We start from the raw sequence: 57671 nt of genomic DNA, 5'->3' as shown, positions 1-57671 counted from the left end.
TTGGCGCCCCATCATTGATCCGATCGACCAGCATTGGACAAAGCTGATGCCGCGCACGGATGCGCTGCCCCAGGCTTATCAGGCGGTGCTCAATGACGACCCGGAGCACCTCGCCAAACTCATTTCGATGGGAGTTTCGCCTCACGAAATGACGCTCGGAGGCGATACGCCGCTCTGTGCCGCTGTGCGCATGGGGCGGGCTGAATGCGTCCGGGTCCTGTTCCTCGCTGGCGTGGACATGAACCAGCCGGCGCACGAAAAACAGCCGCCCATCGCCGTCGCCTCGCTCCGTCGCAACACGCCGGTGTTGAAAGCCCTGCTGGACTGCGGGGTCGATCCGAACACGCGTTTCAAGACTCCGGTGCTCAAGTCGGTGATCGATCGCTGCATGATCAAGGACCTGCGCAATGCCATGGAGAGCGACCGTGGCGTCACCCCGCTGATTTGCTGCGCGGCTCGTGGGGATGTCGAAGGCGCGGTCGCTTTGATGGCCGCAGGTGCGCGACCTGGCGTCTGTACCACCCGTTATCACCGCTATCCGATCAACTTCGCCGCCACCCAGGGCTACCTGTTCCTCATGCGCGTCCTCCTGGGGCGTGATCCAGATTCCGAGCCCGACACGCTGGTCACGGTCGATCTATCCAGCCAGCGTGCCTGGGTGACCAAGCAAGGCCGCGTCATTAACAGCACCATGGTCTCCACCGGCCGACAGGGTTACGGCACACCGGCCGGGCGTTATGTCATCACCGACAAACACCGCAGCCACACGTCCACCCTGTACCACGTGGCGATGCCCTGGTTCATGCGGCTGAACTGCGGCGCCATCGGCCTGCACAGCGGCTATGTGACCGGACGTCCGGCATCGCATGGCTGCATCCGGCTGCCGTATGAGAAGGCGAAGGAGTTCTTCGGCCAAGTCGCCGTCGGAGACGAGGTGCAGATCATCTATTAAAGACCGGATCGCTGGAGCCGGCGCTCCGCTCAAAGGGCCTTCAGCAGCTTGTCGTGGATGCCGTCAAAGCCGCCGTTGCTGAAGACGACGATCACATCGCCGCTGCGGCTTTCGGACTTCAAACGGCTCACAATCGCGTCCGTGCTCGCCTCAAACCAGCAGGGTTTGCCGCGTGAGGTCACGGCGGCGGCCACTTTCGCGGTGTCCAGGCGCTGATCAGCGGCCACCTTCTCCGGATTGGCCACGGCAGCGATCACGGAGGCGTCCGCCTCGGTCAAAGCCTCGATCAATTCGTTTTGCAGGACATTGCGGCGGCTGGTGTTTGAGCGCGGTTCAAACAGGGCCCACAGTCGGCGGCCTTGGTAGCGCTGCCGCAGGCCGCGCAGGGTCTCACGGATCGCCGTGGGGTGATGGCCGAAATCGTCGATCACCGTGATGCCGTGGGTGCTGCCGCGTTCCTGCTGGCGGCGGCGGATGCCACGGAAGCTTTGCAGACCGGCGCGGATCTCGTCATCGCTCAATCCCGCAAAACGCGCCGCACAGACACACATCGCCGCGTTACGCGCGTTGAATTCGCCGATCATCGGCACCTCGAACGCGTCGCCATTGATCTCGAACCGCGTGCTGTCCGGCGTGGTGCCGGTGATCGTGATGCGGAAGTCACACGCCGGCCCCAATCCCACCGTTTTCAGCGGTGCGGGGCATTTGGCACGCAGGGTGAGGCAGTTCGCATCGTCGCCATTGATCAGCACCAGTCCGTTGCGCGGCACGGTGTTCAGGAAGCGCTGGAAGCTCAGCAGGATGTCATCCAGGTCGCGGAAGATGTCCGCGTGGTCGAATTCGATGTTGTTCACGATCGCGCATTCCGGCAGGTAGTGCAGGAACTTGCTGCGCTTGTCGAAGTAGGCCGTGTCGTACTCGTCTCCCTCGATCACAAACAGGTCAGAGTGGGTGAACCGGGCGCCCGAATCGAAGTTCTCCGGCACGCCGCCGATCATGAAGCCGGGAACCTTGCCGGCGTGCTCGAAAATCCACGCCAGCATCGTTGTCGTCGTCGTTTTGCCGTGCGTGCCGCTGACCACAAAGCTGCGTTTGCCCTGGATCACCTCCCGCTTCAGCATCTCCGCCATCGAGACATAAGGCAGCTTTTTCTCCAGCAGCGTCTCCAGCTCCGGATTGCCGCGGGAGATGGCGTTTCCGACGACATAAACATCCGCTCCGGCTGGCAGGTTCTCCGGTTTGTAGCCCTCGGTCACCGTGATCCCGGCATTCCGCAGCACATCGCTCATCGGCGGATAGACCTGTGCATCGGAACCGCTGATGGTGTGGCCGAGCGCCCGCAGCGCGACTGCGGTCGAGCCCATCGCCGTGCCGCAGATGCCGATGAAGTGGATGTGTTTGGTTGGGAGGGCCATGTCGGTTTTCGGGCGGCACATAAACCGGACTTTCCGGCCCCGCCCGCAAAAAATGGGGCTTTCCCGGAATAATGCGCCAGCCGGCTTCTCCCACACCGAAATGATCCCTCCCAATGCATGGAGCTCACCTTCCAAGTCGGCATTGAACTGCCTGCAATCCGTCCCATACCTCGCCGCGTGACTGATGCCGTGCCCAGCTTCGAGCAGATCGTGGACGCCCATTACGAGGGCCTCCACCGCTTCGCTCTCAGCATGTGCCGCCGGGAGGCCACGGCGCAGGACCTCGTGCAGCAGACCTTTCTCCAGTGGGCGAGGAAGGGCCACACCCTGCGGGATCCTGCGAAGGTCAAGACCTGGCTCTTCACCACGATCTACCGCGAGTGGCTCAGCATCGCCCGGCGGGAGAAAAAGCATGAGCAGGTCGAGTTCGAGCCTGACTTGCACGGCTCGGCACAGATGGACGACGAAGGCGGAAACCCCCACGTGGACAGTGCCACGCTGCAGACGGCGCTGGGGCAGCTCGATCCGAATTACCGCGCCCCGCTCGTGCTGTTCTACCTCAAGGAGCTGTCCTATCGTGAGATCGCCGAGGCGCTCGCCATTCCCATTGGCACCGTGATGTCACGACTGTCCCGCGGAAAGGACCACCTGCGCCAGATCCTCCTCAAACTTCAGGGAAACATCATTCCCGCCACCTTTCAGACGTGACACGCGAAGAAGCCAGACTCGAACTCGACGCCACGACGCTCCGGCCGCAGGACGCGTCGCCGGAGGCCCGTGCCATGCTGGAGAGTGACGCCCGGCTCGCCGCATGGCATGCGCAACGCACGGCCTTCGATGAATCCGTCGCCGCCGCGTTCACCACGGCCGCACCGCCTGGCCTTCGTGACAGCATCCTGAGGAACGTGAAGCCGGCGGTGAATCGTCGGCGACTTCGCTGGACCATGACGGCACTCGCCACCGCCGCCGCAGCATGCGTCGTGGCTGGTTTCACCCTGTTCCTGCCTGTGCATGGGGACATGCCCGCCTGGCAGTCCGAGTCCCTCGCCGCCGTCATCAAGGTGGAGCACGGCATGGCGCGGCTCGACCAGCGGGCTCCAAATCTGGATGAGGTGAGACGGCTGCTGGCAGCCACCCGCTCACCCAGCCCTGGCCGTCTGCCCGGCACGATTGCGAGCCGGCCGACTTTTGGCTGCAAACGCATCCAGGTCGCAGGCCGGCCCGCCACCATCATTTGTTTCAAGCTCGATGGCGGCAAAGAGGCGCACCTGGTGGTCATCAATGGTGCCTCAGACGCCTCGGATGTGCCGCACACCCCGCCACGCCTCGAAACTCGGGACCGCTGGCACATGGCAAGCTGGAGTGATGGGCGCCAGACCTACCTCCTGGCCACCAGCGCGAGTGAGAAAGAGCTGAAGCAGTTGCTGGGTCTTGTTTGAAACGAGCGACAGGTGCGCGGCCTCGTTCTTTACGCGAGGGGACTCGAAAATTGGGAACTGAAGAATGGAAATGATCGGCGAGGTCCGTTATCAAGCGCCTCCAAGGCAACACTTGGAACCTGAACCTTGAAACTCAGCACCCGACCATGACTCCCCAGCAAAAAGCAGAATCCCTCGGCATCACCTTCGCGAAGCAGACCCCCGGCTATCTGAACCTCTGCATCCGCAGCGGCAGCCAGCTCCTCACCTCCGGCCACGTCAGCGATCTGAAGGGCAAGCTGGGCGCGGGAGTCTCGACAGAAGACGGTTACAAGGCGGCGAAAAACTGCGCCGAGAAGATTCTGAACTCGGTTTGGAACGTCCATGGCACCCTCGACGGCCTGAAGGTCATCAAAGTGCTCGGCTGCGTGAACTCCACGCTCGACTACAGCGACCAGCATCTCGTCATCAACGGCTGCAGCGACCTCCTGCACGAAATCTTCGGCAAGGAAGGCGATGGCTACCACGCCCGCAGCGCCCTCGGCTTCGCGCAGCTCCCCACCGGGGCCGCGGTGGAGGTCGAGGCGATCTTTGAGATCAAAGCGTGAACGAATGACCAAAACAGAAGGACGAATGACGAATCAATGACCAAGTCCGAATGCCGCAAACCTTCGGAATTCGGCATTCGTCATTTCACGGCCTCGCCGCCTCTTGCGCCCTCTTCTGCGGAAAGCTACTCTCCCAGCCCCCCAATGCCCCGCGTCCACATCAAAACCTACGGCTGTCAGATGAACGAGCGCGACACCGAGCAGGTGTCGCAGATGTTCGTCGAGCGCGGGTACACCATGACGGCGACCGACACGGACGCAGATGTGGTTTTGATCAACACCTGCTCCGTGCGCGATCAGGCCGAGCAGAAGGCGCTGGGCAAGATGGGCATGGTGCGTCGTCGGCGCATCCCGCTCGTCACCGGCTTCATGGGATGCATGGCGCAGAGCCGTGGCAGCGAGCTCGTGGACAAGGCCAGCGTCGATCTCGTCGTCGGCACGCAGAAGTATCACCGCGTCGTCGATTACGTCGATGAGATCATCCGCAAGAAAGAGGCGACGCTCATGGACGACGAGCGTTTCTCCATCGTCGATGTCGAGGAGGAGGAGCAGTCGCAGAACACCATCCGCGACCACACGCTGAAGGAAAAGCAGGCCAGCGCCTTCGTGAGCATCATGCAGGGCTGCAACATGAAGTGCACCTTCTGCATCGTGCCCTACACACGCGGCGAGGAACGCGGCCGTCCCATCGCCGACATCGTGGAGGAGGTGAAACGCCTCGCGGATCGCGGTGTGAAGGAAGTCACGCTGCTCGGCCAGATCGTGAATCTTTACGGCCGCCACGAATTCCCCGCTTTCGATGGCAAAAGCCCCTTCGTGCAGCTTTTGGAGGCCGTGCACGAGGTGCCCGGCATCCAGCGCATCCGTTTCACCAGCCCGCATCCCATCGGCTACAAAAAGGACCTCATCGAGGCCTTCACCTACCTGCCGAAGCTCGCCGAGCACGTCCACCTGCCCGTGCAAAGCGGCAGCGATGCCATTTTGAAGCGCATGCACCGTCCATACTCGACGGCGAAGTTCACTGAACTCATCCAGCGCATCCGCGCCGCGCGTCCCGGCATCGCCGTGACCACCGATGTCATCGTCGGCTTCCCCGGCGAGACGGAGGAGAACTACCTGGAGACGCGAAAGCTCTTCGAAGACATCCGTTTCGACAACGCCTTCGTCTTCCGCTACTCCAAACGCCGCGGCACCCCCGCCGCCGAGATGGAAGACGCTCTGCAAGTGCCTGAAAAGGTCAAAGAAGAGCGCAATCAAGACCTCCTCGCCCTCGTCAACAGCATCGCCCTGCCGATGTATGACGCGCTCGTCGGCAAAGAGGTCGAGATCCTCTGCGAAGGCCCCAGCAAGACCAACTCCGAGCGCCTCACCGGCCGCACCGGCAGCAACCGCATCGTCGTCTTCGACGGCAACCCCGCACGCCACACCGGCGAGATCTTCAAAGTCCGCATCACCGAGGCCGGGCACTTCACGCTGTTTGGGGATCCGGTTTTGACAGCATGAGCATTTCGCTCCAGCCTCTCACCCGCGAGCATGCGGCTTCGTTTTGCCAGCTCGTCATCGCGTTGGCGAAGTTTGAGAAGCTGACGCCGCCGGATGCGGCGGCGCAGGGGCGGCTGGTGGAGGATGCGCTCAGTGACAGGCCACGGATCGAGGTGTGGCTGGCGTTTGTGGACGGCGCGGAGGTGCCGTGCGGGTATTTGATCCTCGTGGAGACGTATTCGAGCTTCCTCGCGCTGCCGACGCTCTACATCGAGGATGTGTTTGTGCTGCCGGAGCATCGCGGCGCGGGTGTGGGCGGTGCGCTGCTGAAAAAAGCGGCGAGTCTGGCCTACGAGCGCGGTTGCGGCCGCATGGAATGGACGGCGCTGGACTGGAATGTGAACGCGCAGCGCGTGTATGAGCAGCGCCTCGGTGCGAAACGGATGAGCGAGTGGTTTCTCTATCGCATGACGCGGGAGGACATAGGCTGCTACCTCTCGATCCCTCAGGTGGGGATCGTGACGGTGGGGAAGTCGCTCAACGAGTAAACCTCGACGGGGTCTGGCTGGCCTTTGACCGGATGAATGCCGGCGTTTTGGTAGAGCCGCAGGCCTTCCGGCCAGCCTTGAAGGAAAGGCGCTCCGGCGAGCACGGGCACCTGCAGCTTCCGGGTGAGGCTCTCGATGCGGAAGGTGACGTTCACGGCTTCACCCACGGCGGTGGTGTTGCCACGGCCCATGGCTCCGAGGGCGACATCGCCGATGTTCAAGCCGATGTGGCAGTGAACTTCGAGGTTCATGTTCTCGCGCAGCCATTTGCGCTTGGGCGAGTTGCCGGCATCCGGGCCGCTGAGCAGTTTGGCGGCTTCGGTGGCCTTCACGCGGGTGCTGGGATCGTCTCCCGGCCAGTAGGCGAAGACACCGTCGCCAATGAACTTGTCGATGATGGCATCACGCGATTTCAGGACCTGCTCGCACTGCGCATACCATTCACGCAGCATGGCAGCGACCTCCTCGGCACTGAGTTGGGCCGAAAGGGAGGTGAAATTACGCAGGTCGCCGACGAGCAGGGTGGCCTTCACGGTCTTCACCGGCAGGGCGATGGTGTGCAGGGACTGGGTGCTGACGTTGCTGGTCTCGCTGGGCGGACGTTCGTCGTCCTGACTGTCAAAAATAAAGACGCTGGTGCCGAACTGCACGCGGTCGCCATGACGCAGGGCGCGGGCGGTGGTGACGGCCACGTCGTTGACGAAGCTGCCGTTGGCGCTGCCGAGGTCGGACACCCAGAACAGGGCGCCATCACGGCGGATGGTGGCATGCTGCCGGGACACGCCACCGTCCAGCAGACGGATGGAGGCATCCGGACTGCGGCCGATCAGGTTGAAGTCTTCGAGGACTATCTCCTGACCTTTCTCGATGGATCTGAGGGTGGCTCCCATGCGGGTTGGTTGCTAAACCGTTTTTGAAGCAATTTACGCGCCACTAGTCAAGCGCGGGCAGGCATTAGCTACAAGGTTTTTCACGGGTTCTTTCTCCGCTCAAAAAGCACCACCCCAAAAACAGGCGGCAAGCGGACGGCCGCTCCCATGCCGTCCAACGATGCGTTTGCCTTGGCCGCTCCCGCCTCCATGATGGGTCATGGTTGTCCGTTTTTTCAGCCGTCCTTTTCTGAATGCCGTGGGGCTGCTGACGCTGGCGGCAGGCAGCGCGGGTGCTCACGTGGTCCCGAACATGACGGTGGAGGCGGAATTCGCTGCCGACGGCCGCTACGCTTTGCAGATCAATGTGGACCCGCGCACTTTTCTGGCCTCTGACCCCACCAGTCTGCCGCCGGTGCCCGCCTCGTGGTATCAGGAGCAGTCGGCGGAGCAGGCGGCGGCCACGAAGGCGAAGGCTCAGGAATACCTCGTCGCGGCGCTGGGGCTGCTCTTCGGTGGACAAAAGACAGCGCTCCCAGCTTGCGAAATCCAGCCGATCGACGGGGAGGACAACACGCCGCTCGAACCGGACACCCAGGAAGTCCATTTCCTGGCCCGGGTCCAGGGATCGGTCCCTCCCGGGGCTGCCAGCTTCCAGGTGGATTTTGCGAAGGATGCGAACACCACCCTGATCCTGCTGCCCCAGCAGAAAGGCGGCTCCGCCGCCCGGCCCCAGGTGATTTTTCCTGGCGAGACCAGCCGGCCGTTTGAGTTGACGTTCGTGCCAAACGCAAAGCCTGGGGTCGCGCCGAAGCCCGCAGCCAGTTCATCGGCCGGTCGAATGGCCGTGGGACTGCTCCTGGCAGCCGTGCTCGTGCTGCTTTTTCAAGGCTGGCGCCTGCTCAACAAATACCGCCATCATCATCGCTGGCACCAGCGGCCGAAGAAGGACGAATGAGGGGTGACATCGTGGGGGACTTGTGACTACGATCTTGGGCGCATTTCCACCGATGAACCGTCTTTCCCTGCTGCTGATCCTGGGTTTATGGCCTGCCACCCGTGTTTTGTCCCATGAGGACGATCCAGACGTCACCTCCGAACATCGCGATTTGCGTGGAGCGGCCAAAGCCGCCGTCTGGTCTGGAAACACGACGCTGATGGACGCCCTGCTGAAGGCGGGATTGCAGGTCAACAAGCCTGTCGATCCCGAGGATGGTCAGACGGTGCTGCACGTGGCCGTTTCCGCACGAAAACCGGACATGATCCGCCATCTGCTCGCGAAAGGAGCCGATCCGCTGGCGCTGGATTATTACAATGACAAACCGGTGGATGACCTGGCCCGTTGCTCGGACGAAAAAGAGCTGAACGGATGCCTGGAGGCTCTCAAACGTGAGCTGGCCGGTCACGACCGCAGGATGCTGGATGAAATCCCCGTCCCGGTCTGGCGCGAGGTGCTGGGCCAGCCAGCCAAAACGCCTGATCCGCTGGCACCACCCGTCAAAGATGCGCCACCTCCGCTGGTGATCTTCATTTCGATCAATGACCTCGATCCCGTGCCCGAGATGAAGCCGGTGCTGGACGCCCATTATCCCGGCTGGAGGCCCGGAAGCCTCATCGAACCGGCTGAACCACCCGCCAATGCGAGGCACGGCAGCATTATTCGCGACAAGAAGACCAAGGAGTTTGGCGAGCATGTGCAGATCACGCTTGCCGGATCATCCTCCACGTCGATCCGGCAGGAGGACAAAAGCCTGCTCGCCAAACTGGCCCGTGGCTGGATCGCTCCTGCCTACGAGTTCAAAGTGCGCACCACCCGCGGTGGAGCGATGAATGGCGGCGGCTGGGCAGGGCATGTCGTCCTCTTGAACGGGTACTGGATCAAACTGGGCACCTTCGGCTGGGACGAGTGATGACGCGGCGATTGTGAACAACTCCTGCTGTCCAATCTATCCGGGCTGGCTAAAACTGGCAGGCCAGCCGAAATCCGTCATTCGGAGGCCCCCATTCGCTCATGTCTGACTCCTTCGTCCATCTTCACCTGCATTCCGACTACTCACTGCTCGATGGTGCGGTGCGGATTGACCAGCTCGTGAAGAAGGCTCAGGAATACAAGATGCCCGCCGTGGCGATCACGGACCACGGCAATCTCTTCGGCGCGATCGACTTCTACATGGCGGCGATGAAGACCAAGCCAAAGCCCAAAAAGGGCGAGGTGGTGACGGAGGAGCAGCTCGCGAAGGTGGTGAAGCCCATTCTCGGCTGCGAGATCTACCTGGCACCCGGCTCCATGCACGACAAACAGGAGGTGCCCGGCCGGAAACGCGCCTCTCACCTCACGCTGCTGGCCTCGACGAACGAGGGGTTCGACAACCTCTCCAAACTTGTCTCCCAGGCGCACTTGCACGGTCAGTGGTACAAGCCGCGGGCGGACAAGGAACTCCTGCGCCAGCATTCAAAGGGCCTCATCTGCCTCAGTGGCTGCATCAATGGCGAGATCAACGAACTGCTGCTCTCCGATCGCAAAGATGAGGCGGAGAAGAGCCTGCAGGAGTTTCGTGACATCTTCGGCCCGGAGAATTTCTATCTGGAGATCCAGGACCACAACATGGAGGCGCAGCGCAAGAGCGCCCGCCAGATGATCGAGTGGGGCAGGGAATACGGCCTCAAGACCGTCGCCACCAACGACGTCCACTTCCTGCGACGTGAGGACCACGAGTCCCACGACATCATGATCTGCATCGGCACTGGCGCGAGCATCTACGACCAGAACCGCATGACGTACTCCCCGGAGGTCCATTTCAAGACCGCCGAGGAGATGCGGGCGCTGTTTGCGGAAGTGCCCGAGGCCTGCGATGCCACGCTCGAGATCGCCGAGCGCTGCGACGTCAAAATCCACCTCGACTCCACCTCCATCGACCGCTACCCGCAGTATCCGATGCCCGATGGCGGGGATCGAAACGAGTATCTCCGCAAACTCACGCAGGAAGGACTCGAACGCCGTTACGGCCGCGACCGCGCCCTCAATGACGAGGTGCTCCACCAGCGCATGGAGGTGGAACTCGCATTGCTGAAGGAGAAAAACTTCACCAGCTACTTCCTCATCGTTTGGGACTTCATCAACTGGGCTCGCGAGCACGGCATTCCCGTCGGTCCGGGCCGCGGATCGGCCGCCGGATCGCTCGTGGCATTCTGCCTCGGCATCACGGACATCGATCCGCTGCGCTTCGAGCTCGTTTTCGAGCGTTTCCTCAATCCAGAGCGTGTTTCGCCGCCTGATATCGACATCGACTTCTGCCAGACGCGCCGACCGGAGGTCATCCAATACGTCCGCGAAAAATACGGCGACCTCAGCGTCTGCCACATCATCACCTTCGGCACGATGGGGGCCAAATCGGTCATCCGCGATGTCGGCCGCGTGCTCGGCTGGAGCTACGGCGACAGCGATGCGCTCGCGAAGATGATTCCGAACGAGCTGAACATCGACCTTGAGGAGTCGGTGAAGAAGAACCCCGAGCTCGCGGCCAAGCTCGAAGCGGACACGAACGCGCAGGAGCTTTGGAGGCACGCCACCTTCCTCGAAGGCCTGACACGCGGCACCGGCGTTCACGCCGCCGGCGTCGTCATTGGTGACCGTCGTCTCGACAACTTCATCGCCCTCACACGCGACAAGGATGAGGCGATCCTCTCGCAATACGCGATGAAGCCGCTCACTGAGCTCGGCATGCTCAAGATGGACTTCCTCGGCCTCAAAACGCTGACGGTGATCCACGAGGCCGAGTATTGGATCAACAAACGCGTGCCCGGCTTCAAAGTGGCCGATGCGCCGCTGGAAGACCTCAAGACCTTCGAACTCATCAAGCGTGGCGAAACGGTCGCCGTGTTCCAGATGGAATCTGGCGGCATGGTGAACACCTGCAAACAGCTCGGGCCGGACACCATCGAGGAAATCATCGCTATCCTCGCCCTGTATCGTCCGGGGCCGATGCAGTTCATTCCCGACTACATCGCGCGTAAAAAAGGCCTCGAGAAGGTCGAGTATCCACACCCGCTGCTCGAAAAGATCGCCAAGGAGACCTACGGCATCCTGGTTTATCAGGAACAGGTCATGCAGGCCGCGAACGTGCTCGCGGGCTTCTCCCTCGGCGGCGCTGACATGCTGCGCCGTGCCATGGGCAAGAAGGACGCCGCCGAGATGGCGCGTCAGCGACTCACCTTCGTCGAAGGCTGCCTCAAAACGAACGGCATCCCCGAAAAGCAGGCCAACGCCGTCTTCGATTTGCTCGAAAAGTTCGCGCAATACGGCTTCAACAAATCCCACTCTGCCGCCTACGGGATCGTCACGTATCGCACGGCCTATTTGAAGGCCAACTACCCCGTCGAATTCATGGCGGGCGTGCTCAGTTACGAAATCAGCAATCCCGACAAGATCGCCAACTTCGTCTCCGAGTGCTTCGAGATGGGCATTCGCGTGTTGCCGCCGGATATCAACAAGTCGGCTCTGAAATTCGCTCCCGAGTTCGTCGAAGAACTCGCCAAGGAGCGGGGGACTCTGTCCCCCGATGGCAACGGGGACGGAGTCCCCGCCTCCATGAACATCCCCAACGCCATCCGCTACGGGCTCAGCGCCATCAAAAACGTCGGTGAAGGGGCGATGGAGGCCGCGATTGCGGAACGCGAGCAAAACGGCCCCTACACCAGCCTCGAAGACTTCGCCGCGCGCATGGACAACCGTGCAGTGAACAAAAAACTCATGGAAGCGCTCGTGAAGGCCGGCGCGTTCGACTTCACCGGCGAGTTGCGGGCAGTCATGTTCGCCAAGCTCGAACAGGTGCTCGCCTCCGCCGCGTCGATGCAAAAGGACAAGAAGGCAGGGCAGGGCGGCCTGTTTGACGATTTCGACCTCGGCAAACCGAAGAAATCGAAGAAGAACGAGTCCACCGAGCCCGCGCTGGTGTGGAGCACGGATGAGGTGCTCGCCTTTGAAAAGGAACTGCTCGGCTTCTACGTCAGCGGCCATCCGCTCGACAGCTACCGCGGCCATTTTGACTCGCCCAAGCTCATCAAGATCGCGGGCATTGAGGAGATCGACACCAAGGAGAAGCCCAGCACGCACACCATCGCCGGCATATTGAGCCAGCTAGAGGTGCGTTACTCGAAGAAGGACAACCGTCCCTTCGCCACCTTCAAAGTAGAAGACTTCACCGGCGTGCAGGAGATGATGTGCTGGAGCGACGACTACGAGAAACTCAAGGACGTGCTCGCCAACGGCGCCGTGATGGCCTTCCGCGTCCGCGTCAGCAAGGATCAAAAGACCGACGGCAACCGCTGCACCTGCAACGACGCCAAACCGCTCAAGCCCAAGGCCGCGAAGCCGCGCAACGCCGGCGATCCCGACCCCTCGCTGCCGCCGCCTCCCAAACCGCCCGCGCCCCCGAAACCCATCGTGCTGAAGCTCAACACCCGCCAGCACGACGAAACCGATCTCGAACGCATCCACGAAGTCCTCACCCAATTCCCCGGCGACCTCCCCGTCTTCCTCGAAATCTCCCAAAACGGCCACAAAGCACGGCTGGAGGTCGATGAGACACTGCGTGTCACGTCCAGCGCTGAATTGAGGCGGGCGTTGGTCATCTGGCTGGACTGAGGGTGAAACGTGCGTGGTTGTGGTCGGCCGGGTATCCCATCCAATTCGACCCACGTGCCCGTCCGGCCCTTGAAGGCGTATGAAAAGGCAGATGATGCATCGGCGTTCTTCCCCGCGAAGTTCAACCCGCTTGCACCATGACTGCCTCGTCCATTTCCCGCCGCGCCTGGCTTCAGAACACTGCTTGCGGTTTCGGTGCGCTCGCTTTGCGCGACCTCGTGCAGGCTGCGGAGAGTCCGCTCGCGCTGAGGGCGCCTCGTTTGCCTGCGAAGGCGAAACGCGTGATCTTCCTCTTCATGTCCGGCGGGCCTTCGCAGCCGGACCTCTTTGACCCAAAGAGCTACATCAAGCGCATGCATGGCCAGACGATCCATGCGCCGATCAACACGAACGAACTCCGCGTCGGCACGGACAAATTCCTCGCGCTGGCGACGCATGGCGAGGTGCGGCCACGTGGACAGAGCGGCATGATGATCTCCGATTTGCTGCCGCACACCGCGAGCATCGCGGATGAGATCTGCCTGCTGCGGGCGATGCATTCGGACAACAACCAGCACCAGCCCGCCGCGCTTCAATTTCACACCGGCATCACGGCGGACGTGCGTCCCTCGCTCGGCTCGTGGGTCAGCTACGGCCTCGGCACGGAGAATCAAAGCCTGCCGAGCTTCATCACCATCCATCCCGACAGCGACACGCGGCTCTACGGCTCCGGATTCCTCCCCGCCGCGCATCAGGGCACGAAAGTCACCGTGCCGCAGGACGCCAAGCAATCGCCCATCGACTACCTCGCCGACATTTCCGGCGATGCGAAATCGCAACGCGCCCGCATCGACTTCACCCAGCGCATGAACCGTCGCCTGCTCGATCAAGCGCCTGGCGATGCACGCATGGAAGGCATGATCGAGAGCATGGAGATCGCCTTTCGCATGCAAACGGCCACGCCGGAACTCATGGACATCTCCAGCGAGTCCGAGGCCACGAAGAAGCTGTATGGCATCGGCAACAAAGACTGCGACAAGAACGCCCGAGCCTGCCTGCTCGCGCGTCGTTTGAGCGAAGCCGGCGTGCGTTTCGTCCAGGTCACCATGGGCGGCTGGGATCATCATGGTGACATCCGTAACGCGTTGCCGAAAAGCTGCGCCGGCACCGACCAGCCCTGCGCCGCGCTCATCAAAGATCTCAAGTCACGCGGTCTTCTCGAAGACACGCTCGTCATTTGGAGCGGCGAGTTTGGCCGCACGCCGTGGAGCCAGGACCTCAGCGGCACCTCGCCAATCGAGAAACACGGCCGCGAGCATCAACCCGAAAGCTTTTGCACCTGGCTCGCCGGTGGCGGCATCAAACCCGGCCTCACCTTCGGCGAGACCGACGACTTCGGCTTCCGCCCCGTCTCCGGCAAAGTCCACCTCCACGACCTGCACGCCACGATCCTGCATCAACTCGGCCTCGATCATGAAAAGCTCACATGGAGGCATCTGGGCCGCGATTACCGGCTCACCGATGTGCATGGTAACGTCGTGAAGGAGATACTGGCCTGAAGCGCTCTTGCAGCAAGGGCTGAAAAATCAACCTTCAAGCTTGACCTTGAGTCTTAAAGGTTGAAAAATCAGCCCATGGACAATCTGAGCCGCCGGGAACGTGAGGTCATGGAAATCGTCTTCGCCTTGGGCGAGGCCACGCTGTCGCAAATCCTGGAGGAAATGGCGGATCCGCCTACGCGACCGGCGCTACGCTCGATTTTGACCATCCTGGAGGAGAAAGGGCAGCTCAAGCATCGCACCGAGGGCCGGGAGTTTGTGTATCGCAGTGTCGTCTCGCGGGAAAAGGCCGGGAAATCGACGCTGAGCCGCGTGGTGAGCACTTTTTTCGGCGGCTCGATCTCCCAGGCGCTCGCCGCCTACCTGAGTGATCCGAAGGCGAGGCTCTCCGATGATGAAATCGCCGAGCTGCGTCGCTTCATCGACGAGGCAAAGCCACGCTGAACCCAACCCACCACGCTGATGAACACGCTGCTCACCTCCTTCACACCTGCCTGGCTGGCGGATGTGTCCCTCCAGATCACGCTGTGGCTGGCATTCGCTGGTTTGCTCAGCCTGTGGCCCGCTTTACCGGCTGCACGGCGTCATTTTGTGCAGGCTGTGGCTCTGCTGACGCTGCCGTTGTTGCTTGTGGCGGGCTTCATCGTGCCCGGCTGGCGTTTGATGCCCGTCCAATCACCTGAAAGCGTGTCATCGAGCAAGCCTTCCTCAGTAGTCGAAGTGGCGAATGCCGATCCATTCGCCATGTCCATCTCCGTGAAGACCACCTTGTTGGAGGTGGAGCAGGCTCCGGTGTGGTGGGGGATGGTCTGGCTGCTCGGAGCGACCGCTGGTCTTGGCCTGCTCGGATGGTCTGCAAAGTCACTGCGTCGGCTGCGGAGCGAATCTGCGGAGGTTCACGATGAACGGCTGAAGGCGGTTTTTCGCGAAGAGTCCGACGTGCTTGGCTTGAGGCTGGAGGCGGATTGTTTGCGTCAAAGTGAAGCCTGCGGGGTGCCGATGACCTGGGGCCTGTTTTCTCAAAAGACGCTGCTGCTGACGCGCGAGGCGGTGGACTGGCCGGAGGCCCGGCTGCGGCTCGTGCTGCGGCATGAACTGGCGCATCTCGCGCGGGGGGATGTGCTGGTCTCCGCGATCATGACCTTGGTGGCGGTGCTGTTGTGGTTTCATCCCGTCGTGTGGATCATGCTACGGGCCGCACAACGTTCCCGCGAGCAGGCCTGTGACGATCTGGCGTTGGGCCGCGGGGATCAGAAGGCGGCGGACTTTGCGCATGAACTGCTGGCAGCCGTTGAGGCGCTTGTGCCGGTTTCCAGACGGCCTCTGCTGCCGCTCGCTCTTGCGATGTCGGTATCGGGTGGCGCTCGTTTGATGCGTGGCAGGCTGCAAAACATCCTGCAGGGTCCCGAGCGGCGCGTGGGTTTCAGCCGCTGGCAGAAAACCGGGCTGCTGGTGCTTGCGCTGATGCTCAGTGGTTTGCTGGCCGGGCTCACGGCATGCCGGAAAGAAGCTCCGTCCACGTCTTCTGAGGCGCAGATCTGGGTGCAGGCGAAGGTTTTTAGCGTTCCGGTGGACTCGCCCGTGCTCGCCCAGGCCGGTCTGGTCATGGATGGTCAGAACAAAGGACTTCAGACTCTTGGTGTGATTCCCGAGGCGAGTCTTCAAACGCTGCTTCGAGGCCTCTCGCAGCAGAAAGGGGTGGATTTGATGAGCACTCCTTCCATCACCACACGTAGCGGCCAGAAGGCGGTGATGGAGATGGTGCGCGAGTTCATTTACCCGACCGAGTTTGATCCGCCGAGGCACATCGACAAGGACAACACCGTCATCCCGACGACACCGACCGCTTTTGAAATGCGCCCGGTGGGCGTGCGCATCGAGGTGGTGCCCGAACTTCTCACGAAAGACGAGGTCCAACTGACGGTGATGCCGGAAATCACGGAGTTTGAAGGCTTCATCAACTATGGAGATCCGGTCACCCGGGAAGATGGGAAAGTGGTCACACCCAATGCAGTGAAGCAGCCGGTGTTTCACTCGCTGAAAATGACAAGCTCCTTTGTGCTCACGAGACGCGAGGCTGTGGTGATCGGCGGCCTGGGCTCGCCGGAGGGTGTCTTTATTCCTCACGAAACCGAATCTGACACCCTCGTGGAGGCCAAGTCGAACAAGGCAGGTCGCCTGATCTTTTTCGTCTTCCAAGCAAGCGAAGTGGTGCCCGCCAGGCCCAAACCAACGCCAGCCAGTGACGAGCCTGCCGTCACGATTTTCGGCCAGGTGCTGCGGCAAGGGAAATACACGCTCAAATCCGGAATGACTTTGGCTGACTTGATCCAGGCGGCCGGCGGGCTGTCCCAGCGTGCCGACACAAAGGAGGTGACTCTGGAACGAAAGGGCAAGAAGCAGCCCCTCGACCTCCAGAACAAAGCGACGCCGCTCCAGTCGGGCGATGTGGTGATCGTGGGCGAAACAAAAAGCTGATTTATCGACCTAAGATCCGTTCAATAGAACATGAATCCAAGTGTTCTGACTTGTTCCCTCGCACTACTTTTGCCCCTGGTAGCAGTCACGACACATGCCGTCGAGACACGAGCCATCCTCCAAACCTACTGCCTCAACTGTCACTCGACCAAAGAGCAGAAAGGCGATCTCGATCTCGAAGCCTCCGACATTCAAAAAGAGCCGCACGTCTGGGAAAACGTGCTCGACCAGATGCAGCTCGGCGAAATGCCGCCGAAGAAGGAGAAGCAACTCAGCGCTGCGGAGAAAAAGCAGCTCACCGACTGGGTGCGCGGCACCTTGGATCAAATCGCTCTCGCGAATGCCGGCGATCCAGGACCCGTCGTGTTGCGGCGGCTGTCGAACATGGAATACACCTACACACTGCGTGATTTGACCGGCATCGAGTCGCTGGATCCAGCGCGTGAGTTTCCCATCGATGGTGCGGCGGGTGAAGGTTTCACGAATGCGGGAGCGGCGCTCGTGATGTCGCCCGCCTTGCTCACGAAGTATCTCGACGCAGCGAAAGAGATCGCGAGTCACGCGGTCTTCACGCCGCACGGCATGCACTGGTCCGCCAGCACTTCGGCTCAAGATTGGACGGACGAGACATTGGCGATGATCCGCTCTTTTTACGCACGCTACAGCACCGCCGGCGGCGCTCAGGCGATGAATCTGCAAGGCGTGAAGTTTGACACGAATGCCGGCGGTCGTTTGCCGCTCCCGCGCTATCTCGATGCGCTTCAAGGCCGTGGCAGCGCGGACAGCTTGAGCCCGAAATACCTGCAAATACTCCGCGCGGCACTCACGAGCACAAAACCATCCATTTTACTCGATCCGCTGCGGGCGAAGTTCCGGGCGAAAAAGCTCAACGCAGCCGACATCGAGCCTTGGCAGCAGGTTCTGTGGCGATTCGCCAGCGTAGGCCACATCGGCAAAGAAAACGGCCCGAAGGCCTGGCAGGAGCCTGTGACGCCACTGGTGCCGGAACATGAAATGCGCGTCAAGCTGACCTCGGATCGCGATGTGACGCTCTATTTGACCACCACCGATGCAGGCGACGGCAGCGATGGGGATGAGGTGATCTGGCAAAATCCACGCCTTGTTGCTCCCGGCAGGCCCGATTTGCCGATCCATGGTCTTCCCGCGCTCTTGAAGCACCTCGAAGCGCAGCGTGAGAGAATCATCGCAAGCACCGAGCAGTGCCTGAATGCCATCGCGAATGGCAAAAGCGATGCGGACCCTGCTTTGATGGCCGCGTGGCGTGAATACCTCGGCTACGGCACGACGAATCTCGAACCGCTGCTCACGAAACAACTCAAGAGCACCCCGGACTACAACTTCATCCAGGGCTGGCAGGGCGAGCAGGCGCTCAGCGTGCTCGCCAACTCCTCCGACGCCACCGTGCGCACGCCGGGCGTGATGAAGGCGCACAGCGTCGCCACGCATCCTTCCCCGACGCGTGCCTCAGTCATCGCCTGGCATTGCGACAAGGCCGGCAGCCTGCGCATCCAGGGTGATGTGACCGATGCGCACCCCGAATGCGGCAACGGCGTCACTTGGGCGCTTGAGGTGCGACGCGGCCACACGAGCGAAGTGCTCGCCAGCGGTGTGGCGAAATCTGCGGCGGAGCAAAAGCTGGGGCCGTTTGAGAACGTGCGCGTCGAGGCGGGTCAGGTTGTCGCATTGGTCATCGGTCCACGTGATGGCAACCACGTCTGTGACCTCACCGCCGTGAATCTGACCCTCAGCGATGGCTCGAAGACCTGGGACCTCGCGAAGGAGGTGTCGCCAAACATCTTGAAGGGCAATCCTCATGGCGCGTGGCACTTCCTCAGCCAACCCGCCACCCTCGAAGCCGCGCCGGATGTGCCTGCACCGATCGCCGAATGGCGAAAAAAGCCTTCACCGGAACTCGCCATGAAAGTGCGGCAGTATTTGGAGAAGGACTTCCCACTCACGTCACCGCTTCTTCGCCCATTCCTGTCAATCGGGTCAGCTACGTCATTCCCGTCCAACCCCACCGCCAAAGCGCCTTCCATCCTCGAAATCCAAACCCCCGCGGCCCTCGCGAATGGCACCGAGTTCGTCGTCACTGGCAAACTGGCCTCCAAAACCCACGGCAGCGTGCAGATGCAGGTGCTCATGCAAAAGCCGGCTGTCAACGTGAGCCTTGTCGCCGGCAAAGCGGAGTCGGCGGTCAAAAATGGCCGGTGGAGCGACAACAACCTCATCACGCAGCATACCGCCCCGATCATCGTGAATGACGCCAGCGTGCCCCGCACACGCTTTGAGGCCGCTTTCGACGACTTCCGCGCTCTTTTCCCCATCGCGCTCTGCTACACCAAGATCGTGCCGGTGGATGAAGTGGTCACGCTGACGCTGTTTCATCGCGAGGACGAACCTTTGCGCCGTCTGATGCTCTCCAAGGCCGAATCGAGCGAACTCGACCGCTTGTGGGATGAATTGCTCTTCGTCAGCGAGGCTCCGCTGAAGCAGGTGGACGTCTTTGAGCAGCTTTTCCAGTTCGCAACCCAGGATGCGAAGCCCAGCGCCTTCGAGCCCATGCGCGAGCCGATCCTGAAAGCCGCCGCGAAGTTCAAAGCACAGCAGAAGGCCGCCATCGAGCCTCAAAAGGCCGCCGTGCTGGCCTTTGCGGAGAAAGCCTGGCGACGTCCTCTCACCGAAAAAGAGATCAGCGGTCTGCGAGCCTTTGATCCGCGTCTCATGCTCGTGCGAGTGCTGACTTCGCCCGCGTTTTTGTATCGCGGCGAGAAAGTACCGGCCAAAACAGCTCCCGTGAGCACTCAGGAGCTCGCCACACGCCTCAGTTACTTTTTATGGTCCTCCGCACCGGATGAGGAGCTGAGATCCAGTGACCTGAATGACCTTATTGAGCAAACTAGGCGCATGCTAAGGAGCGACAAAGTGCGCCGTCTGGCCCTCGAGTTCGGTTGCCAATACCTGCACGTACGCGATGTCGCCACGCTCGAAGAAAAAAGCGAACGCCACTTCCCCACCTTCCTCGACCTCCGCGATGACATGCAGGAGGAAGTCACCCGCTTCTTCATCGACCTCATCCAGAACAATCGCAGCATCGTGAGCCTGCTGGATGCGGATCACACCTTTGTGAATGCGGAACTCGCGAAGCACTATGGATTGGACGTAGAACGACTTTCCAAAGTCGTTCCCCCAGACCGCGAATCTGGAGATTCGAGCTACGGTCGCATCGACGGTCTGCATGCCCAGGGCCGCGGCGGCATCCTCGGTTTCGCCGCCACGCTCGCCAAACAAGCCGGAGCCTCACGCAACAGCGCCATCCTGCGCGGCACCTGGCTCACCGAGATCGTGCTCGGTGAAAAACTGCCCATTCCTCCGAAAGGCGTGCCCGTTTTGCCTGAGGAAGCCCCCACTGACCTCACTGAACGTCAACTCATCGAGCGACACAGCCGCGATGAGAACTGCATGGGCTGCCACAAGCGCATCGATCCTTACGGCTTCGCCCTCGAAGGCTTCGACGCCATCGGTCGTGCTCGAAAAGCCGATACCAAGACCGTTTTGCCCGATGGAAGCGCCATCGATGGCCTCGTGGGCCTTCGCGACTACCTCCTCACGAATCGCCGGGATGACTTCACGCGCCAGTTTTGCCGGAAACTGCTCGGCTATGCGCTGGGCCGCGGTGTGCAGCTTTCCGACAAGCCGCTGATCGAGCAGATGGTGAAGAGCGACCTCCGCTTTGGCACGCTGGTGGAGATGATCGTCCGCAGCCGGCAGTTCCGCGAGGTGCGTGGGAAAGAATTCACGGCCAACCACTGATTCATGAACATGAAAAGCCATCAATTCTCCCGTCGAGCCTTCCTGCGTGGAGCAGGCGTTACCATGGCGCTGCCGTGGATGGAATCCGTCAATGTCTGGGGCGATGAGCCGAAGAAGAACAAACCGGCGAGCGAAGCTCCGGTGCGCTTGTGCGTGACCTTCTCGGGCAACGGCTTCCAATCGAAGGAATGGTGGGCGAAGGGCGAGGGGAAGGCGATGGAGCTTGGCCGCGTGCTGGAGCCGCTGAAGGACTTTCGCGAGCGACTGCTCTTTGTGCGCGGATTGTATCATGAGGAGGCGCGCAAAGGGAACATTCACTCCTCGCAGACCGGAAACATGCTCTCCGGCGCCCCCATCGCGAGCGGTGGCGAGATCCGCAGCGGCACGAGCTTCGATCAAATGCTCGCCCAGACCTACGGACGCTCCACGAAGGTGCCGAGCCTCGTGCTCGCGTGCGAGAAGTCGAACCCCTCGGTGCACAAAAACTACTCGATGCTCTACAGCTCGCACATTTCGTGGTCTTCGCCGACCACGCCGACGCCGCTGGAGCTTTACCCCGCGCTGGCCTTTGATCGTCTCTTTAAAGACGATGCCTCGCCCGCCGACAAGAGCGTGCTGGATGCCGTGCTGGCCGATGCGCAGGATTTGCGGCGCGACATCAGCGCCATCGATCAACGCAAGCTCGACGAGTATCTCGACAGCGTGCGCGAGGTGGAGAAGCGCATCGAAAACGCCGGCAAACGCGGCGAACTGCAAGGCTGGCGGCCCACGCTCGACAAACCGAACATGCAGCGTCCTGCCGACGGCATCCCGCAGGACATCGCCGAGCACATGAAGCTCATGTGTGACATCCTCGTGCTCGGTTTCCAGACCGACACCACACGCATCACCACACTGAAGCTCAACAACGACCACAGTGCCCTGCGTTTCCCGAATCTGCCCAGCGTGCAGCAGCCCGGCCACGGCATCGACTACATGATCCACCACCTGCTTTCGCACAGCGACGGCGAGGACTACCTCAAGGTGAACCAGCTCTTCATGGAGCAGCTCGCCTACATCGCACGCAAACTCGACAGCATCCGGGAGGGCGAGCGCACACTGCTCGACAACACCATGCTCATGCACTGCTCCAGCATGATGGTCGGCGCCAAGCACAACAACGACGAACTGCCCGTCGTCGTCCTCGGCGGCGCGGGCGGACGTTTGATGAGCGGTCGCGTGCTCGACTACAAAGACAAGCCCGAGCGCCAGCTCTGCCGTCTTTTCATGTCGATGATGGACAAGATGGACGTGCGACCGAAGACGTTTGGCGATGCGACGATGATGCTGGAGGAGGTTTGAAGCATGCGGCAGTTCATTCCGTTCTTGATGGCGGCCGCTTCCGCAGGGAGTGCCGAGGTGATCGTGCACAATCCAGGCGAATTGCCTGCCGCGTTGAGCGGTCTCAAGCCAGGAATGGTGCTCAAAATCGCTCCCGGTGACTATCCTGGCGGTCATCATGTGAGCAGCGTCGAAAGGCTCACGATTGAGGCGCTAGAACCGAAAAAACCACCCCATTTCAAGGGCGGGGCCAATGCGTGGCACTTCTCACGCTGTTTCGGCCTCACGCTGCGAAACATCCGTGTCAGCGGTCAAACCGGCAACGGGCTCAATCTCGACGACGGTGGCGATCTGGCGAGTCCAGTGACGGGTATCACGCTCGAAAACGTTGAGATCAGCGACATCGGCCCGCAGGGCAATCACGATGGCATCAAGTGCTCCGGGCTCGACAAGCTGACGATCCGCGATTGCACGATCACCGGCTGGGGAGGGCAGGGGATCGACTTTGTCGGATGTCATCACAGTTTGATCACCGGATGCAAGTTCATCGGCAAAGATGGGTTCACGGCCAGCGCCGCTGTTCAGCTCAAAGGCGGCACGAGCGATGTGATTGTCGAGAAATGCCATTTCACCAACGCGGGCGAGCGTCCGCTGAACATCGGCGGCTCCACGGGCCTCGAATATTTCCGTCCACCGGGAGCGAAGCATGAGGCGGCACGGATTATCGCGCGTGAAAACGTCATCGAAGGCAGCGTCTGCGCCGCAGCGTTCGTCGGTGTCGATGGGGCGGAGTTCAGCAGCAACACGATATTGTTTCCGACGAAGTGGATCTTCCGCATTCTGCAGGAAACCCGCGAACCTGGATTCGTACAGTGCCGCAATGTGCTGGTGAAGGACAACAAGGTCGTCTTTCGCCGCACACAGGTGGGTATCGACATCAACATGAGCGACGCCACGTCCCCCGGGACGTTTCGTTTCGAGCGGAACCGCTGGTTCGCCGAGGACAGGCCCGCTTCTTCCAAACCAAGGCTGCCGGTGGAGGAGCCCGGTGGGACTTATGGGATCGACCCACGGGCGAAACTTTGACCAAGACACAGCGCCGACCAAACCGGCGCAGGCCGTGGTATTGTGGGAGGACCAGACGCAAAGGACAAAGACGAGGGCCCGGGGAGCGTAAGGCTCAGACCATGCATGCCAGGCCCATTCTCATCGCGTTTTCCCTGCTGTCCTCCTTCACCCCTGCCTTTGCGCAGACCAAGCTGCAACAGGCGGATGTCACGCTGACGCCGCCCAAAAATCTGAAAACGAAACTGCCACCTGGCTACACGATCCCCGTCGTCGATATCAGCGCCGAGACGCAACGTCAGGTGGTCGTGGATCGTGAAAAGGGGCAGTATCTGGGGCATCCGACCACGGTGCTGCTGGAGGACAACAAGACGATGCTCACTGTCTATCCGAAGGGCCACGGCCGCGGCGCCATCGTGTACAAGCGCAGTTACGATGCCGGGCTCACTTGGAGTGATCGCCTGCCCACGCCGAAGAATTGGGAGACCTCCCTCGAAGTGCCCACGCTTCATCGCACCGTCGATTCAGCCGGAAGAAAGCGCCTCATCATGTTCAGCGGTCTGTATCCCATCCGCATGGCCGTGAGCGAGGATGATGGCGCGAACTGGGGCGAGCTGAAACCCATCGGCGACTTCGGTGGCGTGGTCACGATGGCCACGGTGATCGATTTGAAGACGCCGGGGCACTACCTCGCGTTTTTCCACGATGACGGCCGCTTCATCCGTGGTGGCGAGGTGGAGAAATACCGCATCAAAAGCCCGCACGTGCCGGAGTACTCGTCCTCCACCGCCAAGCCATGGCGTTTCTGGGTTTACACCTGCCTTTCCAAAGATGGAGGCCTCACCTGGAGCGTGCCCGTGCCCATCGCGATGCTGCCCGACGCGAATCTCTGCGAGCCGGGCGCTCTGCGCTCGCCCGATGGCAAACAGATCGCCGTGCTGCTGCGCGAAAACAGCCGGAAGTACAATTCCTTCGTCATTTTCAGCGACGACGAGGGCCTCACCTGGTCACAGCCGAAAGAACTGCCCGCCTCACTCACCGGCGATCGCCACGTGGCGAAGTATGCGCCCGATGGTCGCCTCTTCATCAGCTTCCGCGACACCACGCACGTCAGCGCAACCAAGGGCGACTGGGTGGGCTGGGTCGGCAAATACGACGACATTGTGAACGGCACAGAAGGCCAGTACCGCGTGCGCATCATGGACAACAAGAAGGGCCAGGACACCACTTACCCGGGCGTGGAGCTGCTGCCCGACGGCACCTTCGTCACCACCACCTATGGCCACTGGACCGAGGGCGAGGAAGCCTACGTCGTCAGCGTTCGTTTCACCCTGGAGGAGCTCGATGCGAAGCTGAAGGCACCGCGTTGAAATCAAGAGGTGGACTTATCAAGAGCCGGGATGCCTGATGGGTTCGGGAAGCTCCGCTCCTTGAACTGCTAAGCTGCCTCTCCTGTTGATCGTTCCAGCGCGGCTCATGCGTCACCTCCCACGGACAATCTTCACTACCGCCCTGTGCGCCTTGCTCGGGGCGGGTGTGGGCAGGTGGGAGCGGCCGGAGCCACTCGCTGCCGAACCAACGGTGGCGAAGCAGCGGCCGATGAAGGCCGCCCAGCCTGCGTCGGTCGATCTCCTTTACGAGCCGCCGCCGCCCTTCCCCAGTGTCGCGGCTTCGATGGAGTGGGTGTGGAGCCGGATGAACAAAGGCGACGCTGCCGCGGCGGAGACTTTGTTTCTTACTGATGCCCAGATCACGGACGAGCAGCGTGGTCAGATCGCGTTGGAGTGTTTGAAAAATTTTCGCCGCTTCGATCCGCAGGTGCTGGCCCGCATCGTTCGGAGCCTGCGTCCGGGCGAGATGGCAGACCAGGCGATGAACAGACTGATCTCCGAATGGAGTCGCCACGACTCGGAAGGGGTATTGCGCTTCCTGGAAACGCTGCCCGAGGGCCGGATGAACAATGTCCTGCTTCTCAGCACAGCAACCTTTGGCCTCGCCCAGTTGCCGGCGGAACGTGTCGCAACGTTCGCATCCCGTTTGGACACCAAGGGGCGGGCGTATCTGGCCGAAGGGTTGGTTGCGGTTGCGGCCCAGGCCGGCTCCTGGCGGAACACGGCAGCCATCCTGGCTGTGATCAATGACGGCACAAAACCTCATCAGGGTGCGATTTCAGTCGAGTGGAAGCTGGGCATGCAGCTCGCCGACATCGATCCGCAAGCCATCGAAAGACAGCTCGCGGCTGAAACTGATCCGGGGCGGCGTGATGATATGCTTGGTGGCTACGCGTGGATCATGGGCATGACCGACCCGCCGTTTGGCCTCGAACTGGATGCCCGAATCCAGAGTCAGGACATCCGCGAAGAGCATGCCCTGAATCACGTGGAGCACTGGCTGGAAACCGATCGGAATGCCGCGCTTGCATGGCTTCAAGGTGCTGTGGCGAAACAACTCATGGACCACGAGATGCGGACGGAGCTTCTGAAGACCTACGGGCTGGAGGTTGCACCATGAAGCTGGGGCTTCAGGTCCTGCTGCACGTTTCTGCGGCGTTCGCAGGGTTCTGGCTCGTGTCTTCAGAGAGTCCCACGGCCCGTCCGGCTCCTGTGGAGGCGAAGCAGGCAGTTGTGTCGATGAAAGTGGCCGCATCGCCGCCGCCATCTGCTTCGGCCCGTCCTTTGTCCTGGGCGGAGTTGCTGGCACAGCGCTTGAATCCGCAGCGCTGGCCGGATGTGTTCATGGTCGTGGAGAAAGCTGGCATCGACGAACTGCCGGGCTTGCTGCAAGTCATCCTTGGATCACGCTATCCCGATGTCCGAGGCCGGGCGGTCGAAGTGTTGTTCATGCGCTGGACCGGACTGGATCGAGACGCCGCGCTCGCCGCCATGAAAACCATCACCTCCCCGCAGCTCAAGGACATGGCGTTGAGGCGGATTCTGTTCGAGTGGGCCAGGACGGACGCCACCGCCGCATGGAAATGGGTGACAGCCGTGGAAGACGATCCCGTGTTGCAGGAAACCGGCATCGAATCCCTGCTGGCCAATGGCGCGGAGAAAGATCCGCTTGGCTACGCTGCATGGGCCGCACAGCTCGAAGATCCCTTTTTGCGATACAAGGCGCTGGATCAGATCGCTTCCGCATGGGGGCGAGCCGATCCGCAGGCCGCCTTTGCGGCGGCTTTGCAAATGGATGACCCCGTGCTGCGCAAACGGCTCCTCGAGACTGTCTGCTTTCAGGACAAATCCGGGATCGATCGCTCCCAGGCGATGGATCTCATCCTGCAAATGCCGGACAAGGCGGAGCGCATCGAGTTGCTGTCTGACGTCTGGATCACGGCCTTCGCCAGTGACAAACCGGACGAAGCGCTGCGCTGGCTGGTGAGCCACGCGAATAATCCTGATCTGCAAAAGGCCAGCGCCACACTCGGGGGAGTGCTTGGCGAGCAGGTGAGGAACCTCGGTGAGCTCCTTGGAATGATCCGTCAACTGCCCGCCGGTCCATTGCGCGACGCTTTTTCCGCCACCGCGGCCTGGAGGCGGGCCGCGAACGGCGGCTCCGTGCAGGAGGCGCGTGAATTGTTGAGCTTGTGCGGCCCGTGTATCGAGCGTGAGAATGCGCGCCGCACCATCGAAGAATTCGCCTCCAAACCATGAAGAAGCCAGTCACCTCCCTCCATCGCCGCCAGTTCATCGCCGGACTTCCCGCCCTCGGAATGCTCGCCGCGCATGCGGGCGATGAGCAGCCGCTGGAGCACGTCATCTTCGGCTCCTGTCTCGACACGCATGATCATCCCATGCTCGACCGCACGCTCACGCTGCCGCGTGACCTGTTCGTCTTCATGGGTGACAACATTTATGCGGACAAAGGCGGCATTCCGATGATGCAGGAAAAGTATGCGTTGCTGAAAAACAGCCGCTTCTTCCACGGCCTGAGGAACAAACCGGTCCTGGCGACGTGGGATGACCACGATTTCGGTCTGAACGACGGCGGGGCCGATTGCACGATCAAAAAGGAGGCGCAGGCCGAGTTCTGGAACTGGCTCGATGAACCGCCCGGCTCGCCGCGGCGGAGGCAGGAGGGCGTGTATCACTCCCAGACCTTCGGGCCCGACGGAAAGCGTGCGCAGGTCATCCTGCTCGACACACGTTACTTCCGCAGCCCGCTGAAGAAGGTTCCAAAGGACAAAGCGATGCTAGGTGGCACTTCGGTGCCTACAGACGATGAAACGACCACCATGCTCGGCGCAGCACAGTGGGCCTGGCTCGAAAAGGCCCTCCAGGAGCCTGCGGAACTGCGAATCGTCGTCTCCAGCATTCAATTCGCTCCTGAAGCACATGGCGGCGAATGCTGGGCCAACTTCCCGCATGAGCAGCGCAGGCTCCTTTCGCTCCTCAAAGGTCACAAGGCTGTAGTTTTGAGCGGGGACCGGCACTGGTGCGAGTTTTCGCACAACGGCGTTTTCGATTTCACCTCCAGCTCGATGACGCAGAAACATCCCCGTGGCACGCCGACGCCGAACAAGCACCGCATCGTGCCCCAAACGTGGCATCTGCCGAGCGTGGGCCATCTGCGCATCGACTGGCCGTCCTCGACAATCACGGTGAAAGTCATCGACCAGGAAGGCCTGACCCGCATTGAGCACCGCGTGCCGTTCAGCGAATTGCAGACCCGTTAATTCCCGCCAACTTCTCCACACCCATGAATTCACTTCCCAGCCGCCGTCAGTTTCTGTCCACCCTCGCTCTCGCCCCCTTCGCCGCACGCGGCCAGGACGCACCGGGCTTTCCGCCGACACGCAAAATCACCCGAGGCCCCGGGTTCCACTGGTTCGCCTATTACGACAAGCTGCAGTTCTCGCCGGACAACCGTTTCGTGCTCAGCAACAAGGTGAACTTCGAACATCGCTCACCCACGGCGGATGACGTGATCGAGGTCGGCATGGTGGACCTCCAGGAGGGCGACAAATGGATTCCGCTGGGCAAGTCGAACGCCTGGTGCTGGCAGCAGGGCTGCATGCTGCAATGGATTCCCGGCACGCAATCGAAGGTGATCTGGAACGACCGCGAGAAGGACAAGTTCGTCAGCCACGTCCTCGATGTGAAGACGATGGAGAAGCACACGCTGCCCTTTCCGATCTACGCTCTGAGCCCGAACGGCAAAGAAGGCGTGAGCTGCGACTTCTCCCGCGTGGCGGATTGTCGGCCAGGATATGGCTATGCAGGCATCAAGGACCGCTTTTTCGACGAGATGGCTCCCGAGGGCAGCGGAGTGACGCATGTGAACCTCGAGACCGGCGTGGAGAAGCTCATCGTGAGCCACAAGACGCTGGCGAACACGGGCCCGGTGATGGAGAACCATCCCGACTCGAAACATCACGCGTATCACCTGCTCGTGGGGCCGGATGGGAAGCGCTTCATCATGCTGCATCGCTGGACGCAGCCGAAGGGCGGCCATCTCACACGCCTGATCACGGCGAACATGGACGGCAGCGACTTGCGCATCGTCATCCCGAACGGCTACGCGTCCCATTTCATCTGGCGTGATGCCACGCACATCCTCTCGCAGGCAAAAAACTGGCTGGGAAACACCGACTGGGGTGATTTCCTCTTCGAAGACAAGGACAGCGGCATCGTCGAGGAGATCGGTCACGGCATCTTGGACAAGGCCGGCCATCTTACTTACCTCCACAACAACGAGTGGATCCTGAATGACACCTACGCGCAGGGTGTGCGCCGCATCCAGACGCCGCATCTGTATCACATCGCTTCAAAGAAGCGCATCGACCTCGGCCATTTTGTCCAGCCGCCCGAATACAAAGGGGAATGGCGCTGCGACTCCCATCCACGCAGCAGTCGCGATGAAAAACTCGTCTGCATCGACGCCCCCGATGGCGCGAACGGCCGCCAGCTTTTCCTCATCAACATCGATGGCCTGATGACCTGATCGGCCATCTGCGATCACCTGGAGGCCGCATGACTGCCGATCTCGGCGGCACTCAGGACGCGATCATAGACAGCGATCTCGGCGATGCGGCCCGCAAAAGGCCTGCGCAGCTTCGCGGGGTCCTGCGCTGGCCGCAGTTCCAGCGATCCGAATTGCAACAGTGCCTCCGACGCCTGCGGCGAATCGTCCGCCATCGCTGAACTGATCGATTTCCCATTGAGAAACATCTCCATCCGGCCTGCACGCTGCTGGGCCACGAGGTGATGCCACTGATAAGGCAAGGCCGCCGTGGCCGCGGAGAACAAGTTCATGCCATCGCGATGTCCTGCCGGCCAGCGCAGCAGATAACGCAGCGTGCCTGCCGCTGTGGACTCACCGGGGCGACGGCCGCCAAGCTCCACCAGCGCCAGGTGTGGCCTTAGCGGCTCCAGCGTGGTCAGCGCGGCCAAAGCCATCTGATCCAGCGTCTCAGCCGTGAACCAGAACTCGATGGCATAACCTTCAGCCGGTGTCTTCCACGGCTGTTCGGACACCAGCACGCCTGGCTGCTGGCGAGCTCCGAAACGAGCGCTGGCAAAACCGTGCGCGTCCTCCTGGACACGAACGCCTCCCACGATCACCAAGGCGGGCGCGTCTGGCACCTCATTCGGAATATTTCCCGCCACTTCGCGATTCAGGCGCCAGTAGTGCGCGGGCTTGGCTGCCAGAATGCGTTGCGAGTAATCCTCCCGCAATCTCAGCCGCCGTGTCTGCGGTTCTGTCGCTTCCATGAGCACCGACTGATCCGTCGCACGAATCTCCCCCGTGCCGGGATTTACGCTGGCCCTGTCATCCTGGTTCAGCACGGCCGTGCGCAGGCCTTCCTGGCCTGGAATGCGCACGGAAAGCTCCGCCTGGCCTTCGAACACATCCACATCCGTCTTTCCCTGTCGCGACACGGCGATGCCCAGTTGCGTGCCGAGATCCGTCACCGCGCCGCGTGGCGTCTCCACACAGAAACCTTCCGCACCCTTCGGCACCTGCGTGCGCAATTTGCCTTCGTGGCAGATCACACGGCTGACGCTGAGCAGATTCAGGTCCGCAGGTCCTTCGATGTCCACGATCACGCCGTTGGTGAAGAGCAGGCGCACGCGTTCATCCGCCAGCCGCAGTGGTCCTGCGCTCAAGGCACGACTTGGACTCGATTCCGAGTCCGGGACCAGCACGGCAAGAGTTTCCTTCACGATCGTCTCACTTTCGCTGTGTTGAAGCAGTAGCGTGGCTGACAAAACGACCACCGCGGCGGCAGCGGTTGCCGCCGCCCAGCGCCACCAGGCGTTCACAAAACGCAGCGGCTCACGACGCACGTTTTGCATCAGCGAGGCCTCGAATCCGCCATCCACGACGGTGAACTGCCGATCAACGAGCCCGATCTCCTCGTGCAACGCGATCCAGCGCGGATCAGGCGCCTGCGCCACTTTGGTCAATGAGAGCGTCCACACCTCGGTCGCGAGTGCCTGGCGGAACTGCGCATCTCCACGCAGCTTTTCGAGCAGGGTATCGACGCGGCCGGGAGGCAGTTCGCCGCCCTGCCAGGCGATGAGGGCGTCTTGGAGGTCAGGGTTCATGCGCAAGCTCCTGATTGATGCACTCGCGCAGCATGCCGAGGGCACGGTATTGCAGTTGATAGATCGCACCGGTGCTGGTGCGCATCTCCTCGGCCAATGCGGCGGCCTTGCTGCCATCCAAAAGCGAACGAACCACGTGACGGATGCGATCCGGCAGCCGGGTGATGCACGAAAGCATCGCCTGCAGCTGCTCCGACTTCACACTGGCAGCCGTGTCTTCCAGCTCCGCCTGCAAAAGGCTGGCCGCTTCATGGCGGAAGTTTTCCAATTGCACGCTGCGGCGATTCGTCTGCTCAAAGAAGCGCAGCAGCTTGTTCCGCGCGATGCCACGCAGCCAGGCGCCGAAGTCGTGGCCACGCTGGAATGAGTTCAGACTGCGATAAGCGGCGATGAAGGTCTCCTGTGCGATGTCGTCCACCTCGTCGATGTGAAACAACTGGCTGGCGAGGTAGGCTCGGAGTCCCGGGCCGTAAGCACGCACGATCGCGAGAAACGCGTCCGGCTGTCCGCGGAGGACATGGTCAAGACTTGCGTTGAGCTGGTCGGATTCGAGCATTTGCCGGTCAATTTCGTGTTCGCTGCGAGTTCTCACAGAAAAAATTCGGAATTTCGTGTGAGATCCGGGCGCGAACCCGGAATCCAGCAGCAGACAAAGCTTCTGAACGGCCCGCCAGCCGCCAGACGCAGCGTCCGCATCGCGTATTACAGCCTTCTTCAATGAATCGTTCCGTTCTGATCCCCATCACCATCGCTTTCGCGTCATCACTCCATGCCGCGCCGGCAAAGATCGAGTTCAATCGCGATGTCCGCCCGATCCTGTCGGAGAACTGCTTCGCCTGCCATGGCTTCGACCCGAAACATCGCGAGGGCGGCCTGCGGCTGGACACGTTTGATGGTGCCACGGCGGATCGCGACGGCTCACGCGGCATCGTGCCTGGCGATCTGGCGAAATCCGATGCCTGGCAGCGCATCATCAGCGACGACAAGGACGAGGTGATGCCGCCGCCGAAGTCGCACAAGCCGCCGCTCAATGCCCGACAGCGTGAGATTTTGAAAGCCTGGATCGAGCAAGGTGCGACATACCAGCGTCACTGGGCCTTCGAACCGCCGAAGAAGAATGCCTCGCTGCACCCGCCCACAGCCAATCCCATCGATTACTACATCGAGAAGAAGCTGGAGGAGAACGGCCTGAAACCATCGCCAGCCGCCGATGCTGCGACGCTGATTCGTCGCGTGTCGCTGGATCTGACCGGTCTGCCGCCGACACCCGCCGAGGTGGATGCCTTTGTGAAGGCCTCGGTCAAAGATGCCGATGGGACCTATCGTGCCCTCGTTGATCGTCTGTTGAAAAGTCGGCACTATGGCGAACGCTGGGGCCGCTGGTGGCTGGATCAGGCGCGTTACGCGGACTCGAACGGCTACTCCATTGATGCCCCGCGTCAGATCTGGAAGTTCCGCGACTGGGTGGTCGATGCGCTGAACAGGGACATGCCCTTCGATCAGTTCACGATCGAGCAGCTCGCGGGTGATCTGCTGCCGAATGCCACCGAGAGCCAGAAGATCGCCACCGGCTTCCACCGCAACACGCAGATCAATCAGGAGGGCGGCATCGACAAGGAGCAGTTCCGCATCGACAGCATCTTCGACCGTGTCGCCACCACAGGCTCGGTGTGGCTGGGGCTCACGATTGGCTGCGCCCAATGCCACGATCACAAATTCGATCCCATCGAGCAGAAGGAGTACTACCGCCTCTTCGCCTTCCTGAACAACCAGGACGAGCCCGAGTTGAAGGTCTTCGATCCAAAGGTGAACGTGAAGACGCTGATGGCGGAATTCAAAGACGTGGAGAAGAAGCTCACCACGCTCATCAAGGAGCGCTACAACGAGGAAACCGCGTGGGAGAAGGACATGTCGCCCGACTTTCGCGCGAAACTCTCCGCCGCAGTCAACAAGGCGGTCGCCAAACCTGTGGCGAAGCGTTCGCTCGCCGACAACCTCGTCATCTTCGGCGTTTTCACCCAGCCGAGTGATCCCATCCGCATCCTCGGCGACCGCCACCGGGAGCTCGACACGCTGCTGAACAAAGGCACGACGACGATGGTGCTCAAAGAACTCGCCACGCCGCGCAAGACGACGGTGTTCATCAAAGGTGATTTCACCAGACCCGATGAAGAGGTGAAGCCTGGCACGCCGAAGGTGCTGCATGCGTTCGAGACGACCAATCCGCAGCCAAACCGTCTCGATCTGGCGAAGTGGATCGTCAGCCCGCAAAATCCGCTCACGCCACGCGTGATCGCGAACCGCGTGTGGCAGCAGTATTTCGGCCGTGGCATTGTCGAGACGGAGAACGACTTCGGATCGCAAGGCACGCTGCCCAGCCATCCTGAACTGCTCGACTGGCTCGCGAAGGAGCTGCTGGCGAAAAAGTGGAGCCTCAAGCAACTGCACCGTCTCATCGTCACCTCACACACTTATCGCCAAAGCTCGGCCAACACGCCTGAACTGGTCGAAAAGGACCCGAACAACTACCTTCTGGCCCGCCAGACCCGCCTGCGTTTGGATGCCGAACTCGTGCGTGATGTGAGTTTGTCCGCCAGCGGGCTGCTTTCCACCAAGCTCGGCGGGCCGCCCGTCTATCCGCCTATTCCCGATGGCGTGATGGGCCAGGGGCAGGTGAAGCGTGTCTGGACCGTGAGCAAAGGGGAGGACAAATACCGTCGTGGTCTCTACACCTTCGTCTATCGCGCCTCGCCACCACCGGAACTGACCGTGTTCGATGCCCCTGAAGGCTTCAATAGTTGCACGCGCCGCATCCGCAGCAACACGCCGCTGCAAGCACTCACCTTGATGAACGATCCCGGGTTCTACGAGTTCGCGACCGCTCTGGAAAAGATCATCAAAAAGGATGGCCTCGAAGCCGCCTTCAAACGCTGCACCTCACGCTCCCCCAAACCTGACGAGCTCGCTGTCCTGAAGAAGCTCGACACTCTCAATGCCGCCCGAACGCTGCTCAATCTGGATGAAACCGTCACCCGCGAATAAGACCATGGACCCGCTTCTCCACCAAACACGCCGTCATTTCTTCAGCCGCTGCGGTGTAGGTATCGGCGGCATGGCGCTTTCGCAGCTTTGGGCCCGTGAGGATGCTCTCACGCCGAAGAAGACGCATTTCCCGGCAAAGGCGAAGAGCGTCATCTTTCTCTTCATGGCTGGCGGTCCGTCACAGCTCGACATGTTCGTGCGCAAGCCGGAGCTGCAAAAGCGGAACGGGCAGCCGATTCCGGAGAGCTTCACCCATGGCAAGCGATTTGCCTTCATGGACAGCAGCCATCGCAACAACCTGCTCGCGTCAAAGTTCAGCTTCCGTCAGCACGGCCAGTCCGGTGCGTGGGTGAATGATCTGCTGCCGCACACGGCTTCGATCGCCGACGAACTGGCTTTCATCCACACCTGCAAGACGGACCTCTTCAATCACGCTCCGGCGAAGTTTTACATGAACACGGGCAGCGGTCTTTTTGGTCGTCCCAGCATGGGCGCGTGGGTCACCTACGGCCTCGGCAGCGAGTGTGATGACCTCCCGGGCTTTGTCGTGCTGCAAAGCGGCCCTCGCGGGCCACGCGGTGGCGCGGTGCTGTGGGGCAGCGGTGTTTTGCCGACGACCTATCAAGGTGTGCCGCTGCGGAACTCCGGCGATCCCATTGTGAATCTGTCATCGCCACAGGACATCGACGCGAAGCAGCAGCGGCAGGTCGTGGACGCGGTGCGCGAGCTGAATCTGAAGCGCCTCGTCGAAACGGGCGATCAGGAGATCGCCACCCGCATCAATGCTTATGAAATGGCCTACCGCATGCAGACCAGCGCGCCGGAACTGATGGACATCAGCGGCGAAAGCCAGGCCACGCTCGATCTTTACGGCATCAAGGACGCCAAGGAGACCACCTTCGCGCGGAACTGCCTGCTCGCACGTCGTCTGGTCGAACGTGGAACGCGATTTGTGCAACTCTACGACACGAATTGGGACCACCACGGCGGCGTCACCGAGAATCTGGAGAAGCACATGCCGATGAAGTGCGCCGACATCGACCGGGCCTGTGCCGCGTTGGTCAAGGACCTCAAGTCACGTGGCCTGCTCGATGACACCATCGTCGTCTGGGGCGGTGAATTCGGCCGCACCCCGATGGGTGAGGTGCGCGAATCGACCGGCCGCAACCATCATATCGACGCCTTCACCATGTGGTTCGCCGGCGGTGGGTTCAAACCCGGCGTGCAATACGGTGAAACGGACGAGTTCGGATTTGGAGCCGTGCAGGACCCTGTTCACGTCCACGACATCCACGCCACGATTCTCCACCAGCTCGGTCTTGATCACCAAAAGCTCACCGTCCGCTCCCAGGGCCTCGACTTCCGTCTCACGGGCGTTGATCCGGCCAAGGTGTTGAAGGGCGTGCTGGCCTGAGCGCGTGTCGGATGAGATCTCAAGGCTCCACGCGCACCCAAAGATGCCCCACGGCGCGTTCGCCGCGCTCGTTGGTGTGTTCGACGGTGACGATGTGGTCGCCGGGCTTTGAGAAGGCATGCTGCGTGGTCGCGTAGCCGTCTTTGGCGAGGGCTTTGGCGTTGCCGTCGGATTTGACGGTCACTTTCGGGGTGCCGTCGCCGAAGTCCCAGGTCTCGCCGCCGGTGGTGCGGAAGGTGCGGACTTTGAAGGTGATCTCGGTGCCGGGCTTGAGACCGGTGGTTGGCCAGAAGGTCGGGTGAATGGTGGGCGGCAGGATTTTGTCGTCGCTGCCCATGACTTGGACGATGGCGAAGTCGTAGCTGACGTTTCCAGCGGCGTCGATGACTTTGAGGATCTCGCTGTAAGCACCCGGTTTCGTGTAAGTGCGCTCGATTTTCGCGCCGGAGGCGGTTTGGCCCTCGGTGAAGGTCCAGTTGTAGGTCTTGATCGAGGATGAGGACCAGGACTTCGACGCATCGAGCGTGATCGTCTCGCCGGCGCGGATGAAATGATGCGGGCGGGCCACGGCGATGATGGCGGGCTTGTGTTCGCGTTGATAGGCCTCCCACGCGAAGGCGTAGGCCTCCTGCGTGCCCCATTTGCCGGAGGGTTGGCGGCTTTTGATGCCGAAGTGCAAATGCGTCCAGCCACCGCTCGCGCCTTCTTTGCCGAGCAGGCCGATGCGCTGGCCCATCTTCACGCGCGAGCCCATCTGAATGGCCGGATCAATCGTGTGCAGGTGGCTGTAGCGGTAATACCAGCCGCGTTCATCGAGCAGATAGACGACGTCGTAGCGGGGACGCACCGGCGTGAGCGAGTAACCAGGCAGCGTCTTCTCCGAAACACTCACGACGAGGCCATCCGTCGCCGCGATGACCTCCGTGAGTCCCTCGCAGCCGCCGAAGTCGAGGTCGTTGTGGTAGTAGATCTTTTTGCGGTCCGGTTTGTCGCCGCCATCGACGTAGGTCGGTTCGTTCGAGAACTGCGTCGAGGTAGCGAACCAGCGCTGCTTGAGCGGATACACGAACGTGCCCGGCTCGATCCACGGCGAGCCTTTGGGCCAAAGACGCAGCCGCGCGTCCTTTTCGAGCCCCCAGGAGTCCTCGCCGCTGTTCGCGTTGTAGCCACGCGTGATGGGGCAGTCGATCTGCACACCGCCGACGAGTTGCGGGAGGTTGTAATTTGCGCTCGTGAGCCACTTTTGCTCGCCATTGACCTCGACGAGCACTTTCGCCTCGCGGACGGCCTTCGCCATCGAATCGACCTTCTCGTCGAGTTTCAGCAGTTTGACCTTCGCAGTCGTTTGATCAGCCAACGTGATCTCCACGGCCTCTCCGAGGCTCAAATCGACCGCGCGAAGTGTCGGCGTGAGGGTGGGCTCTGGCGGAGCGGCCAAGCCAAAGGACGCAACAAACAGACAGCAGAAAAACAGTGACTTCATAGCGTCATCACTTGGCGTTCTTTGCGATGAACTCAACAATCGGTGTCGAGTCATCCAATCCATGCGGATGGTGGCCGACGCCCGGTTTGCGGATCATCGTGATGCTGCCGCCGAGGGCTTTGTAGCGTGACTCGATCAAGCCGGTGTTTTCATCCCAGGGCACCACGTCGTCGGCATCACCGAACACATGCAGCAGCGGCACGCCGGCCTTCGCGAGCGGGGCGAGGCTGTCCACCGGGTTGCCCTTGTAGGCGAGCGCCTCGGCCTCGTCTTTGAAGCCCCACAGCTTCAGCACGAAGCCCCAATTCCGCGGATCGCCCTTCCCTTTGCCTTTGCCGCCGGGCCAGCTCTTGAAGTCGCACACCGGCGCATCGCCGTAGATGCAGGAAACCTTGTCGGGATTCGACGTGGCCCAGTTGTAGCAATACAAACCGCCACGGCTGAGGCCGACGAGCGAAGGCTTCTTGCTCAAAGCATAGCTGGAGGTCAGCTCGGCGTAGCACTGGTTCCAAAGCTTCACCGCATCGGGGCAACCGAGCATGTCGTTGATCTTCATGTAAACAATATGAAAGCCTTTGCCGAGCAGCGCGATGTCCGGTGCGGGTTTGTGGCCAAAGAACTCGCCATGCCAGACCCAGGGGCGGCCTGCGGCAGCGGTCTTCGGTGCCACGACGGTCACCGGCTTGCCTGCGATGGTCAGTTCGTGCTTCGCGTAGCCGTTCCACTCGCCGGTTTGATTCGGGAAGACGACTTCTTTCGAGCTGGCGAGCTTCTTGGCCTCCACGTCGAGTTCGGCGGACTTCTTCAAGGCTTCTTCAATGGGAAGGCCAGGCGCATTGCCGGGGCGTTTGTGGCCAACATGACTCAGCCAGGCCGGACGCAGGATCGCGTGCTTCTTTTTGATCACCGCGAGAATCGCCGCGCCGTTCGGATGATCGGGCGTGCCGTCCTCGCGCACCTTCAGGCCCCAAGCCGCGAGAACAGGCCGCGCCATGAGCAGATGACCTTCTGCGCCGGGATGCACGCCGTCTTTGGAAAAGGTGAACTGCGGATCGGTCTTCCGCTTCTCGGCGAGAGCACTCATCATGACGCCGTGCACATCAAGCACCTCCCACTTTTCCTTGTCGCGCATGTCGAGCAGCCAGTTCGCGTAGAAGTCGAGCACCTCGTTGTAGCCTTTGAACGGATGCGCACCGTCCACTTTGTCCGCTTCGACCACTTTGTGCGCGATGGGCACCGGATCGAAGACCGGCGGCGTGAGATGAATCATCCGCGCACCAATCGCGGCGACCTTCGCCCGCAGCTTCCGCATGCCGTCCTGATAGGCTTTCGTGCGTTCGGCACCGAGCGGCAGGTAAATGCCGTCGTTCATGCCGTAGCAGGCAAAAACGAGCTGCGGCTTCGTTTTCTCCAAAGCACGATCAAGACGCTCATGCAGGTCCGGACGCGGAAATTTGCCACCGGCGTGGCCTTCCTCGCTCAAACCGCTCACCGTCTCGCTGCTGAGGCCGCAGGGGATGATCTCGATGTCCGACTCCGGATGCTGCGCCCTCAGCGCCGCATCGATGAACTCCACGTAAGCCCCGCCCTGCGTGATCGAATCGCCAAGGAAGAGGATGCGTTTTTCTTTCGGCAGTTCTCCGGCGACGAGGCCGGTGACAGCAAGGAGGGAGAGGAGGAGATGACGCATGGTTGGAAGGTTCAGATGCCGACGATTTCGCGCAAGGGCACGCCGCTGTCCGTCACAAGGCGCGGACGCTGGATCGGATCAAGGAATTCGTGGTTCGGCTGGATGCCGAGCAGATGAAAAAGAGTCGCCGCGAGCTCCGGCGGACGCACGGGGCGGTCCTCGGGATAGCCTCCGATCTTGTCGCTCGCGCCGATGATCTGCCCGCCGGGCACACCGGCACCGGCGAGCGCCACGGAGAACACATTCCCCCAATGATCGCGGCCACCGCTCTTGTTGATCGTCGGTGAGCGGCCAAACTCGCCCATCACAACGATGAGCGTTTCATCCAGCAGGCCACGCGACTGCAAATCCTCGATCAGCGCCGCGTAGGCCTGATCAAACTGCGGTGCCAGCACCTCGCGCACACGTTGCGCATTCCGCTGATGTGTGTCCCACAGCGGACTGCCCGCGTTTTGATCCTCCGGCTCGCGTGCCCAGTTCACCTGCACGAGTCGCGTGCCCGCCTCGATCAAGCGACGCGCCAGCAGCACGCTCTGGCCGAATTTGCCGCGTCCGTAGCGATCCCGCATCGCCGCAGGCTCACGCTCGATCTCCAGCGCGGCACGACTGGCCTCCGAGTGGATCAAATCGAAGGCCCGCTGATGCATCGCGTCTGTTTCGTCGATATGCGCATTCGCCACCGCGGCACGAAAACGCGTGTCGAGCTGCCGCAGCAGGCTGCCACGCTCGGAGAAACGCATTTCCGTCATGCCCTCGGCCAAACTCATGCCCTCGATGCGCAAACGTTGAGCCGAGGGATCGCACTTGATCATCTGTGGATGCCAAGCGGAGCCCATGAAGCCGCCGTTTTGCCCCGGCCAGACGATGTGGCCGTTGTTTTCGATCCACTCCGGCAGAACAACCGACGACAGCGGCGAGCGTTTGCTCGGCTTCAGGGCCCCGACTGCCGCCGCGATGCTCGGCCAGTCGTTTCCACCTGCCGGGACGTTTTCCGCCTTCGACAGCGGCTCGTAGCCCGTGAGCATGAACGCGCCGCTCGTCGAGTGCGCATTGATGCCCGTCGTCATCGAACGGATCACGCTCATGCGATGCGCCAGCCTCGCCGTGCGTGGCAGCACCTCGGAGAAATGCACGCCCGGCACCGAGGTCGCGATGGATTTGATGTCCCCGCGAATCTCCAGCGGCGCATCCGGCTTCGGATCAAAGGTCTCATGCTGCGGCGGCCCGCCGCTGAGGAAGAGCAGGATGCAGCTCTTCGCCCGGCCAAACGACGTGTCCTTGCCCGCCAGCTTCGGCTTCGCCTTCAACACCGAAGGCAGCGAAAGCCCCAACGCCCCCAATCCGCCCACGCGAAGCCATTCGCGGCGGTTGAAGGGAGTGCTAGCAGGCTGGCAGAGCATGGGCGCAGACTACGCCTCCCGAACGGCCGCTCTCTCAGCCTGCGCGCGTTCGATAGGTTGGCAGCCGCAGCTTCCAGCGCATCGCAGCCAGACGCAGGCCCAAAATGACGGCCATGCCGATGTAGCGATGGCTTTCCGAGGCGGGCAGGTTTTGCCGCAGCAGAACGAAGACGAGCGCGCCCACGAACACGGCTGTCGCATACAGGTTCACGTCGGCCTTGAACACCCAGGGAATCTCCTGCCGCAAAACATCGCGCAGAATGCCGCCGGCCACACCGGTCACGATGCCGAGCAGAATCGCCACGATCCCCGGGGTCCCGAGCGCGAGTGCCTTTTCAGTGCCCGCGATGCCAAACAGCGCCAGGCCAAACGCATCCGCGATGGCGAGCAGCTTGTGAGGCGGGTGCGTGAACCGCACGAGCACAAATGTCACCAGGGCGGCGATCAATGCCGTCCACACGTGCAAGGGCTCGGCGATCCAAAACAATGGCCGCACGCCGAGACACAGGTCACGGATCGTTCCGCCGCCCACCGCGGTCACCAGCGCCAGCACCACCACGCCGAACAAGTCCATGCGTTTTCCTTCAGCGGCCAACACGGCCGTGATGGCGCACACCGAGACGGCGAAGAATTCGATCCAGGCGGGCATGTCAGTGCTTCAAGTAATGCTCGATGCCGTTCAGAAACATCTGCACGGCCACCATGACCAGCAGCATGCCCATCAGCCGCTCCACCGCCAGCGAGCCTTTCTCCTTCAGCACCCGGGCGATGGCCGGGGCGCAGAGTAGAACGGCGGCGGTGATGGTCCAGGCGATCATCAATGCAGCAAACCACCGCCACAGGTGCTCCGGCTGCGTGCTGACCAAGACGAGCAGCGTCGCCAGCACGGAGGGGCCGGCCACCATCGGGGTGGCCAGCGGAACGATGAACGGTTCCATGAGCTGCACCTCCTCACGATGCGACGGCGGGAAGATCATCTTCAAGGCGATCAGGAACAGCACGATGCCTCCGCTGATGAACAGCGCCTCCTGCTTCAGGTGCAGCAGCCCGAGCAGGCTCTTCCCCAGAAAGAGGAACACGATCAGGATCACGAGGGCGATGACCAGTTCACGTGCGATCACGCGGATGCGCTTCTCCTGTGGCACCGGACGAAGGGCGGACACAAACGTCGCCACATTCCCCAGCGGGTCCATGATCGTCAGCAGCAGCAGCGTGGCGGAAAGCGTGTCCATGCTCAGTCAGACAATGATTTCACAAAATCGCCCCATAATTCATCCACCGTGTGGCCGGTGATCTCCTTCCACAGTTCGTCGCGATACGCGCCTTTCCGCAGCGCTGCGTTCAGTTTCACAACAAGGTCGGGTACGTGCTGTTTTTCGACCCACTCAAGATACATCGCCGTGGTCTTGTAGGCGTCCTTGTAGCTGGCCAGCCGCGTCAGCTTCGGCCTCGGGGCCTGAGGCTCGTAATGGGCGATGCGGATGTAGTCAGCGATGCCTTCCACCAGCCAGCCCGGCCCTCCAGCCGGATACGACTGCACCACATGCGTCAGCTCATGCACCACCATGCCCCAATCATCGGGATGCGAGCGCACAAAGGCCGCGGAGATGGTGATCTTGCCGTTCGCGGCATGTGCGACGCCCTTCATTGCCGGATCAAAATAGAGCGTCACCTCTCTCGAAGCCTCAAAACCCTCGCTGGGCAGCAATGCGGCGATTTTCGGCATCCACTCGACGCATAGCGTGCTCGCCTTGTTTCCCCATTCCTTCAAATCGGCCGCGTCATTTGTGTCCACGAGCGCCAAAGCCTCTTTCGAGGTGATTTTCGACACCGTGCGCGTCTTCGCACCCAGAACGAGATCATGCCGCCGCTTCGCCTCATCGCGTTTAAAGATCGGACCAACCTCCACCACGCAGTTTTCGCCCTCCGCCTTCACCCACGCGCAGTCCGGCGAATCCGGCCCGCCTTTGTCGGGATAGTAAGCGTGCGCCTTTTTGAGTGGCACCTTCTTCCCGTTCAGTCGCGGCCATCCAAAGGTCACATCCACCTTCGGAATGCCCGACTTCGGAAGCTTCGAGGTGCTGTAAACCTCCACGAAGGCGCTGTGCTTGTCCCAAAACGTGAAATCGCTGCCCTCAAAGCGCAAACTGCCCACCGCATGCACACGGCCCGCCGCATCGCGGATCGTGCAGGTGAACCACGTGGCGTCCGCTTCAGCCGCTCCTTTGGCGATGCACCAGGTGTAGGTGCCTTGGGTCCATGCAAACGGGCGCCGCACGCTGGCAAACTCACCCTCATAACCTGCGCTCTCCACCAGGCAGTCGCTGGCGGCGGTGCTCACGTGGTCCAGGCCGATGGGTGTCGTCTTGTCGCTCGACCAGCGGGAGAAAATCCCGCCTTTGCCGCGATGCACGCGCTCGCGGCTCTCCTTGGTCGCCCAGCCGTTGATATTGGTCTGGATGCCGCCGTAAAACTGCAAACCATTGATCTTCGCGATGCCGCAGGGCGAGATGTAGAGGTTGTAGTCGCTTGGCACATCGCGGTCGATGGTGATGTCCATTTCCAGCGAGGTGAAATGCTCCACCGGCTTCTCAAAGTCCCACCAAACATTCGCCACATGCCACGGCAGCGGCGGCAGCGTGACTCCTGCGGCCTTCGCCATCTCCTCCGGTGGCGGTTGTTTACACAGATCCTCCGCGTGAACGGCGACTGTGAAGAGGAGCAGGATGAGGAGCGACTTTTTCATGATCAGATACCGAGTTCACTTTTCACTTCGACAAACGCCTTCACCGCCTTCTCCAAATCCTCCCGCGTGTGCGCGGCGCTGATTTGGGTGCGGATGCGGGCTTTGCCTTGAGGCACGACGGGGTAGCTGAAGCCGATTACGTAAACGCCGCGCTCGAGCATCGCGTCGGCGAACTTTGACGCGAGCGCGGCATCGCCGAGCATGACGGGGACGATGGGATGCTCGCCAGGGACGATTTGGAAGCCGGCGTCTGTCATCGCAGCGCGGAACCAGCGAGTGTTGGCTTCGAGCGTGTCTCGCAAAGTCGTGCTCTGCTTGAGCAGGCCCAAAGCCGCGATCGACGCTCCCGCAATCGAAGGACAGAGCGTATTCGAAAACAAATACGGCCGTGAGCGCTGACGCAGCAGTTCGATGATCTCTTTGCGACCGCTGGTGTAGCCGCCGCTTGCGCCGCCGAGGGCTTTGCCGAGCGTGCCGGTCAGAATGTCGATGCGGCCCATCACATCGCAGTGTTCGTGCGTGCCGCGGCCGGTTTTGCCCATGAAGCCGACGGCGTGGGAGTCATCGACCATCACAAGTGCGTTGTATTGGTCCGCGAGATCGCAAATGGCCTTCAGTGGCGCGATGTAGCCGTCCATGGAGAACACGCCGTCGATGGCGATGAGCTTGAAGCGAGCACCTTTGGCATCGGCGGCGATGAGTTGTGCCTCAAGATCGGCCATGTCGCAGTTTTTGTAGCGATAGCGCTGCGCTTTGCACAAGCGCACGCCGTCGATGATCGAGGCGTGGTTCAGTTCGTCGCTGATGATCGCGTCTTCGGGGCCGAGGATCGTTTCAAACAGACCGCCATTCGCGTCGAAGCAGGAACCGTAGAGGATCGTGTCCTCGGTGCCGAGGAAGTCGGTCAAACTGGCCTCCAGCTCCTTGTGAACGCCCTGCGTGCCGCAGATGAAGCGCACGCTGGCAAGGCCGTAGCCCCAGTGCTCCAGCGCTTCGTGCGCAGCCTGCCGCACCTTTGGATGCTGCGCGAGGCCGAGGTAGTTGTTCGCGCACATGTTCAGCACTGCCGCGCCGCCGTTTGCGCGGACGAGCGTTCCCTGCGGCGTGCTGAGCACGCGCTCGCGCTTGTAAGTGCCTGCGGCGCGGATGGCGTCGATCTGGGAAGCGAGGTGGGAGAAAAAGGCTGAATTCATGAATGGCGATATAATGGACGCATTTCCTGTATTTTGGCAAACGCGAATTTGGCCGCCCAGCACGATCCGCAGGCATGGATGAAGAGAAGCCTGTGCGTGCGTCTTTGATGGCCACAGCCAAGTGCTCCAACCTGACCAGTTCAGGGAGCAGGGCAGAGGATTCCCGGGCTTTAGCCCGACAGCGCTTGATTCAAAGCCGTGCGGGTCGAGTCGCTGAATGCGTTGTGCTCGCAGAGGGAGCTTGTTGGGAGTTCGTTGGCGCTGGAGGCTGGTAGCGTTTGGGAGGGCTGAAGCCCGCGATTACTCCAGCCGCACCAAACCTCGGCGCAATGCCGTCACGGTGGCGGAGGTGCGGTCTTGGACGTCGAGTTTGGCGAAGATGTGGCTGAGGTGGTTTTTGATGGTCTGCTCGGTGCAGCCGAGGACGTCGGCGATGTTTTTGTTGGGGGTGCCGGCGACGACGTGCTGGAGGACTTCGGTCTCGCGGGTGGTGAGTTCGGGGCGGGCGCGGCGGGCGTTGAGGCGGGCGGCGAGTTCGGCTGGAAAGTAGCGTTTGCCCCGCGCGGCTTCGCGGATGGCGTGGAGCATTTCTTTGCGGCCGGAGGATTTGGTGAGGTAGCCGGTGGCTCCGGCGGCGACGGCTTGATACACGTCTTCCTCGGTCTCGTTGATGGTGAGCATGATGATGCGGGCCTGGGGGAACTCGGCGCGGATTTCGGTGATGGCCTGGATGCCGCTGCCATCGGGCAGATTGCCGTCCATGAGGGTGACTTCGGGCTGATGCTGTCGGTATTGCTCCACGGCGCTGGCGGTGCTGTCGGCTTCGGCGACGACTTGCAGATCGCCTTCGGCTTCGAGGGAGACTTTGACGCCGGAGCGGACGAAGAAGTGGTCGTCCACGAGGAGCACGCGAATGGTGGCGGGTGGTTTGCTCATGGGGTGCGGAGGTGAAGGCTGGTGGGCCGGGTGGGAGCGGTGACGGCGATGGTGCAGCCGTTGCCCGGGGTGCTGTGGATGGTGAGTGTGGCGCGGATCTTGGCGGCGCGTTCTCTCATGCCGAGGAGGCCAAACTGGGTGCTGTGCACGGCGGGCGGCCGTGTGGCGTCGAAGCCGGTGCCGTCGTCGGTGATGGTGACGTGGAGTTCTTCCTGCGTGAAATGGAAGCGCACGGTGATGTTGGCGGCTTCGGCATGTTTGAGGGCGTTGGTGATGGATTCCTGAATGATGCGCAAGAGCTGAAACTCGATGTGCTGTGACTGGCGCTGTTCCTCGCCTTCGATTTCGAGAGTGATGCGCGGGGTGATGAGCTGGAGGGCATCAATGGACTCGCGCACGGCACCGACGAGGCCGGCCTGCTCGATGGCGCGGGAGCGGAGTTCGAGGATGGAGCGGTGCGCCTCGGTGCGGCTGTGGGCGAGCATGGCGCGGGCGTTGTCGAGAGCGCTAGCAACGGGCGCTGGCAGATCGGGGGCGCACTCGGCGACGGTGTCGAGGTGGATGTTCACACCGGCGAGCTGCTGCTCGAGGGTGTCGTGCAGCTCGCGGGCGATGCGGCGGCGTTCGTCGCTGAGTGTTTTTTGCTCGAGCTGATGCGCGATAACCTGGGTCTGGCGGGTGACTTGTCGGCGCAAAAGCAGCACCCAGGCGCTGATGATGGCGGTGAGTGCGAGCAGGCCGCCGAGCAGCCAGCGCAGGCGCTGGGCGGTGAACCACGGCGGGCGGCTGATGAGGGCGATGTCGGCATTTTCGCGCAGGAGGAGCGAGAAAGATTCGCGAGCGGCTGGATCGTTGGGTTTTTCACAGACGCCGGTGAGGCGGAGCCAGCTTCCGTTTTCAAAAGAGCTGAGCGGGGTGGTATCGGCGCTTTCAGCGAGGCGTGCATAGAAGGTGTGTCCTTCCGCACCGAGGTAGAGCAGGCGGTGGCTCGGGCGATCGAACTGGTCGATCAACTGGCCTTCCACCTGGACGAGGCTGCCGAAGTCAGTGCCCGAGGCGATTTTTTCCGTGGTGCGCACGAGCGGCGCGAAGGGCACGGCTTTTCGCTCAATGCGGTGGATACCGTCCTCCAGCCACACGCCGTCGGTGCCACCGGCGATGAAGCCGATGACGTTCAGCTCATCACCGGTCTGCACGGGCGGCTGCTGCGGAGTGCGCACCCAGAGGCCGCCGTGCGGGCTGCCGAGGTAGTAGCCGCCGCGCGAGGGATGCACCAGCGTGACGATGCCGGAGACGTGCTGCCGTGTCTCCGTGCCGCCGGGCTGCGGGGGGCGGTAATGCAGCAGCTCGCGAAAGCCCCGCGATGGCTGGTCAAAGCATGCCTGCATGGCGGTGAGGTCCGGCTTGATCTGCGCGACGGTGGCGACGAGCAAGGTCGCTTTGCGGAGCTGGTTGCGCTCATCCACTTCGCCAGAAACGACGCCGCTGATCTCGGCTTCGACATTCTCCCAATGCTTGACGGCGGGCTGCTGATTCTTCGCGCACATCAAGATGACATTGAGCGGACCGTAGCGGCTGCTGGCATCCACATTGAGCAGCTCGACTCTGTGGTCTGTGTGTTCCACCACCTGGCGAATCGTCGCGCGGACTCGCACGAACTGGTCATGGAAATCGCCGGTGTTGATGCGGTCCACGCTCACGAGCGGTGCTTCGGGGAGCGGGCCGGTGCTGAGCTTCACGACACGCATCACGACAGGTTTGTCCGTGCGGGGCGCATCGTCAGGATGGAGCGAGATGCTGGGTGAAAACTGCCCGCGCCGGGTGACGCCGATCATTTCCACGCGATCCCCGGCAGTGAGCATTGGAGCGTCGGCAGCACCCGTAGGAGGAGGCTTGAAGTAGATGCCGCCGGTTTCATCCTGAATGAAGCCGAGGCTGTAGAGAGGATTGTAAAAGGTGATGGTGCCGCGCAGATGCACCGGGTGATTTCGCGCGGCCTCCTCTGGCATGAGCGCATGCACAGCGGCGATGGTCGTCAGCGTCTTCCCGTCCTCAGCATGGGCCGCGAGGGTGAGAGTGAGAAGCGTGATGACGACAAACTGGAGGCGGGAGGGCATGAAAGCGTGCGGCATTCTACGGGCAGTGAACGCCAGCGGAAAGGCTCAATCCTCCGCCAGACGGCCATACAGGACTAAAGTGCTATGCCCCGGACCTCGACAACATGAGCCCGCTCCGATCAAATACGACCGATCTCAACCCGACAGCCTACCACCATGAAGCCGAGTCCAACCAACTCCACCGCGCCGTCCATTCGGATCGCCTGCGGCTTGGTTCTGGCGTTTGCAGCGCCTCCGGTCGGCACACGAGCGGCAGATTGGAAGAACAACGGCCCAAGCTCGGACTGGAACGGCGGAGTCGTGCCGAACAACGCGGGCGCTTTCATCCCTTTAAACGGTCACACCCAAGAACACGCCGCGAACAACCTATGAACATACCTACATCCATCCTCACTCTCACCGCAGGTCTGTTACTCTTCTCAGCCGGAGGGCTCCAAGCTGCGGTGATCGTTACCGGTTCCACCACAGGCACGCTTCCGAGCAATAGCCTCGGCATCGACTTCAGCAACCCCGCCAACTCCGCCGTTTATACGACCACCACCGATAACTTCAATGAACGCAATGTGCGCAGCCCTCGGGATAACACGCAGACTTTCCAAGTCGCGTCCACGTTCACACTTGATGCGCTTTACCTTGAGTATCAATCCGGGAACCCCTACGCGGATGGAACCATCGTTCTCAGCATCTACAACGTTGCGGACGTCAACGCATCCACGCTCACACTGGGAACGTCTGTGGTGACCGGGACGTTCACGTCCGACGCCATAAGTCGCGCCGCGGCCGGCTTTACCAGTTCTGCGGACATTACCTCGTTGCTGAAATTTGACTTCACTGGCAGCGATGAAGTTACTTTGGCCGCAACGAGCGGCACGGCAGGATATGCGCTTCAGATCACGTCTTCTGCCACAAGTAACGGTGTCTTCGCCTGGCAGAGAAGTGGAGGAGATCTGTATGCGGGTGGCAGCTCGTATGAAGCAGGGGGAATTAACTCCGGCCTGGACTATGCGTTCGCAATGACTGCTGCCGTCCCCGAACCCTCAAGGACGGTTTTGCTTGGCCTTTCCCTGTTCGGAATGTTGACCACGCGCCGCCGGAAGAAGTAGGTTTCTAAGGGGAAACGGGGTCTGTCGTATGGCTGTCACGGGGGGCTGAGCCGAATGCAGGCGTCAGCCCTGCTGCTTGTGATTGGCTCGCCCTTTGTGCTTGTCGGCGGAGAGTATTCCCGGGCTTTAGCCCGAAGAAGTATCTCTAGCACCCAAGCGCTCCGAACCTGCTGACCGACTTCGATAGCTCCTTGGCCTCTTCATGCTCTGACGGGCTGAAGCCCGGGAATACTCTCCGCAGGACTAAAGTGCCATGCCTCGGACCTCGACGTAAATCCCATGTGCTGGTTTGATCATGGACCCAACCATGAAGTCGAGTTCCACCACTCTGTCCCAAAGTCCAATGCGCCTGCCCATGCCTCTTGTAGCGGGCTTCGCCGTCTTGTTTGCAACGCTTGCAGGCATCACCCAGGCGGCGGACTGGCTGAACAACGGCCCGAGCAATGACTGGAACACGGGTGCCAACTGGACCGGCGGTGTCGTGCCGAACAATGCGGGCGCTTTCATCACCACCAACACAGGAAACATCGCCACGATTTCAGGGAGCCCGGCCGGAACCATCACGGAGCTGCAAGTCGGCACCTGGTATAACAACGGACGCCTGGATCACACGGCGGGCACTCTCACCGTGACGAACACCGGCTGGCCCTACGGCTGGGTGCTGCTCGGTGGCGGTTCTTATGGCACGGGAACTTACAACCTCGCCAACACAGCGGCCTCGGGTGGTGCCTTCACCAACTTCGGCACCGGCACGGGCAGTCTCAGCGTGAATGCCGAGTTGCGGGTGGGAGCGGGTGCGGGCTGGTGGGATCATGCGACCGGCGTGATGAACATCAACACCTCAGGCACGGTGCAGGTCAATGGCAGTCTGATCGCTGGCACCGCGATTGGTGATGTGGGCACGGTCAATCTAGACGCAGGCACGGTCACGGTTGCCGGGGATTACACGAACAGCGGCCAGTTTGGTCATGGCGGCTCGGCGGCGACTGGCAATCTCAACATCAGCGGCGGCTCGATCAGCTTCAACAACCGGCTGGCACTGGCGGTGGGCACGGGCAGCTCCGCTGGCGGCAATGTGGCCACGGTGACACTGACCGGCGGCACGCTGACCACGGATTCTGCTCACAACGAGGACTGGCACGCGGGTGTGAACATGGCCTCGGGCTATGACACCGCCACGGGCGGAACCGCGACCATCAACCTCAACGGCGGCACGCTCTCCACCCTCCGCGTTTTCAGCGAGACGGGCGGCACGGGCGTGAAGGGCGCTTCCACGTTCAACTTCAACGGCGGCACGCTCCAGGCGCAGGTCAACAGGACCGATTTCCTCGGCGGTCTCACCTTGGCGAACGTGCGCGACGGCGGTGCCGTCGTGGACACGAACGGTTTCAACGTCACCATCTCCCAGGCGCTCCTGCATTCCAACCTCGGCGGTGACAACGCCACGGACGGCGGCTTGACGAAGAACGGGGCTGGCGTGCTGACCCTCAGCAACGTGGACAACAGCTTCACTGGTAATATCACCGTGAATACGGGCACCCTGCGTGCCAACGGCATCCGCAATGGTTACCTCGCCACGGGCACTCTCGGTGCCAACGCCGGGAGCCGCACCATCACCGTGAACAGCGGCGCGACGCTGGATTTCACCAACAACAACATCTTCGCGGGTGGAGGAGCGACTGCGGGCGGGCTCCCGCAGGTAGTCCTCAACGGTGGAGCGATGCAAAGCAGCCGCTTCAATGTCCTCGGCCACGTCACGCTGAATGGCGGCACTTTGAATCAAACCAGCAGCGACGGCGGCAACTACGAAGGCTACGAGTTCCTCGGCAACATCACCGTCGGTGGCAGCGCGGCCTCGACGATCAGCTCCTCGAACGGCAAGGCCAATCACATCGCGGGCGGCAACAACATGCTCGTCACCGTGGCCGATGCCACGGGCAGCAGCGCGGCGGATTTAATCGTCAGCAACCCGCTGCGCGATGGCTCTGGCGACTACTGGGGCAGCGGAGCGCTCACCAAGGCAGGCGCGGGCACCTTGCAGTTCACTGCCGCCAACACCTATAGCGGCGGCACGACCATCAATGCGGGCACTCTGGAGGTGAATAACACCACAGGCTCCGGCACGGGCAGCGGCACGGTGACGGTGGCTGCTAGCGGCACGCTCGCCGGTGATGGCAGTGTGACGGCAAGCGCCAACAACTATGTCTATCTCAACGGCACGCTCCAAGTCGGAGCCATCGGTGCTTCGTCGGGTTCAGACTTCTCCGTGACCACCTCCAGCACCGGCAGCACAGTTCTTGGGGGCAGCAGCTTTCTCTCACTGGACCTCTGGTCCACCACAGGCACGGACATGACCGGCAATCAGGCCGCGGCAGATATGCTGAGGCTCTTTGGCAGGCTGGACATCACCAGCGGGGCTACCCTGATACTGAATAACCCCAACGCGCTCACCTTCACCGCTGGTGATATCTTCAAAGTGATTGATTGGACGGGTCTGAGCACGCGCACCGGCACTTGGAACGTGGACTACTCGGCCCTCACTCTCTCTTCGGGAACGTATGTGGACACGAGCAATCTCTACACCCAGGGCAGCATCAGCATCCTGGGCGTGCCGGAGCCTTCACGGGCCATGCTGGCGATGATCGGGGTCGTGGGATTGTTGGCGCGTCGGAGGAGAGTAATCACGGGCTTTAGCCCGAAAATGCATCGCTGACACCAGCGGCTCCGAGGTTTGCGAGCAGACTTCGATGTGTTCATGACCTCGTCACGCACTGACGGGCTAAAGCCCGCGAATACTCTCCAATATCTCTTCACGAGACAGGCCGACCTTCGCGCCGAAACCCAGCACATAGCCGGACTTCAGATGAGCCTTCTTTGGATTGTCCGCCACATACTCGGTCAGCCGCCGCCATTGCAGTTCGTTGCGGATGATGTGATCGAAGGGTTCCTTCACCCACAGGCTGCCAGAGCGGCCCAGCAAGCGGTTGATCGTGAAACTGCTGCCGCCTTTCCAGTGCTGCACGATTTCGCCCAGCACCGATCCCTTCGCAGGCTCCACAACGGCGTGAAAATGATTCGGCATGACGCACCACGCACCGAGTTGAAAGCAGGTCGCGTGGCCCTCGATCATTTTGCTGATCAAAACGTCCGCTCAATCGCGCCGGGCGAGAAAACACTCACCGTGACCTGCGTCGATGAGGTCGTGAAACTTGTCCGTGAACAGGCGTTGGTAGTCGAGCCGGAGTTCTTCGGCCAGATCGTCCACACAGGTCGCGCCGTGTTGAGCGAGCCATTCGTCACGCTTTCCGCGCCAGTCGTCCGCGATGTATTTGGGAAGTGAATCGGCTAAGCGGCTGGTCACGAAGTAGGTCGTGCCGTCTTGCCGCCAGTGCGGAAGATTTTGCCGTGTGATGCGCAACTTGGCGTTCGGATTGAACGGCTTGAAGCTCATTGAAGGAGAGTATTCCCGGGCTTTAGCCCGTCAACGCACGGTTCGGAGCCAAGACGGGCTGAAGCCCGAGACTACACTCCAGTGCGGCAGTTTGTGCCGTGCGTCTTCACTCGAATCGAACGATCTGAAAAGAGTATTCCCGGGCTTTAGCCCGCCAACGTGACGCGCGGAGGCAGATCGGGCTAAAGCCCGGGAATACTCTCCGCAGGACTAAAGTGCCATGGCTCGAACCTCGACGTGAATGGCATGTGTTGGTTAGATCATGGCCTCAACCATGAAGCAGAGTCCAACCACCCTCTTGGCAGTCTTGTCCAAATGTCGCCGCATTGTCGCGACAGTCATGCTGACTGCTGCTGCCTTTATTCCGGCACTTGCTCACGCCCAATCCTACGGACTCGCCACCAAGCCAGCAGTCGGGCCTTACTTCGACAATGCTTTTCCGGCGACGCCGCCGACGGTCGGGTCGTTCACGGCGGTGGATGCGTATCCGAACCTCACCTTCATCAATCCCACGGGCATCCTTCAAGTGCCGGGACAGAACAAGATGATGGTGTGGCAGCGTGAAGGGGCCGTTTATCTCTTCGACAAGGCAAGCACCACGGCCACGAAGACCCTCGTGCTGGACATCTCCAACCAGTGCCAGGGCTGGGATGACGCGGGCTTGATGAACCTCGTGTTTCATCCGCAGTTTGACCTCGGAGGTGCTCCGGGCACGAACCGCTACATCTACGTCTATTACGAATGGGTGCCGCCGGGCACGGTGGTGGGCAGTCCAACGACGCGACCCAACAACACGATTCCGAACATGCGGGACCGCATCTCGCGCTTCGAGCTGGATGCGAACGGCGTCGCATTGGCGGGCTCGGAGGTCGTCATCATGGATCAGGCGGCGACGAACACCTGGCACAACGGCAGCGGCATGTTTTTCCATCCTGTGAACGGCTTTCTCTACTGGAGCAATGGCGATGACACCAACTCGGCCAATGCGCAGTCCATCACCGGGCCGCTGCTGGGCGGCGTCTTCCGCGTGGATGTGGACAAGCGCGGTGGAAACGTCAGCCATGCGCCCATTCGCGTGCCCACGGGCGTGACGACGCAGAACTACTTCATCCCGAACAACAATCCATTCGTCGGGCAATCAGGTGTGAATGAAGAAACCTTCGCCATCGGCCTGCGCAGTCCGCACCGCATGACGCACGATGCGGTGACGGGGCGCACCTACATCGCGGATGTGGGCGCGGGTGATCGCGAGGAGGTGGACATCATCGAACCGACCGAGACCAGCGGCGTGAACTTCCAGTGGCCGCAAAAAGAAGGCTACAACGGTGACATGACGCCGCCATACATCGGCGTGAACAAGCGCCCGGTGCTCGACTACACTCACAGCGAGGGCAGCGCCATCATCGGCGGTTATGTCTATCGCGGCGCGGCCTTTCCAGAGCTTCAGGGGAAGTATCTCTTCGCCGACAATGTGGTGAACAAGGTGTGGGCGATGAATGAAGGCACCACGCCGGCCACGAAGACGTTGCTCACCACCGTCCCCACCGGTCCCGGTCCAGACAGCGGACGCAGCTACATCGGCATTTCGAGCTGGGGCGTGGATAGCGATGGCGAAGTGTATATCTGCCGCCTGAGCAGCACCGAAGGCAAGATTCTGAAACTGGAGCGCGGATCGGCTCCCAGCACGCCTTTGCCCGCCACACTGAGCGCCACGGGCCTGCTCAGCGATGTAGCGAACTTCGTGCCTTCCGACAAACTCATCCCTTACACCATCAACGCGCCGTTTTGGTCGGACAAGGCGATCAAATCACGCTGGCTCACGGTGCCCACGGGTTCGACCATCGGATTCAATGCCACCGGCGACTGGAGCTTCCCCGCAGGCAGCATCGCGATGAAGCACTTCGATCTGGCGACGGACGAAACCAACCCTGCGATCCGCAAACGGCTGGAAACTCGTGTTTTGGTGAAAATGGCCAGCGGCGGCTCTTATGGCGCGACTTACCGCTGGCGTGCGGACAACAGCGATGCCGATCTCATCAATGAAGGTGTCACCGAAGTGGTGCCCATCACCATCCCATCCGTCGGCACCTTCACACCGACAGACATCGGCAACCCCGGCGTCGCAGGCAGCACCACGGTGAATGGAAACACGCTCACGCTCACTGGCGGCGGCGCGGACATCTGGGGCACGAGCGACCAGTTTCACTTCGCGCATCAGCAGCGCACAGGCGACTTTGACATCAGCATGAAGGCCACCTCCTTCACTCCGGCGGTGCTTTATTCCAAGTTCGGCCTCATGGCGCGCGAGTCTTTGGCCGCGAACTCGCCGCATTACTTCATCTTCGCCTGGGCCAGCAATGCCGGGCGTGGAGCCAACACGAGCGGTTATGAAGATCACTACCGCACCACCGCAGGCGGCAACACCACGGCCACCTATCCAGCGGCAGGAACGCATCTCGTGAGCTATCCCAACGGCTGGCTACGGATGGCCCGCAAGGGCAACACCTTCATCAGCTACACCAGCGCCGATGGTGCGAACTGGGTCGAATACAGCCGCCGGACCATCGTCATGCCTGCCACGCTATATTTTGGCATCGCGATGAATGCGCATGACAACGGCCTGGCTGCCACCGGCACCATTGAGCTGCAAACGACGCGCCTCCAGCCCTGGTATTACCCCGGACGCACGGACTGCACGACGTGTCACAACAACAACGCGGGCGGGGGCTTCATCGGGCCGAACACGCGGCAGTTTAACAAAGACCACGCCTACACCGCCACCGGCGTGACGGACAATCAACTGCGTGCCTTCAACCATGTCGGCATGTTCAACACCACGCTCAACGAGGCCACCATCCCGACCTATGAGAAGCTCGCGCATGTGAACCAGACCAGCGAATCGCTCGAAAAACGCGCCCGCAGCTACATCGACACGAACTGCGCGAACTGCCACCGCCCCGGCGGTGTGCCCGCCCTCTGGGATGCGCGATACGACACGCCGCTGGCGAATCAGGGCATCATTTACGGCTCCGTGGGCACCACGCTCGGCCTCGTGAACCCGCGCGTCATCGTGCCGCAATCTACCAGCCGCTCGATGATGCATCACCGCATTGATCGCGTGGGTGCCAACCAGATGCCGCCCATCGGACGCAATCTCGTTGACGAAGTCGGCGTGCAGTTGATCACCGACTGGATCAACAGCATCCCGGCCAACGATCCTCCCGTCGTGGTGCTCACTTCGCCGCTGAATGGAGCCAACGTGATCACGCCCAATCCCGTCGCACTCGCCGCCACCGCGACCGATGCCGACGGCATCGTGCGTGTCGAGTTCTTCGATGGTGCCACCAAAGTCAGCGAGGACACCACTGCGCCCTACACTTTCTCCTACAGCGACATCGCCCAGGGCACGCACACGCTTTTCGCACGAGCTTACGACGCCGTGAACAACTCCGCTGATAGCGCCAGCGTGACCATCAATGTCACCGAGCTGCCCGGACTCGTGCGGGCAAAGATCAACTTCCAAACTGCCGCCGCAGCAGTGCCTTCCGGCTATGTGGCCGACTCGGGTCTGCCGTATGCAGCGCGTGGCAACGGCATGACCTACGGCTGGAGCCGCGACAACACGGCGGATGCGCGCGAGCGCAATGCCAACGCCGACAAGCGCTACGACACGCTCGTTCACATGCAGAAGGATCACGGGGGCGGCGATGTCACGAGTTCATGGAGCATCGCGCTGCCAAACAGCACCTACTCGGTCCACGTCGTCGCTGGTGATGCAACAGCCACCGATGGTGTCCAATCAGTGAGCGCAAATGGCGTGGCTCTCACCAATGGCCTGCCTGCGGGACAGAACTTTTACGAAGCCACGGCCACCGTCACCGTCACCAACGGACTGCTCACCATCGCACCCGCTGCCGGTGCGGCGAATGCAAAGCTCTGCTATGTGGACATCAGCGAGCTGGCTCCCGACAATGGCAACCAGCTCCCAATCATCGCGCTGACCGGCGTCTCGCCCGAGTTTCCGACCATCGGTGCCAACGCCAACCTGAGCGCCACGGCGAGCGATTCCGACGGCACCATCACCAAGGTCGAGTTTTATGCGAACGGCCTGAAAATCGGCGAAGACACCACCGCGCCGTATGTTTTCTCATGGACGGGCTACACAGCGGGCACCTACCACATCACCGCCCGCGCGGTGGATGATGACGGAGACGGTGCGACCACCTCCAGCGCCGTTGTCGTGTCTGTGTTCAGTCCCGGCCAGCACGGCCTCTATGCGCAGTATTTCAATGCGGCGGACTTCACCAGCCTCTTCCTCTCACGCGTGGAGACAACGCTGAACGCCGTCTGGGGTGCCGCAGCTCCGGTGACAGGCATGGTGGCGGACAACTTCAGCACCCGCTGGCGCGGACGGCTGCTCACGCGTGACGCAGGCAACTACACGCTGAAGTTCTTTGCTGATGATGGCATCCGCGTGTGGGTGAACGGCAGCCTCGTGATCGACCGCTGGGCCTACGATCCGGCAGCAGTCACTGCCAATCTCACGCTGACTGGAAACTCCCTGCACGACCTGCGCGTGGACCACCGTGAGGACGGCGGCGGTGCGCGAGTCCAGATGCTCTGGAGCGGCCCCGGCTTCGAGGAAGAAACCGTTCCCAGCACCAATCTCGTCACGCCTGCGACCAGTGTCCCGAGCGAACCACTCGCGGACACCGTCATCGGCACGAATGGATCATGGAACAACGATCCCAACACGACCAAAGCCGCGGTCTTCGACGGAAACTTGAACACCTACTACGATGCGCTCGAAGGAAACGGAGCCTGGGCCGGGCTCGACCTCGGCGCGGGCAATAGCCGCATCATCACCGAGGTGCGCTACGCACCGCGTCAATTCCATGAGTGGCGCATGCTCGGCGGCCTGCTGCAAGGAGCCAACAACGCCGACTTCAGCGATGCTGTCACGCTTCACACCGTGGCCGAGCAGCCACCCGTCGCCGGCGTTCTCACATCGCACCTCATCACCAACAACACCGCCTTCCGCTATGTGCGCTATCTTTCGCCGAACAATGGCTTCTGCAACGTCGCGGAAGTCGTCTTCCTCGGCACGACGGCATCCTCGCCCGTGCCGCTGAACCTGGCGGCAATGGCTGGCAATGCGCAGGTCGCCTTGACGTGGCTGCCCTCCGCCGGAGCCACCGGCTACAACGTCAAACGCGCCACCGTGAGCGGCGGATCGTATGCAACCATCGCCTCGAACGTGCTGACCAACACCTTCACCGACACCGGCCTGACGAACGGCATCACCTATCACTATGTCGTCTCCGCAGTGACAGGCAGTGGTGAAAGTGCGGACTCCGCACCGGCCAGTGCCACACCGTTCACGCCGGTGCCCGCAGGATTCACCGCCACCGCTGGCAATGCGCAGGTCGTTCTCGCTTGGAACAGTGTCAGTGGTGCGACGGGCTACGATTTGAAACGCGGCAGCTCACCCGCTGGCCCCTTCACCACCATCGCGGCGAATCTTCCCGGCACTGGATACACCGACACCAGCGCCGCGAACTTCACGCTCTACTACTACGCCATCAGCGCCCTCCACCCCTCCGGCAACAGCGCCGACTCCACGCCCGTGAGCGCCATACCGCTGCCGCCGAAGTTCACCGGCACGGTGATCGGCACCACCGGCTCATGGAACAACGACCCCAATGCCACCCGCGCCGCCGTGTTTGATGGCAACCTCAACACCTCCTTCGATGCGCTCGAAGCAAACGGAGCCTGGGCTGGTCTCGACCTCGGAGCCGGTGCCAGCAAACTCATCGCCGCCATCCGTTATGCACCACGCGCCGCCTGGGCTGTAGGACGCATGACTGGCGGCAAGTTCCAAGGAGCGAACAACGCGGACTTCAGCGATGCCGTCACCCTTCACACCATCGTCGGAGCACCCGCAGCCGACGTCCTTACCACGCAACTCGTCAGCCATCCGAACGGCTTCCGCTATGTGCGCTATCTCTCGCCCGACGGCGGCTTCTGCAACGTCGCGGAAGTCGAGTTCTACGGAGCCGATGCTTTGCCAGCCGCTCCCACGGGCCTCGCCGCCACCGCAGGCCACATGCAGGTCGGATTGACCTGGAACAGCGTCGCCGGAGCCACTAGCTACAACGTGAAGCGCAGCACCACCAATGGCGGCCCTTATTCGACCGTCGCCACCGGCATTGTCGCCACCAACCACATCGACACCGGCCTCACCAACGACACCATTTACTACTACGTCGTCACCGCCGTGAACGCAGGCGGCGAAAGCGCCAACTCCAATCAAGCCAGCGCCACACCTACCTCGCCGCCCATCACGGAAACCGAGACACAGGCCCCCGCGCTCACCAT

At 61.6% G+C, this 57671-nt stretch carries 40 protein-coding genes (1 of these 40 running past the window's edge); 25 read left to right on the top strand and 15 right to left on the bottom strand.

Translation table 11 applies throughout. The features are described 5' to 3' along the window. Positions 1-952: the 3' portion of a L,D-transpeptidase family protein gene (locus IAE77_RS19325; protein WP_294230145.1), read on the top strand. It extends 359 nt beyond the left edge of the window; the window shows 952 of its 1311 coding nt (coding positions 360-1311); its start codon lies beyond the left edge, outside the window; the stop codon is at positions 950-952. Between the two features lie 29 nt (positions 953-981). On the opposite strand, the gene mpl is transcribed toward IAE77_RS19325, so the two are convergent. After that, entirely contained in the window at positions 982-2367 is a 1386-nt protein-coding gene (mpl, locus tag IAE77_RS19320) for a UDP-N-acetylmuramate:L-alanyl-gamma-D-glutamyl-meso-diaminopimelate ligase (RefSeq protein WP_294230141.1), read from the bottom strand. 117 nt (positions 2368-2484) lie between these two features. Here mpl and IAE77_RS19315 point away from each other — a divergent pair, with 117 nt between their 5' ends. The 5 genes from IAE77_RS19315 to IAE77_RS19295 all read left to right on the top strand — a co-directional run bounded on the left by IAE77_RS19315 (position 2485) and on the right by IAE77_RS19295 (position 6423). Next, the gene (locus IAE77_RS19315; protein ID WP_294230138.1) at positions 2485-3075 is read left to right on the top strand and encodes an RNA polymerase sigma factor; all 591 of its coding nucleotides are present in this window, start codon (positions 2485-2487) and stop codon (positions 3073-3075) included. Then, positions 3072-3806, top strand: a complete 735-nt coding sequence (locus tag IAE77_RS19310; RefSeq protein WP_294230136.1) for a hypothetical protein — start codon at positions 3072-3074, stop codon at positions 3804-3806. Before IAE77_RS19315 ends, IAE77_RS19310 begins: the two co-directional genes overlap by 4 nt. A 146-nt stretch (positions 3807-3952) precedes the next feature. Next, positions 3953-4393 (top strand): RidA family protein, encoded by a 441-nt coding sequence (locus tag IAE77_RS19305; RefSeq protein WP_294230131.1) that lies wholly within the window; start codon positions 3953-3955, stop codon positions 4391-4393. A gap of 144 nt (positions 4394-4537) precedes the next feature. Continuing rightward, positions 4538-5896 (top strand): tRNA (N6-isopentenyl adenosine(37)-C2)-methylthiotransferase MiaB, encoded by a 1359-nt coding sequence (gene miaB, locus IAE77_RS19300; protein WP_294230128.1) that lies wholly within the window; start codon positions 4538-4540, stop codon positions 5894-5896. Beyond that, a complete protein-coding gene (locus IAE77_RS19295; protein ID WP_294230125.1) occupies positions 5893-6423 on the top strand; it encodes a GNAT family N-acetyltransferase in 531 nt (176 codons plus the stop codon). The genes miaB and IAE77_RS19295 overlap by 4 nt, the downstream gene beginning before the upstream one ends. Here the strand turns inward: IAE77_RS19295 and IAE77_RS19290 are convergent. Further along, the gene (locus IAE77_RS19290) at positions 6381-7313 is read right to left on the bottom strand and encodes an adenylate/guanylate cyclase domain-containing protein (RefSeq protein WP_294230122.1); all 933 of its coding nucleotides are present in this window, start codon (positions 7311-7313) and stop codon (positions 6381-6383) included. The genes IAE77_RS19295 and IAE77_RS19290 overlap by 43 nt on opposite strands. 199 nt (positions 7314-7512) lie before the next feature. Here IAE77_RS19290 and IAE77_RS19285 point away from each other — a divergent pair, with 199 nt between their 5' ends. From IAE77_RS19285 to IAE77_RS19220, 14 genes are all read left to right on the top strand, one after another. After that, entirely contained in the window at positions 7513-8250 is a 738-nt protein-coding gene (locus tag IAE77_RS19285) for a hypothetical protein (RefSeq protein ID WP_294230119.1), read from the top strand. A 52-nt stretch (positions 8251-8302) separates the two neighbouring features. Beyond that, positions 8303-9202 (top strand): ankyrin repeat domain-containing protein, encoded by a 900-nt coding sequence (locus tag IAE77_RS19280; protein WP_294230116.1) that lies wholly within the window; start codon positions 8303-8305, stop codon positions 9200-9202. A gap of 101 nt (positions 9203-9303) precedes the next feature. Beyond that, entirely contained in the window at positions 9304-12936 is a 3633-nt protein-coding gene (gene dnaE, locus IAE77_RS19275; protein WP_294230113.1) for a DNA polymerase III subunit alpha, read from the top strand. A gap of 137 nt (positions 12937-13073) precedes the next feature. After that, positions 13074-14474 carry a DUF1501 domain-containing protein gene (locus IAE77_RS19270; RefSeq protein WP_294230110.1) on the top strand — a complete coding sequence of 467 codons (1401 nt, stop codon included), beginning with the start codon at positions 13074-13076 and terminating at the stop codon, positions 14472-14474. 75 nt (positions 14475-14549) lie between these two features. Further along, on the top strand, positions 14550-14918 hold the full coding sequence (locus IAE77_RS19265; protein ID WP_294230108.1) for a BlaI/MecI/CopY family transcriptional regulator: 369 nt from the start codon (positions 14550-14552) through the stop codon (positions 14916-14918). Positions 14919-14936: 18 nt separating this feature from the next. Next, complete coding sequence (locus IAE77_RS19260) at positions 14937-16952, top strand: M56 family metallopeptidase (RefSeq protein ID WP_294230105.1); 2016 nt, start codon at positions 14937-14939, stop codon at positions 16950-16952. Between the two features lie 69 nt (positions 16953-17021). Next, a complete protein-coding gene (locus IAE77_RS19255) occupies positions 17022-20786 on the top strand; it encodes a DUF1592 domain-containing protein (RefSeq protein ID WP_294230102.1) in 3765 nt (1254 codons plus the stop codon). 9 nt (positions 20787-20795) lie between these two features. Then, positions 20796-22127: a DUF1552 domain-containing protein gene (locus tag IAE77_RS19250; protein ID WP_294230099.1), complete on the top strand. Its 1332-nt coding sequence runs from the start codon at positions 20796-20798 to the stop codon at positions 22125-22127. 3 nt (positions 22128-22130) lie between these two features. Next, positions 22131-23192: a right-handed parallel beta-helix repeat-containing protein gene (locus tag IAE77_RS19245; RefSeq protein WP_294230097.1), complete on the top strand. Its 1062-nt coding sequence runs from the start codon at positions 22131-22133 to the stop codon at positions 23190-23192. Positions 23193-23293: 101 nt separating this feature from the next. Continuing rightward, complete coding sequence (locus IAE77_RS19240) at positions 23294-24541, top strand: sialidase family protein (RefSeq protein ID WP_294230092.1); 1248 nt, start codon at positions 23294-23296, stop codon at positions 24539-24541. 106 nt (positions 24542-24647) lie between these two features. Then, a complete protein-coding gene (locus IAE77_RS19235) occupies positions 24648-25682 on the top strand; it encodes a hypothetical protein (protein WP_294230089.1) in 1035 nt (344 codons plus the stop codon). Then, positions 25679-26821, top strand: a complete 1143-nt coding sequence (locus tag IAE77_RS19230; RefSeq protein ID WP_294230087.1) for a hypothetical protein — start codon at positions 25679-25681, stop codon at positions 26819-26821. The genes IAE77_RS19235 and IAE77_RS19230 overlap by 4 nt, the downstream gene beginning before the upstream one ends. Continuing rightward, entirely contained in the window at positions 26818-27843 is a 1026-nt protein-coding gene (locus tag IAE77_RS19225) for an alkaline phosphatase D family protein (protein ID WP_294230084.1), read from the top strand. The genes IAE77_RS19230 and IAE77_RS19225 overlap by 4 nt, the downstream gene beginning before the upstream one ends. Before the next feature lie 23 nt (positions 27844-27866). After that, complete coding sequence (locus IAE77_RS19220; protein ID WP_294230081.1) at positions 27867-29111, top strand: hypothetical protein; 1245 nt, start codon at positions 27867-27869, stop codon at positions 29109-29111. Between the two features lie 14 nt (positions 29112-29125). Here the strand turns inward: IAE77_RS19220 and IAE77_RS19215 are convergent, their stop codons facing one another. After that, positions 29126-30718: a LamG-like jellyroll fold domain-containing protein gene (locus tag IAE77_RS19215; RefSeq protein ID WP_294230079.1), complete on the bottom strand. Its 1593-nt coding sequence runs from the start codon at positions 30716-30718 to the stop codon at positions 29126-29128. Beyond that, positions 30708-31274: a sigma-70 family RNA polymerase sigma factor gene (locus IAE77_RS19210; protein WP_294230076.1), complete on the bottom strand. Its 567-nt coding sequence runs from the start codon at positions 31272-31274 to the stop codon at positions 30708-30710. The genes IAE77_RS19215 and IAE77_RS19210 overlap by 11 nt, the downstream gene beginning before the upstream one ends. A 161-nt stretch (positions 31275-31435) precedes the next feature. Between IAE77_RS19210 and IAE77_RS19205 the strand changes: the two genes are divergently transcribed. Next, on the top strand, positions 31436-33760 hold the full coding sequence (locus IAE77_RS19205; protein ID WP_294230072.1) for a PSD1 and planctomycete cytochrome C domain-containing protein: 2325 nt from the start codon (positions 31436-31438) through the stop codon (positions 33758-33760). 4 nt (positions 33761-33764) lie between these two features. Beyond that, a complete protein-coding gene (locus IAE77_RS19200) occupies positions 33765-35174 on the top strand; it encodes a DUF1501 domain-containing protein (protein WP_294230069.1) in 1410 nt (469 codons plus the stop codon). A gap of 19 nt (positions 35175-35193) precedes the next feature. Here the strand turns inward: IAE77_RS19200 and IAE77_RS19195 are convergent, their stop codons facing one another. The 9 genes from IAE77_RS19195 to IAE77_RS19155 form a co-directional block, all read right to left on the bottom strand. After that, positions 35194-36612 carry a PKD domain-containing protein gene (locus tag IAE77_RS19195; protein WP_294230068.1) on the bottom strand — a complete coding sequence of 473 codons (1419 nt, stop codon included), beginning with the start codon at positions 36610-36612 and terminating at the stop codon, positions 35194-35196. Between the two features lie 52 nt (positions 36613-36664). Beyond that, positions 36665-38347: an SGNH/GDSL hydrolase family protein gene (locus tag IAE77_RS19190; protein WP_294230065.1), complete on the bottom strand. Its 1683-nt coding sequence runs from the start codon at positions 38345-38347 to the stop codon at positions 36665-36667. 11 nt (positions 38348-38358) lie between these two features. Next, positions 38359-39747 carry a DUF1501 domain-containing protein gene (locus tag IAE77_RS19185; RefSeq protein WP_294230062.1) on the bottom strand — a complete coding sequence of 463 codons (1389 nt, stop codon included), beginning with the start codon at positions 39745-39747 and terminating at the stop codon, positions 38359-38361. A gap of 34 nt (positions 39748-39781) precedes the next feature. Further along, positions 39782-40396, bottom strand: a complete 615-nt coding sequence (locus tag IAE77_RS19180) for a trimeric intracellular cation channel family protein (protein WP_294230059.1) — start codon at positions 40394-40396, stop codon at positions 39782-39784. A gap of 1 nt (position 40397) precedes the next feature. Then, positions 40398-40979, bottom strand: coding sequence for a MarC family protein (locus IAE77_RS19175; RefSeq protein ID WP_294230056.1), 582 nt, complete (start codon positions 40977-40979; stop codon positions 40398-40400). A gap of 2 nt (positions 40980-40981) precedes the next feature. Further along, a complete protein-coding gene (locus IAE77_RS19170; RefSeq protein WP_294230053.1) occupies positions 40982-42493 on the bottom strand; it encodes a basic secretory protein-like protein in 1512 nt (503 codons plus the stop codon). A 2-nt stretch (positions 42494-42495) separates the two neighbouring features. Continuing rightward, positions 42496-43686: a glycine C-acetyltransferase gene (locus IAE77_RS19165; RefSeq protein WP_294230049.1), complete on the bottom strand. Its 1191-nt coding sequence runs from the start codon at positions 43684-43686 to the stop codon at positions 42496-42498. 300 nt (positions 43687-43986) lie between these two features. Further along, positions 43987-44622, bottom strand: coding sequence for a response regulator transcription factor (locus tag IAE77_RS19160; RefSeq protein WP_294230046.1), 636 nt, complete (start codon positions 44620-44622; stop codon positions 43987-43989). Then, the gene (locus IAE77_RS19155; protein ID WP_294230044.1) at positions 44619-46739 is read right to left on the bottom strand and encodes a sensor histidine kinase; all 2121 of its coding nucleotides are present in this window, start codon (positions 46737-46739) and stop codon (positions 44619-44621) included. The genes IAE77_RS19160 and IAE77_RS19155 overlap by 4 nt, the downstream gene beginning before the upstream one ends. Positions 46740-46843: 104 nt before the next feature. Here IAE77_RS19155 and IAE77_RS19150 point away from each other — a divergent pair, with 104 nt between their 5' ends. After that, positions 46844-47842, top strand: coding sequence for a PEP-CTERM sorting domain-containing protein (locus IAE77_RS19150; RefSeq protein WP_294230041.1), 999 nt, complete (start codon positions 46844-46846; stop codon positions 47840-47842). Positions 47843-48197: 355 nt separating this feature from the next. Next, a complete protein-coding gene (locus IAE77_RS19145; RefSeq protein WP_294230038.1) occupies positions 48198-50555 on the top strand; it encodes an autotransporter-associated beta strand repeat-containing protein in 2358 nt (785 codons plus the stop codon). Positions 50556-50621: 66 nt separating this feature from the next. Here IAE77_RS19145 and IAE77_RS19140 read toward each other — a convergent pair whose 3' ends face one another. Then, positions 50622-50972, bottom strand: a complete 351-nt coding sequence (locus IAE77_RS19140; protein WP_294230036.1) for a transposase — start codon at positions 50970-50972, stop codon at positions 50622-50624. 21 nt (positions 50973-50993) lie between these two features. After that, the gene (locus IAE77_RS19135; protein ID WP_294230030.1) at positions 50994-51293 is read right to left on the bottom strand and encodes a hypothetical protein; all 300 of its coding nucleotides are present in this window, start codon (positions 51291-51293) and stop codon (positions 50994-50996) included. A gap of 340 nt (positions 51294-51633) precedes the next feature. Between IAE77_RS19135 and IAE77_RS19130 the strand changes: the two genes are divergently transcribed. After that, on the top strand, positions 51634-57671 hold a 6038-nt coding region (locus IAE77_RS19130; protein ID WP_294230027.1), incomplete at its 3' end, for an Ig-like domain-containing protein.

The organism is Prosthecobacter sp. (genome assembly GCF_014879935.1).
Classification (GTDB): domain Bacteria; phylum Verrucomicrobiota; class Verrucomicrobiia; order Verrucomicrobiales; family Verrucomicrobiaceae; genus Prosthecobacter.
This window is presented reverse-complemented; position numbering and strand designations above follow the sequence as displayed.

Bases quoted from the DNA above. Each gene is read 5' to 3' on its own strand.
- mpl (WP_294230141.1), bottom strand. From the start codon at position 2,367: ATGGCCCTCCCAACCAAACACATCCACTTCATCGGCATCTGCGGCACG.
- IAE77_RS19315 (WP_294230138.1), top strand. From the start codon at position 2,485: ATGGAGCTCACCTTCCAAGTCGGCATTGAACTGCCTGCAATCCGTCCC.
- IAE77_RS19305 (WP_294230131.1), top strand. From the start codon at position 3,953: ATGACTCCCCAGCAAAAAGCAGAATCCCTCGGCATCACCTTCGCGAAG.
- miaB (WP_294230128.1), top strand. From the start codon at position 4,538: ATGCCCCGCGTCCACATCAAAACCTACGGCTGTCAGATGAACGAGCGC.
- IAE77_RS19295 (WP_294230125.1), top strand. From the start codon at position 5,893: ATGAGCATTTCGCTCCAGCCTCTCACCCGCGAGCATGCGGCTTCGTTT.
- IAE77_RS19290 (WP_294230122.1), bottom strand. From the start codon at position 7,313: ATGGGAGCCACCCTCAGATCCATCGAGAAAGGTCAGGAGATAGTCCTC.
- IAE77_RS19285 (WP_294230119.1), top strand. From the start codon at position 7,513: ATGGTTGTCCGTTTTTTCAGCCGTCCTTTTCTGAATGCCGTGGGGCTG.
- IAE77_RS19280 (WP_294230116.1), top strand. From the start codon at position 8,303: ATGAACCGTCTTTCCCTGCTGCTGATCCTGGGTTTATGGCCTGCCACC.
- dnaE (WP_294230113.1), top strand. From the start codon at position 9,304: ATGTCTGACTCCTTCGTCCATCTTCACCTGCATTCCGACTACTCACTG.
- IAE77_RS19270 (WP_294230110.1), top strand. From the start codon at position 13,074: ATGACTGCCTCGTCCATTTCCCGCCGCGCCTGGCTTCAGAACACTGCT.
- IAE77_RS19265 (WP_294230108.1), top strand. From the start codon at position 14,550: ATGGACAATCTGAGCCGCCGGGAACGTGAGGTCATGGAAATCGTCTTC.
- IAE77_RS19260 (WP_294230105.1), top strand. From the start codon at position 14,937: ATGAACACGCTGCTCACCTCCTTCACACCTGCCTGGCTGGCGGATGTG.
- IAE77_RS19250 (WP_294230099.1), top strand. From the start codon at position 20,796: ATGAAAAGCCATCAATTCTCCCGTCGAGCCTTCCTGCGTGGAGCAGGC.
- IAE77_RS19245 (WP_294230097.1), top strand. From the start codon at position 22,131: ATGCGGCAGTTCATTCCGTTCTTGATGGCGGCCGCTTCCGCAGGGAGT.
- IAE77_RS19240 (WP_294230092.1), top strand. From the start codon at position 23,294: ATGCATGCCAGGCCCATTCTCATCGCGTTTTCCCTGCTGTCCTCCTTC.
- IAE77_RS19235 (WP_294230089.1), top strand. From the start codon at position 24,648: ATGCGTCACCTCCCACGGACAATCTTCACTACCGCCCTGTGCGCCTTG.
- IAE77_RS19230 (WP_294230087.1), top strand. From the start codon at position 25,679: ATGAAGCTGGGGCTTCAGGTCCTGCTGCACGTTTCTGCGGCGTTCGCA.
- IAE77_RS19225 (WP_294230084.1), top strand. From the start codon at position 26,818: ATGAAGAAGCCAGTCACCTCCCTCCATCGCCGCCAGTTCATCGCCGGA.
- IAE77_RS19220 (WP_294230081.1), top strand. From the start codon at position 27,867: ATGAATTCACTTCCCAGCCGCCGTCAGTTTCTGTCCACCCTCGCTCTC.
- IAE77_RS19215 (WP_294230079.1), bottom strand. From the start codon at position 30,718: ATGAACCCTGACCTCCAAGACGCCCTCATCGCCTGGCAGGGCGGCGAA.
- IAE77_RS19210 (WP_294230076.1), bottom strand. From the start codon at position 31,274: ATGCTCGAATCCGACCAGCTCAACGCAAGTCTTGACCATGTCCTCCGC.
- IAE77_RS19205 (WP_294230072.1), top strand. From the start codon at position 31,436: ATGAATCGTTCCGTTCTGATCCCCATCACCATCGCTTTCGCGTCATCA.
- IAE77_RS19200 (WP_294230069.1), top strand. From the start codon at position 33,765: ATGGACCCGCTTCTCCACCAAACACGCCGTCATTTCTTCAGCCGCTGC.
- IAE77_RS19190 (WP_294230065.1), bottom strand. From the start codon at position 38,347: ATGCGTCATCTCCTCCTCTCCCTCCTTGCTGTCACCGGCCTCGTCGCC.
- IAE77_RS19185 (WP_294230062.1), bottom strand. From the start codon at position 39,747: ATGCTCTGCCAGCCTGCTAGCACTCCCTTCAACCGCCGCGAATGGCTT.
- IAE77_RS19180 (WP_294230059.1), bottom strand. From the start codon at position 40,396: ATGCCCGCCTGGATCGAATTCTTCGCCGTCTCGGTGTGCGCCATCACG.
- IAE77_RS19175 (WP_294230056.1), bottom strand. From the start codon at position 40,979: ATGGACACGCTTTCCGCCACGCTGCTGCTGCTGACGATCATGGACCCG.
- IAE77_RS19170 (WP_294230053.1), bottom strand. From the start codon at position 42,493: ATGAAAAAGTCGCTCCTCATCCTGCTCCTCTTCACAGTCGCCGTTCAC.
- IAE77_RS19165 (WP_294230049.1), bottom strand. From the start codon at position 43,686: ATGAATTCAGCCTTTTTCTCCCACCTCGCTTCCCAGATCGACGCCATC.
- IAE77_RS19160 (WP_294230046.1), bottom strand. From the start codon at position 44,622: ATGAGCAAACCACCCGCCACCATTCGCGTGCTCCTCGTGGACGACCAC.
- IAE77_RS19155 (WP_294230044.1), bottom strand. From the start codon at position 46,739: ATGCCCTCCCGCCTCCAGTTTGTCGTCATCACGCTTCTCACTCTCACC.
- IAE77_RS19150 (WP_294230041.1), top strand. From the start codon at position 46,844: ATGAGCCCGCTCCGATCAAATACGACCGATCTCAACCCGACAGCCTAC.
- IAE77_RS19145 (WP_294230038.1), top strand. From the start codon at position 48,198: ATGCCTCTTGTAGCGGGCTTCGCCGTCTTGTTTGCAACGCTTGCAGGC.
- IAE77_RS19140 (WP_294230036.1), bottom strand. From the start codon at position 50,972: ATGATCGAGGGCCACGCGACCTGCTTTCAACTCGGTGCGTGGTGCGTC.
- IAE77_RS19135 (WP_294230030.1), bottom strand. From the start codon at position 51,293: ATGAGCTTCAAGCCGTTCAATCCGAACGCCAAGTTGCGCATCACACGG.